General features: G+C 52.3%; 39 protein-coding genes, 1 tRNA gene and 2 pseudogenes (1 of these 42 running past the window's edge). 35 read left to right on the forward strand and 7 right to left on the reverse strand.

Annotation, left to right across the window (positions count from 1 at the left end; all coding sequences use genetic code 11):
• Positions 1 to 195: pseudogene (locus ACTQ3A_RS08525) on the reverse strand (hypothetical protein); the annotation flags it as partial.
• 272 nt (positions 196 to 467) lie between these two features.
• Between ACTQ3A_RS08525 and ACTQ3A_RS08530 the strand changes: the two are divergent.
• The 13 genes and pseudogenes from ACTQ3A_RS08530 to mgtE all read left to right on the forward strand — a co-directional run.
• Positions 468 to 797, forward strand: a pseudogene (locus tag ACTQ3A_RS08530) (MATE family efflux transporter); the annotation flags it as partial.
• The gene (locus ACTQ3A_RS08535) at positions 779 to 1,069 is read left to right on the forward strand and encodes a hypothetical protein (protein WP_441495291.1); all 291 of its coding nucleotides are present in this window, start codon (positions 779 to 781) and stop codon (positions 1,067 to 1,069) included. The pseudogene ACTQ3A_RS08530 and the gene ACTQ3A_RS08535, both read left to right, overlap by 19 nt.
• A 28-nt stretch (positions 1,070 to 1,097) precedes the next feature.
• A complete protein-coding gene (locus tag ACTQ3A_RS08540; RefSeq protein WP_441100473.1) occupies positions 1,098 to 3,185 on the forward strand; it encodes a clostripain-related cysteine peptidase in 2,088 nt (695 codons plus the stop codon).
• Positions 3,186 to 3,791: 606 nt separating this feature from the next.
• Entirely contained in the window at positions 3,792 to 4,031 is a 240-nt protein-coding gene (locus ACTQ3A_RS08545; protein WP_441100474.1) for an RNA-binding S4 domain-containing protein, read from the forward strand.
• A gap of 330 nt (positions 4,032 to 4,361) precedes the next feature.
• Positions 4,362 to 4,751: an FtsB family cell division protein gene (locus tag ACTQ3A_RS08550; RefSeq protein WP_441495292.1), complete on the forward strand. Its 390-nt coding sequence runs from the start codon at positions 4,362 to 4,364 to the stop codon at positions 4,749 to 4,751.
• A 207-nt stretch (positions 4,752 to 4,958) separates the two neighbouring features.
• The gene (gene tilS, locus ACTQ3A_RS08555) at positions 4,959 to 6,629 is read left to right on the forward strand and encodes a tRNA lysidine(34) synthetase TilS (protein WP_441494604.1); all 1,671 of its coding nucleotides are present in this window, start codon (positions 4,959 to 4,961) and stop codon (positions 6,627 to 6,629) included.
• Between the two features lie 201 nt (positions 6,630 to 6,830).
• On the forward strand, positions 6,831 to 7,373 hold the full coding sequence (gene hpt / locus ACTQ3A_RS08560; RefSeq protein ID WP_441100478.1) for a hypoxanthine phosphoribosyltransferase: 543 nt from the start codon (positions 6,831 to 6,833) through the stop codon (positions 7,371 to 7,373).
• A 120-nt stretch (positions 7,374 to 7,493) separates the two neighbouring features.
• Positions 7,494 to 9,356: an ATP-dependent zinc metalloprotease FtsH gene (ftsH, locus tag ACTQ3A_RS08565; RefSeq protein ID WP_441494605.1), complete on the forward strand. Its 1,863-nt coding sequence runs from the start codon at positions 7,494 to 7,496 to the stop codon at positions 9,354 to 9,356.
• Positions 9,357 to 9,550: 194 nt separating this feature from the next.
• Positions 9,551 to 11,713, forward strand: coding sequence for a glycoside hydrolase family 13 protein (locus ACTQ3A_RS08570; protein WP_441495293.1), 2,163 nt, complete (start codon positions 9,551 to 9,553; stop codon positions 11,711 to 11,713).
• A 151-nt stretch (positions 11,714 to 11,864) separates the two neighbouring features.
• A complete protein-coding gene (locus ACTQ3A_RS08575; RefSeq protein ID WP_441494607.1) occupies positions 11,865 to 12,221 on the forward strand; it encodes a DUF1304 domain-containing protein in 357 nt (118 codons plus the stop codon).
• A 362-nt stretch (positions 12,222 to 12,583) separates the two neighbouring features.
• Positions 12,584 to 12,669 (forward strand) — tRNA-Leu (locus tag ACTQ3A_RS08580).
• A gap of 470 nt (positions 12,670 to 13,139) precedes the next feature.
• Positions 13,140 to 15,029 (forward strand): molecular chaperone DnaK, encoded by a 1,890-nt coding sequence (gene dnaK, locus ACTQ3A_RS08585; RefSeq protein WP_441099879.1) that lies wholly within the window; start codon positions 13,140 to 13,142, stop codon positions 15,027 to 15,029.
• Positions 15,030 to 15,509: 480 nt separating this feature from the next.
• Complete coding sequence (mgtE, locus tag ACTQ3A_RS08590) at positions 15,510 to 16,874, forward strand: magnesium transporter (protein ID WP_441494636.1); 1,365 nt, start codon at positions 15,510 to 15,512, stop codon at positions 16,872 to 16,874.
• A 119-nt stretch (positions 16,875 to 16,993) separates the two neighbouring features.
• Here mgtE and ACTQ3A_RS08595 read toward each other — a convergent pair whose 3' ends face one another.
• Positions 16,994 to 17,878, reverse strand: a complete 885-nt coding sequence (locus tag ACTQ3A_RS08595) for a bifunctional hydroxymethylpyrimidine kinase/phosphomethylpyrimidine kinase (protein ID WP_441494608.1) — start codon at positions 17,876 to 17,878, stop codon at positions 16,994 to 16,996.
• Between the two features lie 331 nt (positions 17,879 to 18,209).
• Positions 18,210 to 18,608, reverse strand: coding sequence for a 4Fe-4S dicluster domain-containing protein (locus tag ACTQ3A_RS08600; RefSeq protein ID WP_441494609.1), 399 nt, complete (start codon positions 18,606 to 18,608; stop codon positions 18,210 to 18,212).
• Positions 18,609 to 19,276: 668 nt separating this feature from the next.
• On the opposite strand from ACTQ3A_RS08600, the gene ACTQ3A_RS08605 reads away from it, so the two are divergent.
• From ACTQ3A_RS08605 to ACTQ3A_RS08620, 4 genes are all read left to right on the forward strand, one after another.
• Complete coding sequence (locus ACTQ3A_RS08605) at positions 19,277 to 20,263, forward strand: NAD(P)-dependent oxidoreductase (protein WP_441494610.1); 987 nt, start codon at positions 19,277 to 19,279, stop codon at positions 20,261 to 20,263.
• 646 nt (positions 20,264 to 20,909) lie between these two features.
• Entirely contained in the window at positions 20,910 to 22,262 is a 1,353-nt protein-coding gene (locus tag ACTQ3A_RS08610; protein WP_441494611.1) for a Na+/H+ antiporter NhaC family protein, read from the forward strand.
• 274 nt (positions 22,263 to 22,536) lie between these two features.
• Positions 22,537 to 23,151 (forward strand): AAA family ATPase, encoded by a 615-nt coding sequence (locus tag ACTQ3A_RS08615; RefSeq protein ID WP_441100491.1) that lies wholly within the window; start codon positions 22,537 to 22,539, stop codon positions 23,149 to 23,151.
• A 140-nt stretch (positions 23,152 to 23,291) separates the two neighbouring features.
• Entirely contained in the window at positions 23,292 to 24,938 is a 1,647-nt protein-coding gene (locus ACTQ3A_RS08620; RefSeq protein ID WP_441494612.1) for an amidohydrolase, read from the forward strand.
• A 20-nt stretch (positions 24,939 to 24,958) separates the two neighbouring features.
• On the opposite strand, the gene ACTQ3A_RS08625 is transcribed toward ACTQ3A_RS08620, so the two are convergent.
• Positions 24,959 to 25,759 (reverse strand): helix-turn-helix domain-containing protein, encoded by an 801-nt coding sequence (locus ACTQ3A_RS08625; RefSeq protein ID WP_441100493.1) that lies wholly within the window; start codon positions 25,757 to 25,759, stop codon positions 24,959 to 24,961.
• Between the two features lie 431 nt (positions 25,760 to 26,190).
• Here ACTQ3A_RS08625 and ACTQ3A_RS08630 point away from each other — a divergent pair, with 431 nt between their 5' ends.
• The 8 genes from ACTQ3A_RS08630 (at position 26,191) to ACTQ3A_RS08665 (ending at position 43,917) form a co-directional block, all read left to right on the forward strand.
• Positions 26,191 to 27,555 (forward strand): putrescine aminotransferase, encoded by a 1,365-nt coding sequence (locus tag ACTQ3A_RS08630; RefSeq protein WP_441494613.1) that lies wholly within the window; start codon positions 26,191 to 26,193, stop codon positions 27,553 to 27,555.
• 272 nt (positions 27,556 to 27,827) lie between these two features.
• Positions 27,828 to 29,312, forward strand: coding sequence for an aldehyde dehydrogenase family protein (locus tag ACTQ3A_RS08635; RefSeq protein ID WP_441494614.1), 1,485 nt, complete (start codon positions 27,828 to 27,830; stop codon positions 29,310 to 29,312).
• A gap of 974 nt (positions 29,313 to 30,286) precedes the next feature.
• The gene (locus tag ACTQ3A_RS08640) at positions 30,287 to 32,332 is read left to right on the forward strand and encodes a glutamine synthetase III family protein (protein WP_441494637.1); all 2,046 of its coding nucleotides are present in this window, start codon (positions 30,287 to 30,289) and stop codon (positions 32,330 to 32,332) included.
• A 361-nt stretch (positions 32,333 to 32,693) separates the two neighbouring features.
• Entirely contained in the window at positions 32,694 to 37,247 is a 4,554-nt protein-coding gene (gltB, locus tag ACTQ3A_RS08645; protein ID WP_441494615.1) for a glutamate synthase large subunit, read from the forward strand.
• Positions 37,247 to 38,773 (forward strand): glutamate synthase subunit beta, encoded by a 1,527-nt coding sequence (locus tag ACTQ3A_RS08650; protein ID WP_441100502.1) that lies wholly within the window; start codon positions 37,247 to 37,249, stop codon positions 38,771 to 38,773. Before gltB ends, ACTQ3A_RS08650 begins: the two co-directional genes overlap by 1 nt.
• A gap of 194 nt (positions 38,774 to 38,967) precedes the next feature.
• Positions 38,968 to 40,554 (forward strand): asparagine synthase B, encoded by a 1,587-nt coding sequence (asnB, locus tag ACTQ3A_RS08655; protein WP_441100504.1) that lies wholly within the window; start codon positions 38,968 to 38,970, stop codon positions 40,552 to 40,554.
• A 463-nt stretch (positions 40,555 to 41,017) separates the two neighbouring features.
• Positions 41,018 to 42,139 carry an alkaline phosphatase family protein gene (locus ACTQ3A_RS08660; protein ID WP_441494616.1) on the forward strand — a complete coding sequence of 374 codons (1,122 nt, stop codon included), beginning with the start codon at positions 41,018 to 41,020 and terminating at the stop codon, positions 42,137 to 42,139.
• 251 nt (positions 42,140 to 42,390) lie between these two features.
• The gene (locus ACTQ3A_RS08665; protein WP_441494617.1) at positions 42,391 to 43,917 is read left to right on the forward strand and encodes a PucR family transcriptional regulator; all 1,527 of its coding nucleotides are present in this window, start codon (positions 42,391 to 42,393) and stop codon (positions 43,915 to 43,917) included.
• Positions 43,918 to 44,063: 146 nt separating this feature from the next.
• Here the strand turns inward: ACTQ3A_RS08665 and ACTQ3A_RS08670 are convergent, their stop codons facing one another.
• The 3 genes from ACTQ3A_RS08670 to ACTQ3A_RS08680 all read right to left on the reverse strand — a co-directional run bounded on the left by ACTQ3A_RS08670 (position 44,064) and on the right by ACTQ3A_RS08680 (position 46,477).
• On the reverse strand, positions 44,064 to 45,509 hold the full coding sequence (locus ACTQ3A_RS08670; RefSeq protein ID WP_441494618.1) for a C39 family peptidase: 1,446 nt from the start codon (positions 45,507 to 45,509) through the stop codon (positions 44,064 to 44,066).
• Positions 45,510 to 45,698: 189 nt separating this feature from the next.
• Positions 45,699 to 45,896, reverse strand: a complete 198-nt coding sequence (locus tag ACTQ3A_RS08675; RefSeq protein ID WP_441494619.1) for a hypothetical protein — start codon at positions 45,894 to 45,896, stop codon at positions 45,699 to 45,701.
• 146 nt (positions 45,897 to 46,042) lie between these two features.
• Positions 46,043 to 46,477: a hypothetical protein gene (locus ACTQ3A_RS08680; protein WP_441494620.1), complete on the reverse strand. Its 435-nt coding sequence runs from the start codon at positions 46,475 to 46,477 to the stop codon at positions 46,043 to 46,045.
• A gap of 450 nt (positions 46,478 to 46,927) precedes the next feature.
• Between ACTQ3A_RS08680 and ACTQ3A_RS08685 the strand changes: the two genes are divergently transcribed.
• The 10 genes from ACTQ3A_RS08685 to mfd all read left to right on the forward strand — a co-directional run.
• The gene (locus ACTQ3A_RS08685; RefSeq protein ID WP_441476205.1) at positions 46,928 to 48,610 is read left to right on the forward strand and encodes a phospho-sugar mutase; all 1,683 of its coding nucleotides are present in this window, start codon (positions 46,928 to 46,930) and stop codon (positions 48,608 to 48,610) included.
• Positions 48,611 to 49,400: 790 nt separating this feature from the next.
• A complete protein-coding gene (locus ACTQ3A_RS08690; RefSeq protein ID WP_441494621.1) occupies positions 49,401 to 50,195 on the forward strand; it encodes a carbon-nitrogen hydrolase family protein in 795 nt (264 codons plus the stop codon).
• A 405-nt stretch (positions 50,196 to 50,600) separates the two neighbouring features.
• Positions 50,601 to 51,071: a hypothetical protein gene (locus ACTQ3A_RS08695; RefSeq protein ID WP_441495294.1), complete on the forward strand. Its 471-nt coding sequence runs from the start codon at positions 50,601 to 50,603 to the stop codon at positions 51,069 to 51,071.
• Positions 51,068 to 52,006: a 1-phosphofructokinase family hexose kinase gene (locus ACTQ3A_RS08700; protein WP_441494623.1), complete on the forward strand. Its 939-nt coding sequence runs from the start codon at positions 51,068 to 51,070 to the stop codon at positions 52,004 to 52,006. Before ACTQ3A_RS08695 ends, ACTQ3A_RS08700 begins: the two co-directional genes overlap by 4 nt.
• Before the next feature lie 30 nt (positions 52,007 to 52,036).
• The gene (locus ACTQ3A_RS08705; protein WP_441494624.1) at positions 52,037 to 53,275 is read left to right on the forward strand and encodes an NADase-type glycan-binding domain-containing protein; all 1,239 of its coding nucleotides are present in this window, start codon (positions 52,037 to 52,039) and stop codon (positions 53,273 to 53,275) included.
• 210 nt (positions 53,276 to 53,485) lie between these two features.
• The gene (locus ACTQ3A_RS08710) at positions 53,486 to 53,725 is read left to right on the forward strand and encodes a polya polymerase (RefSeq protein WP_441100523.1); all 240 of its coding nucleotides are present in this window, start codon (positions 53,486 to 53,488) and stop codon (positions 53,723 to 53,725) included.
• Between the two features lie 500 nt (positions 53,726 to 54,225).
• Positions 54,226 to 55,377, forward strand: a complete 1,152-nt coding sequence (locus ACTQ3A_RS08715; RefSeq protein WP_441494625.1) for a CobW family GTP-binding protein — start codon at positions 54,226 to 54,228, stop codon at positions 55,375 to 55,377.
• Between the two features lie 210 nt (positions 55,378 to 55,587).
• A complete protein-coding gene (locus ACTQ3A_RS08720) occupies positions 55,588 to 56,544 on the forward strand; it encodes a TIGR03943 family putative permease subunit (protein ID WP_441494626.1) in 957 nt (318 codons plus the stop codon).
• Positions 56,545 to 56,959: 415 nt separating this feature from the next.
• Positions 56,960 to 57,538, forward strand: a complete 579-nt coding sequence (gene pth / locus ACTQ3A_RS08725; protein WP_441494627.1) for an aminoacyl-tRNA hydrolase — start codon at positions 56,960 to 56,962, stop codon at positions 57,536 to 57,538.
• Between the two features lie 28 nt (positions 57,539 to 57,566).
• Positions 57,567 to 57,671 carry the 5' end (the start) of a transcription-repair coupling factor gene (gene mfd, locus ACTQ3A_RS08730; RefSeq protein WP_441494628.1) on the forward strand. It continues 3,414 nt past the right edge of the window, so only the first 105 of its 3,519 coding nucleotides appear in the window; it begins with the start codon at positions 57,567 to 57,569; the stop codon falls past the right edge of the window.

Raw genomic sequence — 57,671 nt, forward strand, 5'->3', positions numbered from 1 at the left:
TGCGGACGCAACGGAGTCACCGGAAACATCTTCATAGCTGCCGGAATCTGCATAGCTGCTTGCGTCTTCTGTATAGCTGCCGGAGCTTGCAGATGCGCTGGATGCGCTGGACGCATTGCTGCCGGACCCGCATCCGGCGAGTACGGAAACGGAAAGTACACCAGTTACAAGAATCGTGACAAGTTTGTTTTTCATAATTTCTCCTCCTGATATTGTGGGCTAATTCCCGGATTTATTAGATTTGCCGTGGGACGATGGCTTCAGGATCTGTCTCATTTCACCAAAAGCCTTATCATCTTTTTAGGGAAGAAAGATGATGTGTTGTCTGCAATATCTTTAAACACATTATGCATGAACAGCGGCGTGTGAAAAAGTACAGCTTATCGACAAAAAAAATCAAAATTGGTACTTGACAATAGAAAAGATGATAGAAAAGGCGATAAAAAAGGCAGGAGCTTGCCGGTGCAGACGGCGTTGCCGCTTATGGGGCAATCATGTATATGGCGTTTATTTTTGCGGCGATTCTGATGGGGTATGCAAATGGAAGCGCCCCGATTGTTTCCTATCAGTATGGCGCCCAGAACCAGGCAGAGCTGAAAAATCTATTCAGAAAGAGCCTGGTTATCATCGGCAGCATGGATCTGATCATGTTTCTTCTGGCAGAGCTGTGCGCGGATCCTGTGACATGGATCTTTGTAGGATACGATCCGGGGCTTCATGCCATGACCAGGGCGGTTTTGGCAGGAACTGCGCTGGTGGTTCTTGTCCGGGCGCGGTTTTGGGAAAAGAAATATTAAATCTAAAAATTACACAGCATAAAACGATTTGTGTCAAGAACCGATTTTGCCGACAGCCGCCGCTTTTCCGTACTGTACTCCGGGGCCGTATTCTGCGAAAATACAGATGTATTCAGGAGGGCGCTGTTCCCATCCTGATTTTCGGACAGCCGGGGAAGGCAGACGGGCGTGTCACAGCCGCCATTGCAACCACCAGTCAGGACTTTTTTGCCGCAAAGCGTGCTTATGAGCAGTACCTTTTTTCCATCGCGGACGGGTGGAAGGAGACATAAAGGGATTCTGCTAAAGGAGAGTCAGAACATGAAAAGAAGATACGCAGCTCTGCTTATGGCAGCTCTGCTTGCCGCCGGGACAGGACTTACCGGCTGCGGACAGGAAGAGAACAGGAGCGCTCAGGACGTACAGGGTTATTCTGACAATGTGGCTGCACAAGAAAACGGGGCAGCCGATGCATCGGAAGAAGACGGGACTGAGGCAGAATTCCAGGCGGGACAGGCCGGAAGCGACCAGCCCGGATGGACGCTGCTCCTGTATCTGTGCGGTTCCGACCTGGAGAGCCAGGGAGCCATGGCCTCCATGAACATCGAAGAAATGTGCAGCGCCTCTGTCCCGGATGATGTCAATGTCATTGTGGAGACAGGCGGATCCTCGGAATGGAACTGGGAGGGGATTGATGCGGATGAACTTGGCCGCTACGAGCTCCGGGACGGAAGTCTGAATGAGGTTGGCAGCGCGGAATCTGCGTCTATGGGCGACCCGTCCACACTGGCCGACTTTATCAGCTGGGGGGTATCGCAGTACCCGAGCGAGCATTACGGGCTGATCCTCTGGGATCATGGCGGCGGGAATGCGGAAGGCGTCTGCTATGACGAGCTCTATGAGAATGACAACCTGACGCTGGAGGAACTGGAGGCCGCTCTTGGGAGTGCTTCCTGTACCTTTGATTTTATCGGGTTTGACGCCTGTCTGATGGCTAGCCTGGAGACGGCCAAGGTCGTGGACGGCGCTGGCTATTATCTGGTTGCCTCGGAGGAGACAGAACCGGGGGAAGGATGGGATTACGCGGCCATCCTGAATGCACTGGACGAGAATTCCGCCTTAAAAGGCGATGAGCTGGGGAAAGTGATCTGCGATTCCTTTCTGGAAAAGTGCATCCGGCTGGACTGCGAAGATGAGGCAACGCTTTCCGTTGTCAATCTGTCAAAGATCAGCATGCTGGACAGCGCTTTTGATGACTACACCGGGGGAATGGCTCTTGCGGCAGGCGATGTCCGGACACTGAACGATGTGGCCGGGGCCGCGGACAGGACAGAGTCATATGGAGGAAACACGGAATCCGAGGGCTACTGTAACATGGTGGACATGGCGAATCTGGTGGAAAATACGCAGGATTATGTCCAGAGCGACGGAACAGAGCTCCTGTCTGCTGTGGAAGATGCCGTAGTGTACGAGACCCACGGACAGAGCCGTGAAAATTCCAACGGACTTTCCGTCTTTTATCCGATCAGCGTCACAGAGGAAGAGCTTTCCGGTTACGTGCAGAACTCGGACAATACCCCTTACCTGCAGTATATCGCGGCGGTGACAGATAATTATGATTCTGTTGACTGGACAGAAGCCTGGAGCGCCTATCAGTCTGCGGGACAGGACGCGGAAGGCACCGGGGATGAGCTGCAGAGCCAGCTGTCAGACCTGGTTCCGGTAACTGGCAGCGATTTCGATATTCAATATGAACAGAGCCTGGATGAAGACGGGTTTCTGAATCTTTCTATCACCTCCGGGCTGGATGCGGTGAAATCGGTACATTTTCTTCTGTGGTATGAGACAGACGGATCTGAGGACGGAGCAGCTTCCGAATTTGTCTATCTGGGAGAAGACAATGATATCGAGGCAGACTGGGAGAGCGGGCAGTTCCGTGATAACTTCCGGGGCACCTGGATGACCGTCGGGGGAGAACCGGTAAACGCAGAACTGATAGAAGAAACGGACAATTATAATCTTTATTCCATTCCGGCAGAAGTGAACGGGGAAGAAACCAACCTGCGCGCCGTCTATGATTTTACGGAGGAAGCTTATCGGGTACTGGGCACCTACGACGGTCTGGAAGAAGGCGGAGATTCCATGACAAGCAGGGGGATTCATCCGCTGGAGGAAGGAGATGAGGTTGTCTTCCTTCTTCCCACTTATGAAGCCGACACAGACGAGGAAATCTGGTATTACACCGATGCGGTGACATGGTCCGATGATGTTGTCATGGAGGATGAGGATCTGGGCGACGGTTTCTTCCTGTACATGTATGAAATCGAGGATATGTTCGGGACAGAATATGATACCGACCCGGTTGAGATGCAGGCAGACGGAGATACTATTATTCCTTATGAGAGCTAGGAGAAGCTTTTTCCAGGGGGGCGGCAAGTCTCTTCATCAGATGCATACAGGATGTAAAGCTTGACGGAAAGCTGAACAGCAGCAAAAAAGGCCAGGGATGCAGTAAAGCCCGTGTACTGGCCGCAGAGAACATCACTGGTGCCGTCTGCATCGAAGGTGAAAAGAGAGACATAATCATTTCCGTCCGGAGGCGAAGAAAACAAAAATGTTGATGTCTTGAATATTCAAAGCGAATCACGTATAATGCTCCCAATGAACAAAATAAAAATTGTTCTTTAACAACTTCATAGATGTATTTTTATCATAGGCCGGATAAAGTGCATCAATATATAATGTTCATTTCGCAATAAGCGAACATAATCACATAGAGTAACGATAATACGTCACTTTATGACGATGGAGCAAAAAGTTTGTGAATTTTTGGTTACAGCTGCTGAAGACGCGTTGCAGAGAGTTATACAGGCAAAATGACAGGGTGGGACTGCGGCATGGCTGATCCATGCAGCAGTCCCATCCTGTCGTTCGGGCAGTGCCTGCATGACTCTTTAATACGGGTTGAGTTTCTTTGAAAACGCAGCCGGATAGCAGAAGACAGAAAGGAATGCCATGAGATTAGACAAGTATCTGAAAGTGTCGAGACTGATCAAGCGGAGAACCGTCGCGAATGAAGCATGTGATGCGGGGCGTGTCCTGCTGAACGGGAAGACGGCAAGAGCGAGCGCAGAGGTAAAGGCTGGTGACAGAATTGATATCCTCTTCGGAGAGAAGACGGTTTCTGTGCGCGTGCTGAATGTCCAGGAGACCGTCCGCAAGGAGGACGCACAGTCGACCTATGAGTATGTCTGACAACAGCGTTCGCAGAAATCTGTCTGACGACTGTGTCCGTGGGAATCTTGCTTTTTCAAAAACGGACTGCTATACTTCGTATAAGCTCCTCGAAAATGCGGATGGCCTGCGGTGAGGGAAGTGTTAAACAGACTGCCCGCGGTTTTGGTAACTATCCCTGGTTTTGCGGTATGCAAGGCAGGCGAGGGAATGTTAAGCGGACCGCCTGGGGGTTTTAGGGGAGCGGTATGATGAAAGCGGATATCATTCTGAAGTGACGCGAAAGCGGCACAAACGGGATACCATATATTTCTGTGACAGGGGACCAGAATGCGTCAGAATAAGAAAACAATGTTGTGTATCATTGCAGTGGTGATCGCGCTGATGATCGCACTGATGGCGGGAAGCGCCAGGCTCAGCAGCAGAATCGCCGAAGGCAATACACAGATAGAAGAGCTCAAGAAGGAGACTGCGGCAGAAGAGAAGCGCACGGAGGAAATCCGCAGCGAGTCGGAATATATACAGAGCGATTCTTACAAGGAACAGGTAGCGAAGGACAAGCTGGGGCTGATCAAGGATGGAGAGATCATCTTCCGGGAATCGGATACAGCCGGAACGAAGGGTGATACATCCGCTTCTTCAGATTCTTCTACGTCGTCATCTTCTGCATCTTCGGAAGAAAAGGAATCCGGGACAGAGAATGCCGGCGGAGATACAGCATACAGTGGTGCCGGAGACTGATGAAACAACCGGGAGCCATATCCGATTCTGAGGATATGGCTTTTTTCAGTGATGAAAAGAAGAAAGCCGGACATTACGGGATGCAATATCTGATTCTGAGGATATGTTTTTTTCAGTGATGAAAAGAAGAAAGGCGGATATTAGGGGATGCGATATCCGATTTTGAGGATATGGTTTTTTCAATGACGGCGGATCGGGAGTGAACAGATGGATCTGATAAAAGAGGCGGATGCTTATATCCGCAGATTCCATATGATCGATGAGGGAGATGTGGTGATTGCCGGTGTTTCCGGCGGTGCGGATTCCGTCTGTCTCCTTCTGGTTCTGAACGCTCTAAGGGAGAAGAGAAGTTTCCATCTGGCGGCTGTGCATGTGAATCACAACATCAGAGGCGCGGACGCGGATGCGGATGAGGAATATGTGAGAACGATCTGCCGTGAAAGAAAGATCCCTCTGTATGTATATTCTTTTCCAGTCACGGAAATCGCGAGGCAGGAAAAGAGGGGACTTGAGGAGACGGGGCGGCTTCTGCGGCAGCAGGCGTTCCGGGATGCTCTGTGTAAGGCGGAGAGGCTATTCTTATCGGAAGAGACAGGTGAGCGTGCAGATAATCCGAAACGAAGAAGGGTAACAGAAGTCCGCGGTCGCGGGGGTGCGGCAGAAGGAGTGAAGATCGCGCTGGCGCATCACGCAAATGATCTCGCGGAAACCGCACTCTTTCAGGCTGTTCGCGGAAGTTCTCTGGCAGGGCTCGCAGGCATCCGTCCGGTCAGCAGGATCGGTGGTGCATGGGAAGAGGTAGACGCGGAAGGACCGACCAGCAGTAGCGGCTACAGCCGCGACAATCGTGACATGTGGGAAGATGCGCGTACGAAAGGACCGACCGCCAGTAGCAGTCACAGCCCCGGCAATCGTGTTGCGTGGGAAGACGCGCGTAGGGAAGAACTGACGGTGATACATCCTCTCTTGTTTGTACGCAGATGGGAGATTGAGGAGTGGCTTCAGGAACAGAACATCTGCTGGCGGACCGACGCGACGAACCTGGATGAAGAATACAGCAGGAACTGTCTGAGACAAAGGGTGATTCCGTATCTGGAAGAGCATCTGAATCCGGAGGCAGTGCGTCACATTCGTGAGCTGGCCGAGGATGCGGCAGAGGCGGATGAATACCTTCATGCGGAAGCGCGAAAGCGGGAATCCGAACTGGTGGAGGTGGGTTCGAACAGCGATGGCGGCGTCATTGTTTTTCTGAAGGACGCGGTGATGCAGGAAGCAGAGGTTATACAGCGCTATATTCTGATGGATGCTCTGGAGATGGTGTCCGGAAGAAAAAAGGACCTCGGGCGTGAGCAACTGCAGCAGCTCCGCGAGCTGTTCGGCATGTCCGCGGGAAAGGGAGTGGATCTTCCTTACGGGGTCCGCGCGGTGCGGCGATACGATGGAATCCGCCTTGTGCGCGGGGACGCAGATCTTGCGCAGAGCGCAGCTGTACCGGTGACGGGAGAAGGGACATTTTTTTTCAGAGGATGGAGGTTTACCTGCAGGCAAATGCGGGGATACCCGGGCGCAGAAAAGAAAATACCGCTAAATCGGTATACGAAGTACTTCGACTATGATAAAATAGGAAACAATATCGTATTCCGAACACGGCTTGCCGGCGACCGGATCGTCGTCACGGATACCGGGCAGACCAAGAAGCTGAAGGATTATTTTATAAATGAAAAAATCCCGCGGGATGAACGCGGAGGAATTCCTCTTCTGGCATCCGGCCAGCGGATTTTCTGGGTGGTCGGAGGAAGAATCAGCGGGGACTGCAGGATAACAGACAAAACAAAGAATATCCTGGAGATCACCGCGGAGGAGATGACATGCCAATGAGGAAGCCGGACGGACGAAGAAAAGTCCGGAAAGCAGACGATTGTCCGGAAAAAGCAAAAGGCAAACGGCTGTCCGGGAGGGCACGAGACGACAGTCCGGGAAAAGGCATGAGACGACAGTCCGGGAAAAGGCATGAGACGGCTGTCCGGATAAAGCGGGAAATATTGTGATAATGATAATTTTATATAGGAGGATTTTCGAATGAGCGAGAAGGTATCGGTTTTGATTCCGGAGGAGAAGGTACAGCAGAGAGTTGCCGAGCTGGGCGCGCAGATCAGCAGGGACTATGAGGGCAGGACGATCACCATGATCTGCGTCCTGAAGGGCGGAGTGGTATTCATGTGTGATCTGGCGAAGAAGATCACCGTCCCGGTGACCATGGACTTCATGTCGGTTTCCAGCTACGGCGGGGGAACCTCTTCCAGCGGGATTGTGAAGATTGTGAAGGATCTGGACCAGAGCATAGAGGGCAAGGATGTGCTGATTGTGGAGGACATTATTGATTCCGGAAGAACGCTGAGCTATCTCCTGCAGATTTTCAAGAAGAGAAAGCCGAACAGCATTCGTCTGTGCACGCTTCTCGACAAGCCGGAGCGGCGCGTCGTGCCGGATGTGAATGTGGAGTACTCCGGTTTCCGGATTCCGGACAATTTTGTCGTCGGATTCGGACTTGACTACGATCAGAGATACAGAAATCTTCCGTACATTGGCGTCATTTCTTTTGATGACGAGGACGCCCGGTAATAGACGCGGGCATCGCGATAACGAGATGACGATTTTTGCGCATGAAGAATAACAGCCCGGGGTAATTGGCGCGGGCATCGCGATAACGAGATAGTACGGCAGAGTAAGGAGCAGAAGACTTTGAACAGAACGAACAACAGAAGAGGGATGGCGGTGTATCTGATCATCATGGCCGTGATCATCGCTTTTTTCCTGATTATACCGACTCTCATGCAGTCAAACCGCGCGGTCAGCGCATCGGCATATGAGAAATATCTGAAGGACGGCGAGATCAGCCGGGCAGAGATCAGCCAGAACGCCGAGGTGCCCACAGGCAAGGTTTCGTTCACCCTGCGGGATGGAACGGAATATGTGGTGAACGTCACGGATGTCAACGATGCGATTCAGGAGCTGGAAGATCATGACATCAGTTATACGGTGTCTGACGTTTCCCGGTCCGGAGAATGGAGCACGATTCTCATTCCGTTTCTTCTGGGTGTTCTTCTGGTGGTTATCCTGGCGGGATTCCTCGCAAGATCCGCGGGAGGCGCTGGTAACGCCAACAGCCGGATGATGGATTTCGGCAAGAGCCATGCGTCGATGACAAACGGCAAGGAGAGCAAGGTTCGCTTTGCAGACGTAGCCGGGCTTGAGGAAGAGAAGGAGGATCTGGTGGAAATCGTGGATTTCCTCAAGAATCCTTCGAAATATACGAAAGTTGGAGCGCGGATTCCGAAGGGTGTCATCCTCGTGGGGCCTCCCGGAACGGGAAAGACGCTGCTGGCGAAGGCGGTTGCCGGGGAAGCCGGTGTTCCGTTCTTCAGCATCTCGGGCTCGGATTTTGTGGAGATGTTTGTTGGCGTCGGAGCCTCCAGGGTAAGAGATCTTTTTTCCGAGGCAAAAAAGAACGCGCCGTGTATCGTTTTCATTGATGAGATCGACGCGGTCGGCAGACGCCGTGGAACCGGAATGGGCGGCGGACATGACGAGAGGGAGCAGACCCTCAACCAGCTTCTGGTCGAGATGGACGGATTCGGCGTCAACGAGGGAATTATCGTGATGGCAGCCACGAACCGTGTGGATATTCTCGATCCGGCCATTCTGCGTCCGGGACGTTTTGACCGGAAGGTTGTAGTAAGCCCGCCGGATATCAGAGGAAGAGAGGAAATCCTGAAGGTTCACGCGAAGAACAAACCGCTCGGCGATGATATCGATCTGAAGCAGATCGCGCAGACGACAGCGGGATTCACCGGTGCGGATCTGGAGAATCTTTTGAACGAGGCGGCAATTCATGCCGCGCGCGACTCCAGGGCGTATGTCCGCCAGGAGGATATCAAGGATGCCTTCATCAAGGTCGGTATCGGCACAGAGAAGAAAAGCCGTGTGATTTCCGAGAAGGAGAAGAAAATCACTGCCTACCATGAGACCGGACATGCCATTCTGTTCCATGTTCTGGATCTGATGGAACCGGTATACACGATTTCTATTATTCCCACGGGGCCAGGCGCGGCCGGATATACCATGCCGCAGCCGGAAAACGATGAAATGTTCATGACCAAGGGCAAGATGATCCAGCAGATCATTGTGGATCTGGGCGGACGCGCGGCCGAGGAGATGGTATTTGACGATATCACGACCGGAGCATCCCAGGATATCAAGCAGGCGACGGCGACGGCAAGGGCCATGATCACAAAATACGGCATGTCTCCCAAGCTGGGTCTGGTAAACTATGACCAGGGCGACAGCAATGAAGTATTTATTGGAAGAGACTGGGGTCACACGAAGTCCTACAGTGAAAACGTCGCTGCTGCGATCGACGAGGAAGTCAAGGAAATCATCGAGAACTGCCACAGCAGAGCCCGCGAGATCATTGAGAAGCACAGATTTGTTCTGGATGAGTGCGCGAAACAGCTGATGGAAAAGGAAAAATTAAACCGCAAAGAATTTGAGGCTATTTTTGAAGAGGAAGCAAAAGCTGCGGCAGATGGAGCTGCAGAATCATAATTGTGAATGGTGCACAAAACTGAACAACAAAATTTGTTAACTTTGTGCAGACTTTTGGAGGGACCCGTGTTACTATAATAACCGTAAAAACCCCCCAATACATTATATAGTTTTTGCTACACCCCATAAGAGAAATACCTTCTCCAAAAAGGCAGCCTGAATAAGGCTGCCTTTTTACATATGAATAATGAAGAATGAAAGAGGAAATCGGCATGGATGATCTGGACAGAGAAATTGAATATGCGCTACGAATGCGGCCTCTTTTAAAGAAGAATGCGCTCTACAGTGATGAGACAGAGATGTTTCAGAAGCCGATGGAGCCGCAGCCTGGAGATCTGGTGACGATCCGGTTCCGGACGGCGAGAAATAACGCGGATGCGGTATATCTTCACCATGGCGACGCCAGAATGCGGATGCACTTTCAGGAGTGCCGCGACGGGTTTGATTTTTTCAGCATTCAGATCAAAATCCGGAACGAGATTTTTTCGTATTATTTTGAGATCGTGGCAGGAAACAATACCTGCTTTTACAGTAAGCTCGGTGTGCTGAGAGAGGCGCCGTCGGATTATCTGTTCCGGATCATTCCGGGATTCCATACGCCGGACTGGGCGAAGGGATGCGTCATGTACCAGATCTATCCGGACAGGTTCCGGAACGGCGATACCTCGAATGACGTTCTCACCGATGAATACAGCTATATCAACGAGCATGTACAGAGAATTGAGGACTGGAATCAGCCCCCGGCAGATATGGACGTGAGAAATTTCTACGGAGGAGATCTTCAGGGAATCATCGACAAGCTGGATTATCTGGAGAAGCTCGGCGTGGAGGCAATCTATCTGAATCCGGTCTTTGTGTCTGCGTCCAATCACAAGTATGATACGCAGGATTATGATTATGTGGACCCTCATCTGGGGAAGATTGTCAGACAGTCGGGAGACCTTCTTGAGCCCGGGGACCATGACAACACACACGCGGGCCTCTACATCAGCCGTGTGACGGATCATGAGAACCTGGAAGCGGGAAACCAGCTGTTTGCCAGGCTCATTGCAGAGGCGCACGCCAGGAACATTCGCGTGATCATCGACGGTGTCTTCAATCACTGTGGATCCTTCAATAAATGGATGGACCGGGAGAGAATCTACGAGGGCAGGCCGGGATTCGAGCCGGGTGCCTATATCTCGGAGGACAGCCCCTATCACGACTATTTTGATTTCCAGCGTGGCTCTGTCTGGCCGTATAATTCCCATTATGACGGGTGGTGGGGCCATGATACGCTGCCGAAGCTGAATTATGAGGATTCCATCAGGCTGCAGGAGGATATTCTCCGGATCGCCGGTAAGTGGGTGTCGCCGCCGTTCAGCGCTGACGGATGGAGACTTGACGTGGCGGCTGATCTGGGGCATTCCTCGGAATTTAACCATCAGTTCTGGAAAAAATTCCGCCAGAAGGTCAAGGAGGCGAATCCGGATGCCATCATACTGGCGGAGCATTACGGGGATGCGGGTTCCTGGCTGAAGGGTGATGAATGGGACACCGTCATGAACTACGATGCGTTCATGGAGCCGGTATCATGGTTCCTCACAGGGATGGAGAAGCACAGCGACTCATACAGGGAGGATCTCCTGGGCAACGCGGACAGCTTTGAGGACGCTATGCGTTATCACATGGCCTCGTTCACCATGCCCTCGCTGCTGGTGGCGATGAATGAACTGGATAACCATGATCATTCCAGATTTCTGACCAGGACGAATCACAAGGTCGGCCGTGTGCAGAACCTCGGAACCAGGGCGGCGGAAGAGGACATCGATATTTCTGTGCTGCGGACCGCTGTCGTGATCCAGATGACATGGCCGGGAGCGCCCACCGTGTATTATGGCGATGAAGCGGGTGTCTGCGGATTCACAGATCCGGATAACCGCCGGACCTATCCCTGGGGCAGGGAAAACGAGGATCTGATCCGATTCTATCAGGGGATTATTGCGGTACACAGGAATCATACAGCCCTGCGGACTGGATCGCTGAAGCTTCTGTACAAGGATTACAATGTTCTGGCATACGGAAGGTTCAATGAGGAGGAGCAGATCATTGTTCTGGTGAATAACCGGCAGGAGGATTATTATATGGAAGTTGTTGTGTGGCCGGCAGGGCTGAACCGGTATGCGCACAAGGACAGTCTGACGCGAATTTTCCGATGCGACAGGGATGGCTGCTCTGGGGATACGGAAGAGGTTCCCGTGGAAGCCGGCGTCCTCAAGACGACGATTCCTGCCTCCGGCGCGCTGGTGTTCGCACACAAAAGCGAAAATCCGGATGATGTCGCGATCTATGATCTGAAGAGAAAGGCACGCCGCTGAAGTTCCGGGCCGGGGCTTCAAAGCAAGGGGAAGTGCAGTTGCCCCCGGGCCGGCGTTTCAGAGTAAGGGGAAGTGCAGTTGCCCCGGGCTGGTGCTTCAAGGCAAGGGGAACTGTATCTGCTCCCTGGAATTGATGCGAGAAAGGATAACTATGAATATTGTAACAAAAATTTTATCTGTACTGGTAGCGCTTGAATTTTTATATATCTTTTATCTGGAAACAATTGCGACAAGCTCTGAAAAGACTTCGAAGGTGTTCGGCATGACGACAGACGAACTCAAGCAGAAAAATGTCTCGGTTCTGTTTAAGAACCAGGGCGTTTACAACGGCCTGATCGCCGTGCTGATCCTGCTGGCTGTTTTTGCGTTTGCCAGCAAGGCAGCTGTGATCTGCCTGATGGTCTATATTGTTGCGGTCGCGCTGTATGGAAGCGTGACGAGCAACCCGAAGATCATTCTGATGCAGGGAGGACTGGCAATCCTGACGCTGATCTCCTGTATTTTCTGAGGCGAAGGGATGTGCGAAACGGATTTTTTGGGGGCACCACACACTGTATAAGTCCCCGCGTCACTTCGCTGCTTCGCAGCTTCCGTGCCGCTAACAGGTGACCGACTTCGTCGGTCTGTCGCGGCGTTCGCCCCACCGCTTCACACTTTGTGTGAGCGGATGTGGCTCACTGCCCGCGCATATTCGCATTCCCGCGTTGCTTCGCACCGCTCCATGCTCATACCTGTTGTCGTCGCTAATGTTCTTGCCCACTGGTGAGCAAGCTCCCCGTGGGCCAAGAACATTGCGACTGGACTTATACAATAATATAACTTGCAATCTCATAAAAATTACTATATAATTTCTTGTGTTGTTTAACACAGGCTGGTGTGGCGGAATAGGTAGACGCAAGGGACTTAAAATCCCTCGGTGCTTACACACCGTGTCGGTTCGAGTCCGACCACCAGCATCATATAAATCCCCGGAAAGCCTTTAAAAATAAGGATTCCCGGGGATCTTTTCTTTTTTCATCTAGCAAATATCTAGCATTTTCACGGATTTCAGCTTTTTGGCATCACTATTGCAAGCGGTAAACGTAAGCGGTAAAAACCGTTTGTGGACTCCTTTGCGGCTGAAATGATAAGGTGCCCCGGAGCCGAAGACTGCCGGACTTCTCACATCGGGAGAACCACAGGTTCTTGAGACAGGAGTGCTGAATCGTCACAAAATATTATTTTGGTAAAATTTAAAATTTGAAAAAATAAGAGTTGACATCCGGAAATTCCGTGGTACTATAAGGATTGTAAGCGTTAGCACTCGTACATGATGAGTGCTAACAAGCCGCAAATAAGAATCAGACATCAGAAGAAATCCGCAGGAAACCGATCAGATGATTTTCCGGTGCGGAGGATGCTTCATCCGAAAAGGAGGAAATAGATTATGGGAAAAATCATTGGTATTGACCTTGGTACAACAAACAGCTGTGTAGCCGTTATGGAAGGTGGAAAACCCACCGTTATCGCGAACGCGGAAGGAAGCCGTACGACTCCGTCCGTTGTCGCGTTCACAAAGACAGGAGAGCGTCTGGTAGGCGAACCGGCAAAGCGTCAGGCAGTTACAAACGCCGATCACACGATTTCATCGATCAAGCGTCACATGGGCTCCGATTACAGAGTCACCATTGACGGCAAGAGCTACACTCCGCAGGAGATCTCCGCGATGATTCTGCAGAAGCTGAAGAGCGACGCGGAAGGCTATCTGGGAGAAAAGGTCACAGAGGCCGTCATCACCTGCCCGGCATATTTCAATGACGCACAGCGTCAGGCGACAAAGGACGCCGGCAAGATCGCCGGACTTGATGTAAAGCGTATCATCAACGAGCCGACAGCGGCGGCGCTGGCTTACGGCCTGGACAATGAGAAAGAGCAGAAGGTTATGGTATACGATCTCGGCGGCGGCACCTTCGATGTGTCCATCATCGAGATCGGCGATGGAGTCATCGAGGTACTGGCTACCGCCGGCAATAACCATCTGGGCGGCGACGACTTTGATAAGAGAGTTGCCGATTATATCGTAAGTGAATTCAAGAAGCAGGAGGGCATCGACCTCTCCGGCGACAAGATGGCGATGCAGAGAATCCGTGAGGCGGCAGAGAAGGCAAAGATCGAGCTTTCGAGCGCGACCACCACGAACATCAACCTTCCGTTCATCACCGCTACGGCGGACGGCGCAAAGCATCTGGATCTCAACCTGACAAAGGCAAAATTCGACGAGCTGACCGCAGATCTTGTGGAGGCGACCGCAGAGCCGGTAAGAACCGCTCTGAACGACGCGGGACTTACCGCATCTGACCTTGCGAAGGTTCTTCTGGTCGGCGGTTCCACACGTATCCCGGCGGTACAGGACAAGGTAAGACAGCTGACCGGACATGAGCCGAGCAAGAACCTGAACCCGGATGAGTGCGTGGCAATCGGCGCATCGATTCAGGGAGGCAAGCTGGCCGGAGATGCTGGAGCCGGAGACGTGCTTCTGCTCGATGTCACACCGCTGACACTTTCCATCGAGACCATGGGAGGAATCGCGACACCGCTGATTCCGAGAAACACGACAATTCCGACGAAGAAGAGCCAGATCTTCTCCACGGCTGCGGACAATCAGACTGCAGTGGATATCAACGTCGTACAGGGTGAGCGTAAGTTCGCCAGAGACAATAAGTCCCTCGGACAGTTCCGTCTGGACGGAATCCCGCCGGCAATGCGTGGCGTTCCGCAGATCGAGGTAACCTTCGATATCGACGCGAACGGCATTGTAAACGTATCCGCAAAGGATCTCGGAACCGGCAAGGAGCAGCACATCACGATCACTTCCGGATCGAGCATGAGCGATGCTGAGATCGATAAGGCAGTCAAAGAGGCAGCGCAGTACGAGGCTGAGGACAAGAAGAGAAAGGAAGCCGTAGACACGAAGAATGAAGCGGATTCGACGGTATTCCAGGTAGAGAAAGCTTTGAAGGAAGTCGGCGACAAGGTGCCGGCGGATCAGAAGAGCGGCGTTGAGGCAGACCTGAACGCACTGAAGGATCTGCTCGCGAAGGCTCCGGCAGACGGGAGCCTGACCGACGCGCAGGTAACGGACATCAAGGCGGCGAAGGAGAAACTGATGAATTCTTCACAGGCTCTGTTCACGAAGATGTACGAGAACATGCAGCAGAACCAGGGCGGCCCGAATCCGGGCGCAGGCGCAGGCCCGCAGGGCGGCGCTCAGGGCGGAAGCAGCGCAGGCAATAACGGCGGCGATGATGTCGTAGACGCTGACTACAAGGAAGTCTGAGGTAAGGACCGGTATTCCCGGGAATCCCAAAGACCGGAATGCTTCTGAGATACATTGATACATTAAGAAAAAATTATCACGATATAGCAGAGAGATCTGTGAAAGCGGCAGGAAGGCAGAAATGTCTCCTGCCGCTTTTCGAATTTACGCGAACAGTGAGCCGCAGCCGAATGCGAAGTATTCGTGTGCGGCGAGCGTCGCGATAGCGAGATAAAACTCGCGCAGCGTGTTTTATCTCGTTTACGCGAACAGTGAGCCGGAGGATTGTTAACAGGAGGTGAAGGAATGTTAATGGTGCAAAAAAGAACGGATTCATCGAACCGTGCGGTGGCATCCCGCCGCGGATTATGATATTATCGGTATGTTCGAAAAAACGACGATAAGTGCGCTAAGCTTCCGCATACGTGTATTCCTGCGCCTGCGGTGATCCTGTCTGCATTTTCGAAGAACTTTCGTCGGGAGGTGATTTCATTGAATGAGATGATAAATACAGAGGAGCTGGAAGACCGGAAGGAAATGGTCGAGGCGTGTATAAAGGATGGCGACAGCAAGAAGCTGAATGAGATTTTCAGCGATATGGAAGCCATTGACTTCGCACAGATCGTGGAAGCACTCGAGGACGAGGAAATTCCAAAGGTCATGCAGCTTCTGAATGATGAGAACAGAACTGCGCTGATGGAGGAGTCCAGCGATGAGATGCGGATCCGTCTTGCGAAAACTCTGGATAATCATGCGCTTCTCGATATGTTCGCGGATATGCAGAAGGATGATATCGTAGATATGCTGGGAGATTTCCCTACCGGCAGAAGAAAAGAGGTTCTTAACCTGATGAAGGCGGATGACCGGAAGATCATCACAAACCTTCTCCAGTATCCGGAGGAATCGGCCGGAGGCCTGATGTCCACGGCTTACCTGGCTCTGAATGAGAATCTGACGGTATCCGAGGGCATTCACAAGATTCATGAGATCGGGCCAAAGACCGAGGTTATCGAGATTATTTACGTGACGGACCGGACACATCGCCTGACGGGAACCGTCGATCTGCGGGATCTCCTGTCGAGTCCCGGGTCAAAGCTGATCCGTGATATCATGCATGACAATGTGATCTATGTCACTCCTGAGGTCGATCAGGAGGAAGTCGCAAAACTGGTATCCCGATACGATCTGCAGGCAATTCCGGTTGTCAGCGCGAAGAAACAGCTTCTCGGAATCATCACCGTAGATGATGTCATCGACGTCATCATTCAGGAGCATGACGAGGATATGCTTCAGATGGCCGGTGTAAGCTCGGAGGAAAGCCTCAAGACCTCCCTCGGGCAGTCGATTCGTTTCCGGCTTCCGTGGCTCCTGATCAACCTTGCGACGGCATTTCTCGCTTCGTTCACGGTAAAGGCATTCGAGAGCACCATCAATAAGGTTGTCGCTCTTTCTGCGATCATGACGATTGTATCCGGAATGGGAGGCAACGCCGGTACGCAGACAATGTCCGTCCTGGTCCGTGAGCTCTCGCATAACAAGATAACGTTCGCGGAGGCGATGAAAGGGTTCTTTAAGGAAATACTGCTTGGCATTATCAACGGTGCCGCCAATGGTCTTGTGACAGGCGTGATTGTCTGGTTGATCTATGGAAATTTCTATCTTGGAGTGATTGTGTTCATCGCCATGATCGGGAATATGATCGTCGCGGGTGTCTTCGGCTTCCTGGTTCCTGTTGTGCTGGATAAAATCCATGCGGATCCGGCCGTTGCGTCCTCAATTTTCGTGACGACGGCGACCGATGTTCTTGGATTCTTTATCTTCCTCGGACTGGCCAAGCTCACCCTTCCGTTGCTCCTCGGCGCCTGAGTCCGTCTGAATTTGCAGCCATAGCGTATGTCCGGCTGAATTTCCAGTCAGATCATGGCTGCCCATCCTCTGAGCCAAAGACGCGAAGACCGGAGTCTGAGAGAGCCATGCATATTTCGTCAGCGGATGTCAGAGCATATGTCCGGCATCAGCATCGGAAGATACCTTTCATAATTAATTCCGTCGAGGAAGGAAGTGCCGGCTGCGATGGAGTCGTGAACGCCGGCGGACAGAAAGTTTCCGGCAGTCCTGACGGTTCTGTCCCAGCTCCATCCGTTGAGACGTCCGCCGAGGACAATGGCGGCGAAAAGATCGCCGGTTCCGGAAAAGTGCCCTTTTTCGTGCGGGAAGAGATACAGAGCTTCTCCCTCGCTGTTCACAAGCAGGTTGCCAATCTTCGGTTGTGTTCTGTCAGCGGAGTGACTGCAGAGCTCCCCGGATAAACCGGTGACAAGAATTGTTTTTCCCGGCTTGTTCAGAAGGGAACGGGCCCGGTCCCGGATCTGTTCCAGAAGCGACGCTGCGGGAGAGGAAAGAAGTTCTGCGGGGTCGGCACCGGTCAGAAGACAGAGCTCTGTGGTGTTTGGGGTCAGGATATCGGCCTGTTTGGCGAGAACCTTCATGTCGCGGAGCAGATCGGGTGAAAAATTTGCGTAGGTGAAGCCGTCATCTCCCATGACGGGATCGACCAGAAGTGTGGTTTCCCCGGTCTTGAACTGTTCGAGGAAATCCCTGACGAAAGAGGTCTGAGAGGAATCCGCCAGATAGCCGGTCAGAATGCCGTCGAAGCGGGCATGGAGCGAGGACCAGTGCGAGAGATAATGCGGCAGGTCCGCGGTGCAGTCTCTGGAGTAGTATCCCGTGTATTCGGTCTGCGCCGTCAGTACAGCGGTTGGTACCGGATTCACGGAAATTCCCATGGCGGAGAGAACCGAAATATCCGCCACCAGAGAACAGCGTCCCATGCCGGAGAGGTCGTTAATTGCGGCTGTTTTCTTAATCATTGAGCAATTCCTTTCAAATTTCATCTCAATCAATTCAATCATCAATCCTTATATTTTATAAGATTGGATCAGTAAAGATATAATCAGTACTCATTAATTTTTCACACCCAGTAAACTACCATATGTTACATCGTGGCACAAACGGTATAAGCTACGGATTGCTCCGTGCTGCGCACTCCCGCAATCTACAGGTATTCGAATACAGCCTCTTACGTGCGCTTCGCGGCAGGCAGCCTGTCTGCGTTTTCGGAGAGCGGATAAAACAGACGCCCGGTGAGGGACCCGCTTGCGCGGTGTGCCTTCACCGGGCGTCTGTCGCTCCGGACCATTTTCACTTTTCTTCAATAAACAGGCAGTCCATCGGGCAGGCCTGCGCACACTTGCCGCAGGCAATGCACTTGAATGCCTTTTCGGTTGCGGGATCCTTTCTCATCACATGCATCGGGCAGACCTCAACGCAGGTTCCGCAGCCTGTGCAGAGTTTCTTGTTCACCATGTAAACGCCGAATTTGTTCTGTGTGATAGCGTTCTTCGGGCAGTTCCGGGCACACTTGCCGCACTGAATACAGGTTACCGGTTTGGTCTCGAAGGGGAATACTTCGTTTACCGTCTCGATCCGCAGAGCGGCAAGATCCAGATCGTCGCTCTTGAAATAGGTATTCGCGCATACCTGAACGCAGGTGAGGCAGTTCATGCACTCGGCTTCTTTGTTAACCTTCAGACGTTTCATAACTTGACATCCTCCTTGTCAATATAAATAGTACTGCATTTCCCTTTTGCGGCGGATACCGCAAAAAACACCCAGAGTCATCACTTCTGAGTCTGTTTCAGATTACCGAAAGATTGTGCAATATTTAACATACTTTCATAGTATTAATCTATCGTATTCAGGATATTTCGTCAATACGGGAATGGCAGAATCAGGCAATTTTCTGTACCGAATCAACAAAAAAATCAGAAGAGCTTCCTGAAAATATGACGAATCTGCACAGCGGACAGGTAAGGACAGATAGATTTTGTCTTGTTGTTCGGCGCTTCTGGTCTTGAACCTTCTGATGACAGAAGTGCATAATAGAAAAATCGACAGAAGAACAGACATGGAAGAACGGGTATCAGAGGAACAACCGGCGGAGGTACAAGTTCCGGCAGCTCAGCGTCGGGATAATGAAGGGATATACGATAAAGATACATTGTGCTACACACTGTATAAGCTACGGATTGCTCCGTGCTTCGCACTCTCGCAATCCTACAGGTATGAGGATTTCGCGCGTTCGCGCTTCATCCTCATACCTGTTGCCTTCGAAATCGCATACAGTCTCTTACGCGCGCTTCGCGTGCGACGATCCTGTCTGCGTTTTCGAAGAGCTTATACAGTAGATATATGAAAGGGAATTATTGATGAAGGTTTTACATATCGGGGAAAAGGGAAATATTGAGAAGTACGCAACCGGAAACCCGTATCTCTCCAGGCTGGAGATCATAGACATGCCGAGGGGGCTGACGGATATCGAGTACCTTTCCCGGGCGAAGGATGCGGAGTACATTGTGTCGGATGCCATCTCCAGGGTATCGGGTGACCTGATCGCCGGGATGCCGAATCTCCGGATGATTCACTCTGAGGGAGTGGCTTATGACCAGATCGACACAGAGGCGGCTGCCGATCGCGGGATCTATGTCTGCAGCAGTCAGGGAATGAATGCTTCCGCGGTAGCGGAGCAGACGGTTCTTCTGATGGTTGGAATGCTGCGGGATGTGGTGAACGGAGACCAGGCGGTCCGGGACGGACGGCAGATTCAGGTAAAAGGCGGGTATATCCGGTCAGGATCGCTGAGGGAGCTGTCCGACTGCACGGTCGGGCTGGTAGGATTCGGAAATATTGCCAGGCGTACCGCGCACCTTCTGAAGGCTTACGGAACGCGTGATATTTTCTATTATAAAAGACATCCTCTCTCGGCAGAGAGGGAGAAGGAGTACGGCGTGCAATATCTGCCGCTGGACAGATTGCTGGAGCAGAGCGATATTGTCAGTCTGCACCTTCCCGTTACTCCCGAAACGGAATACATGGCGGACTTCGATTTCTTCCGCAAGATGAAGGAAGGATCATATTTCGTGAATACATCCAGGGGAGAGCTTGTGGAGGATGATGCGCTGATTCACGCCCTGGCATCCGGAAAGCTGGCGATGGCCGGGCTGGATACCCTCGACTGCGAGCCGGTGCAGAAGGATCATGTGCTGCTCGAACAACCGCGGGAGATCTCGCGCAGGATCATTTTCAGTCCGCACATCGGCGGAATCACCGGCGCTTCCTTTGCCCGCAGCATGACGATGGTGCTGGAGGATATCAAAACTGTCGAAGAAGGCGGAAGACCGGCGCGAGCCGTGTGATCGCTGCCCACGGATAACGTTAAGTCATGGAATTTCTGCTCTTCAGAAAAACCGCGGGCCGATAACCTAACTGATTTCTGTTGAAAAAAACTAAGGCAGAGCGGCAGTATAAGGAATTTGAAGAGGCCGATAACCTAACTGATTTCTGTTAAAAAAATACCGGACCGCGGGTATTGTCATACTGCAAAAAGGTTGTTATGATTCTCCATAAAGAAAAGTCAGAGACATCTGTGATACAAGGAAGTATCGTCGGCAGACAGCCGGATACTTCTTTTTTTGTATCCTATATTCTGAATACAGACAGTGCAAAGGGGCATGTGGATTTATTCTGCATGCCCTTTTCTGTTTTCGCAGGTTTTCCGATAACGCAGAGAGGACTGTCGATTGAACGATTGGACTCATTGCGTGACATCTGCAAGGCTGTTTGATAGCGCGGAGAGAGCTGTCGATTGGACTCGTTGCGTGACATCTGCAAGGCTGTTTGATAATGCGGAGAGGACTGTCGCACACGAAGCGCGAGGAAGATTGTACACGGTTTTTGGATTGTGTATATTGTGTTATATATCGTGTTGTGTATCGGGTATTCAGAGACGTCTCTCCAGAGTAACTGTTGATTGGTTTTTGGATAAGTAGTGAGGTGAAGCACATGTCAACCGGTTTACTTTCAGTATTTATTATCCTGGCTATTATCGTTATTGCGGTCTTGACAAAAAGGTGCGCAGAGGTTCTGATTGCAGGATCACTGCTTGCGTGTCTGGTTTATTATAAAGGGAGTTTCCTGACAAAGTGGTGTCAGCTCATCCAGGACACACTCGCTGAAAATGTCTGGATCATCATCGTCTGCGGCCTGTTCGGCAGCCTGATTGCGCTGCTGACGGCATCGAAGGGAAGCTATGGATTTTCACGGCTTGTTTCCAGATTTTGCAACACGGAACGCAAGACGTTATTTACTTCCTTCATTCTCGGCATTCTCATCTTTGTAGATGATTATCTGAATGTGCTGACCATCGGTGTGTGCATGAAAGGTGTCTATGATAAGAGAAAGATCCCGAGAGAGGCACTGGCTTACATGCTGGATGCGACGGGCGCTCCGGTATGCGTGATGCTTCCGTTCTCCACATGGGCAGTCTTCTACGCGGGCATCTTCGCTGATCAGGACAGCGTGCAGAAGCTCGGCTATGCGACCGGTCTTCAGGCTTATACGCACGCCATTCCGTATTTGTTCTATCCGATTTTCACCCTTCTGATTGTGTTCCTGTTCTGTCTTGGTGTCATGCCAAAGATGGGTACGATGAAGAAGGCGTACCAGCGTGTCGCCGAAACCGGTATGGTATACAGCGAAAAGAGCCGTAAATACAACCATGACGAAGAGGGATACACAGAGGAAGGTAATATCTGGGATTTCATCATTCCAATGGGTGTGCTTGTCGCTCTTGCGATCGCGACGGGAAATCTGCTTCTGGCGGTCGTAGTGGGCATCCTGGTCTGCTTTGTGATGTATATTCCGAGAAAGGTCATTCGCATGGAGGATTTCTATACGACGATCTGCAAGGGATTTGCCGACATGCTTCCGATCCTGATCCTTCTGATCATGGCGTTTTCTCTGGAAAAGGTGCTGGCCGACATGAAGATGACGGATTTCATCATTCAGATTGCAGAGCCGGTTCTTACGAGATCTGTGTTCCCGGCGGTTACCTTCGTTCTGGTAGCAGTTCTGGCATTCACAACCGGATCTCTCTGGGGCATGAGCGCTATCGTAACTCCGATTGTTTTTCCGCTTGGAGCAGCGGTTGGCGCGAACACGATTCTGATCATGGCCGCGGTTATTTCCGGAGGTGCTTTCGGAAGCCATGCGTGCTTCTATACAGACGCGACGCTTCTGTCCTCGCAGAGCGCCGGCATCGACAACATGGAGCACGCACTATCGCAGCTGCCTTATGTGCTGATAGCTGCCGGTGCCTCGGTTGTTGCGTATCTGGTCTGCGGATTTGTCATGTAGCGTAGCAGGTTATCGGATTTGTCATGTAGCGCAGAAGGTTATCGGATATGATATGAGATGCGTAAATATCCGGACAGGCAGTGATCGGGCAATTGTTGTGGGAGGAAATCTGTGGCCGGACATGTACAGCCTGTGGTGCTCCGTATAGCGCGTGGTGTTTCATTCAGCCTGTGGTGCTCCGTATAGCGCGTGGTGCTTCACTCAGCCTGTGGTGCTCCATACAGTACGTGGCGCTTCATACCGTCCGGTTGTTTATTTAGAAAGAGGAATGATTATGAGCAAGAGTAAATTTGTGGTAACCGTGAACCGACAGTTTGGCAGCATGGGAAGACCGATCGCAAAGCGTATGGCAGAGGATCTGGGAGTCGAGTATTACGACAGAGATCTGATTGAGAAGGCCGCGCAGGAGCTGGATCTTCCGGCCTCGGTGATTGAGGAATCGGAGGAATCGGCGAGGAAGGGCGTCGAGAATCCGTTCTCCCGGATGCAGTTTCCGCTGGGCGGAGGCACAAGTGATGTGCAGGACAAGATTTTTCATACACAGCAGAACATCATTAAGTTTCTGGCGCAGAGGGAATCCTGCATTATCGTCGGCCGGTGCTCGGATTTTATTCTGGCTGAGATGCCGAACACGATGCATATCTATATCTACGCTTCCTATTCGGACAGACTGCATCACTGCATCTATGATCTGAAACTGGAGGAGCAGGAGGCACGCCGCATGATCAAGGCAGTAGATGACGCGAGAGATGAATATCAGATGCATTACGCGGGCTATTTGCCGGACGATAAGAGGTATAAGGACATCATGATCAACAGCAGTCTGTTCGGCGTGCAGGGCACTGCGGAATATCTTACGGACGCGGTCAGACGGAAATTCAGTTTGTGAGACGATGATCGTCAACTGCCCACTGCCTGAAGGCAGTGGGTTTTCGCCTGCAGCAAACGAAAGGCAGTGCAGTGGATTTCGCCTGCAGTAAATGACAGGCAGTGAGTTTCTGCCTGCAGCAAACGAAAGGACTTTATTTTATGAAATATTTGATCAGAAGTACGGCGGTATACAACGGACATGACGCTCTGCCTTCCCCGGAGTCGATTCTTGTGGAGGATGGAGTGATCCGGAAAATTCTTCCGTATGATGTGAACGTAGAGGTGCTTCCGGATGGGATAAAAGTTCTGGATTTCGGCGACCGGCTGGTGATGCCGGGATTTATCGATGCGCACACGCATTTTTTTACCGGAGCCATGGAGAACAGCGAGCATGTGTGCAGTGAGATCGCGGATTCGGTCTCCGAGGACGACTGTGCGCGGATCGTCGGAGAATACGCGGCAAAGCACCCGGAGGAAAAGGTGATTCGGGGAAGCGGATGGTTTCTTCCGAAGTGGAGGACGACGACGCTTCCGACGAAAAAAAGTCTCGACGCGGTGGTTCCGGACCGTCCTGTTCTGCTGAAATGCGCGGACGCGCACAGCTACTGGCTGAACAGTGCGGCACTTCAACTGTGCGGGATTACGCAGGACATGAAGCCTGAGAGCGGTTCTGTCGGTCTTCTTCCGGATGGAGAGCTGAGTGGAATGCTGATCGAGCCGGCCGCGTATGAGCCTGCGGATAAGGTGTTCCGCACCTTTCCGGATGATGAGTATCGGAAGATTATTGAGGATTTCGAGAGGGTTCTGGCCGGATACGGCATCACCGCGCTCAGCGAGATGTTCGCACCCGATTACAATGAGGAGAACAATCATCTCTGTGAGATGATTCATTCGATGGCAGAAGAGGACAGGATGAGCGCTCATCTGTACCTGTTCCCGCGTCTGTTCGGTTATACGGATTTTTCCGCGGCAGAGAAATGGAAGAAGCAGTTTGCCGGGAAGTGGTTTGACATCCCGGGTGTGAAGGGATTCCTTGACGGGGTTACAGAGACCTACACCGGTCTTCTTCTGAAGCCCTATACGGACCGGCCGGATACCTGCGGAATCGGGGTGCCTCTGCGGGAGTATGACGACGTCAGACAGTCTGTCATTGCCGCAAACAGGGAAGGATTTTCCGTCAGGCTGCACTGCATTGCGGATGGCTCCGTCCGGATGGCGCTGAATCTCTTCGAGGATTCGATCCGCGCCAACGGGGACAGGGATTATCACAATACAATTGAGCATATCGAGAATATCGATCCCTCGGATATCCCGCGCTTCCGGAAGCTTCACGTGATTCCGTCCATGCAGCCGGCACATCTGGTTCTGGATGAGAACGGCAAGATCCTTCATATCGGAAAAGAGAGAATCCGCTATGAATGGCCGCTTCGCTCCATGGCCGAGGCGACGGGAACGCTGGCGATCGGAACCGATTTTCCTGTGGTCGGCATTGATCCGTTCCAGACGATATATACCGCAGTCACGCGAAAGGATTATCAGCATCATCCGACCGGATTCAATCCGGAGGAAAAACTGACGATGCTGCAGGTTCTGTCCGGGTATACCTTCAACGCCGCGCGCGCATACCACATGGAGGACAGGATCGGAAGCCTCGAGGAGGGAAAATATGCGGACATCATTGTGCTGAAGGAGAATCTGTTCACCATGCCGGAGGAGGAGATCATGGACAATCGTGTCGTCTTCACGATGTGCTGCGGCAAAATCACGAATGATGCGCTGAAGATTTGTAAACAGGTGAATGATTAAGAAAGGAAAATCAGGGACGGTCAGAGACCGGTCCCTGCGCCGTCCGTTCCGGACATGATCCGGAAAAGCTCCAGCCGTGAAGAGATATGAAGCTTCCGGTAGATGTTCTGCATGTGTTTCTGCAGGGTGTTGTCCGTGATATGGAGCTGTTCGCGGATCTGTGCATTTGGAAGCGCCTTCATGACAAGCCGGACGATCTCAGCCTCCCTCCGGGTCAGAGCGGCTTTTTCGATCAGGGCGTCTGCCCGTTCTGTGGTGAGGACTGCGGATGCGGAATTTGCGGGAAATGTGTCCGGAGCTTTCAGAAGCAGACGGCCGTAGATGAAGTTCAGATGCTTGTCGAGAGACTTCAGCAGCGTCATGTCGTCTTCTGAGAAGGGCGGATCCTCCCGGGTGCGGAACAGTGTGATCACGCCCAGAAACTTCCGTTCATACACGATCGACATCTGAAGGGTGTCATAGATATGATATGGGCGGTAACACTTTTCATAAATCGCGGAATGAAGGCGGCTTTCGTTCTTTAGAAGATCGCTTTCCCGAAGCACCGTGGAGACCTTGGAGTGGAGCATCCACTGGATTTCGTCGTCCTCGTAGTTATCGATGTATTTCTGCTCCGCGGCGGTAAAATCTGCCGGATCGCAGTACACACCATTGAAGGTGAAGCGGGGCGCATCAGGGTCCGCAGTCAGAAGACTGGCGTAGGGACTCGGAATCAGCATCCGGAGATAGGAAAGGAGATCGTGGTTGATTCCCTCTGCATCGTTGGAAGTATACAAAGAGTACAGGAGATCACTGAAGATCAGCAGATGATTGGTATCCATTATTCTGTCACCTCATTTTAAGTCGGTTTATTTACCAGGGGAAGCTGCGATATCACGGGATCGTACAGGATTATGGTATCCTGGAAGAAAGTACCTGCAAATACCGGAAATCAAGTATAAAAATCGCAGAATCCGGGAATGGCAACGGGTTTCGGACTTTGCTAGAATATAATCAGCAGTTAAATATAACAGCACCGATACAAAGGCGTATCTGTCACTCGTCATGACGGATGCGCTTTTTTTATCAGTATCTGCAGGAAACCGAAGCAGCTGCTGCCTGAATGTACAGCTGCCCGGATCCGCAGGGAAAGGATCTGCGGAAACAGAACCTGCTGTTTCAGAATCTGCGGTTACAGGACCTGCAGTTATAGGACTGTCAGTTTACAGAGTTTTCAACAGTTATCAACAGTTATAAACAGGAGGAAAAAACTATGGCAGACACAGCAAAGACAATCAAGGATCTGGATCGTATTATAGGTCTTATCGAGACGGACAGCAAGGACATTCCGAAAGACGAGAAGAAGAGAATGGTCGCTGAGACGCTGGATTACTTCAACAACTATGTCAGCCCGGGCTGGCTGAAATACAGAAAGTCCGTATCCTCCGATTCGGAAGGCGGAGCGGTTCTCGAGTGGGAGGACGGCGGCGCGTACGTATACGGGCTGAACGGTGAGAAATTCATCGACTGTCTGGGCGGCTTCGGAATCTACACCTGCGGACACAGAAATCCGGAAATCCTGGACGTTGTGAAGAAACAGCTCGATCATCAGGCACTTCACTCACAGGAGTTGCTGGATCCGCTGAGAGGATATCTGGCAAAGGCACTCGCGGACATCACACCAGGTGATCTGCAGCAGTGCTTCTTCACAAACGGCGGAGCCGAGGCCGTTGAGATGGCTCTGAAACTGGCACGTATCGCTACCGGCGGCAGATGGTACATCTCCATGGTAGGCGCATTCCACGGCAAATCCATGGGTGCGATCTCTGTAGGAGGCAAGGATACCTACCGTGTACCGTACACACCGATGGTACAGCAGGTACAGCATGTTGAGTACGGAAACGCAGAGGATGTAAGAAAGGCAATCAAGAACCTTCAGGCAGTCGGTGAGAGTGTTGCGGCAGTTATCGCGGAGCCGATTCAGGGTGAGGCGGGAGTCATCGTTCCTCCGAAGGGATATCTGCAGCAGCTTCGTGACATCTGTGACGAGACCGGCGTTGCGCTGATCTTCGATGAGATCCAGACCGGCATGGGCCGTACCGGCACGATGTGGAGGTGTGAGGCAGAGGGAGTTACTCCGGATATCATGACCTTCGGTAAAGCCTTCGGCGGCGGCATCATGCCGATCACCGGAATCATTTTCAAGCCGAAGATGTGGGGACAGCAGCTGATCGACAACCCGTGGCTGCTTGGCTCTCCGACCTTCGGAGGAAACCCGGTATGCTGCGCGGCGGCACTTGCAACGATCCGCTATATGCTGAAGAACGATATCCCGGGCGTATGCAGAGAAAAAGGAAAGGTTCTGAAGGCAGGACTTCAGTCCATGGCTGAGAAGTATCCGGATATCATTCAGGAGGTCCGCGGAGAAGGATTGATGCTCGCCGTAGAGTTCGTGAACTGCGAGGTCGGCTACGCGACCGCTAAGGGCCTGTTCGCCCGGAGGGTCATGACAGCGGGAACACTGGTGAACGCGAAGACTATTCGTTTCGAGCCGACAGCAGTTATCTCCGAGCAGGATATCAAGGATGTTATCACGAGACTGGATGAGTCGCTCGCGGACGTAAGAGCGGCAAAGTAAGTTCAGGATCATAATTATCGTCTGAGCTTACGAAATAAGGTAAGTTCAGACGATAATAATATTACACGAACAGTGAGCCGCAGCCGAATGCGAAGTATTCGTGTGCGGCGAGCGTCGCGATAGCGAGATAAAACTCGCGCAGCGTGTTTTATCTCGTTGTCTGCATGAGCAGCAGGGTAAGCGCTATGTAAGAATAGCACCACATGCGGCATAAGCTCCGGATGGATCCGTGCTGTGTACTCTCGCAAAACCTATATACAAGGAGGAAACGGATGGAAGTCGTAAAGAATTATATCAATGGTGTCTGGAAGGAATCCGTATCCGGGAAAACAGAGGAAGTGATCGGACCCGCAGATGGCAGTGTGATCGGTGTTGTGACAGACAGCGTGCCGCAGGATGCGGAGGAAGCCATCGCCGCCGCGAAGAAATCCTTTTATACAGACCGCACCTGGAGGGATATGCCGGGTGTGGCAAGAGCGGGAATCCTGTATCGGATTGCGGAGCTGATCGATGAGAATGCCCATGATCTGGCCGTGACAGATACCCTGGACAATGGGAAACCGCTCCGCGAGGCGGAGGGTGACGTCTCAGACGCCGCCGAATGCTTCCGTTATTATGCCGGCCTGATTGATAAGCCGGAGGGCGGTGCCTATGCGACCAATAACGGATTCGGCGAAATGCTGAATATGACCGTAAAGGAGCCGGTGGGTGTCTGCGCGCAGATTACGCCATGGAACTACCCGCTGCTGATGTCCTGCTGGAAGCTGGCGCCCTGTCTGGCAGCCGGAAACTCCCTGGTATTCAAGCCGAGTTCCAAGGCACCCCTGTCCACTGCAAAGCTGTTTCATCTCTTTGAAGAGGCAGGGCTTCCCGCCGGAACGGCAAATCTTGTGCTGGGCAGCGGATCAAATGTTGGAAATGTGTTCGCGGAGAGTGAGGATGTCGATATGATCACCTTTACCGGAAGCACAAAGGTCGGTCAGGGAATCGCGCGGGCGGCAGCCGGCAACCTGAAAAAGGTAGGTCTGGAGCTTGGCGGAAAATCTCCGGTGGTCATCTTCGATGACTGTGATCTTGAAGCCGCAGTGGAATGGGTCATGATCGGAATCTTTTTCAACGGCGGCCAGGTGTGCTCGGCCACTTCCAGACTGATCATTCAGGATGGAATCCATGATGCCTTCATCAAACGTCTGGCTGAGAAGGCATCCAAAGTTACCATCGGCCCCGGAATGGAGAATCCGGATCTTGGACCTGTGGTTTCCGAGGACCAGATGAACAAGATCCTGTCCTACATCAGGACCGGAATTGAGGAGGGTGCCGAGCTCGTATGCGGAGGAAAACGTTATACAGAGAACGGATGCGACAAGGGCTATTACATCGAACCGACTGTCTTTGATCACTGCAGGCCGGATATGCGCATCGTAAAGGAAGAAATTTTCGGACCGGTTCTGAGCGTGCTTACATTCCACACAGAGGAGGAAGCTGTGGCGCTTGCGAACGATACGGAATACGGACTTGCCGGAGCAGTGATCACCCGGGACGGCGCGAGAGCACTTCGCGTCACCAGAGAACTCCGTGCGGGAATCACGTGGATTAACTGCGATCAGCCTACCTTCTGCCAGGCACCATGGGGCGGCTACAAGAAGAGCGGCATAGGACGTGAGCTGAGTGTACAGGGACTGGATGAATATCAGGAGACGAAGCAGATTAATATTAATCTGCATCCGGAGAATCCGGTCGGGTGGTATGTACACTGAGCAGGTTCCCCGCGTGCCAGGAACATTGCGACTGGACTTGTGTATAAGCTGCGGATTGCTCCGTGCTTCGCACTCTCGCAATCCTAACAGGCATTCGCACTTTCGTGCCGCTAGCGCGTCACTTCGTGCTCATACCTGTTGCCTTCGAAATCGCATCCAGTCTCTTACACACGCTTTGCGACAGGCGGCCTGGATGCGTTTTCGAAGAGCTTATTTATTCAGTGTAAGTGTATAAGTCCCCGCGGTGCTGCGCTGCTGCGCAGCTCTCGCACCGCTAACAGGTATGAGCATTCTCGTGCCGCTTGCGCGTCACTTCATGCTCATACCTGTTGTCGTCGCTAATGTTCCTGCCCGCCGGTGAGCAAGCTCCCCGCGTGCCAGGAACATTGCGACTGGACTTGTGTATAAGCTGCGGATTGCTCCGTGCTTCGCACTCTCGCAATCCTAACAGGCATTCGCACTTTCGTGCCGCTTGCGCGTCACTTCGTGCTCATACCTGTTGCCTTCGAAATCGCATCCAGTCTCTTACACGCGCTTTGCGTGTGACGATCCTGGATGCGTTTTCGAAGAGCTTATACACAAAAATGAGTATTTTATTTTGGGGCGTGTTCTTATAGAATAGGGAACTGATGACAGGCAAAGATGCTTAATCATAAGAGCATCTCTGCCTGTCTTTTTTTACGCGAACAGTGAGCCGCAGCCGAATGCGAAGTATTCGTGTGCGGCGAGCGTCGCGATAGCGAGATAAAACTCGCGCAGCGTGTTTTATCTCGTTACGCGAAAGCAGCAGTCTCCGGGAATGCCGGGCCGTGTGCGGGCCGGCCGGGAGGCGGGGAAGAACTGCAGAGGAGCTGTATTCACTGTTGTGAGATGCATTCCCGGAATAGGAGGTAGAAAAAGTGGAAGAAAAAAGACTTGATTTTGTGAAATCCGTTCCTGAAATCTTCGGCAGCCTGGTATTCAACGATCAGGTTATGAAGGAACGTCTGCCGAAGGACGTATATAAGGCGGTTCATAAGACAATTAAAAACGGCAGCCATCTGGAGCTTGACGTGGCGAATACGGTTGCGGCGGTGATGAAGGAGTGGGCGATCGAGCATGGCGCGACGCATTTCACACACTGGTTCCAGCCGATGACCGGACTTACGGCCGAGAAGCACGACAGCTTCATCTCTCCGACCGGAGACGGCAAGGTAATCATGGAGTTTTCCGGAAAAGAGCTGGTAAAGGGCGAGCCGGATGCTTCCAGCTTCCCGTCAGGCGGCCTTCGGGCGACCTTTGAGGCGCGCGGCTATACCGCGTGGGATCCTTCTTCACCGGCATTCATTAAGGACGGATCTCTCTATATTCCGACGGCCTTCTGTTCCTTTGGCGGAGAAGCTCTGGACAAGAAAACTCCGCTTCTGCGTTCCATGGAAGCTCTGTCCAAGGAGGCGGTCAAGGTTCTTCATCTTCTCGGAAATGAGAAGGTTACACATGTTGACACCACAGTTGGTTCCGAGCAGGAGTATTTCCTGATCGACAAGGATATGTACCTTCAGAGAAAGGATCTCCTGATGTGCGGACGCACCCTGATCGGAGCTCCGGCACCGAAGGGACAGGAGATGGAGGATCACTATTTCGGCGTTCTGAAACCGAAGGTATCCGAATACATGCATGATCTGGAACAGGAGCTCTGGAAGCTTGGCGTTCCGGCGAAGACAAAGCACAACGAGGTTGCGCCCTCTCAGCATGAGCTGGCACCTGTATTCGAGACTGCCAACGTTGCGGTGGATCACAACCAGCTGACGATGGAGGTCATGAAGAAGGTAGCGGACAAGCATCATTACGCATGTCTGCTTCACGAGAAGCCTTTCGAGGGAATTAACGGATCCGGCAAGCACAACAACTGGTCCATTGTCACCGATACAGGCGAGAACCTTCTGGATCCAGGAAGAACACCGGCGGAGAATACCCAGTTCCTGGTATTTCTGATGGCTGTTATCGAGGCGGTCGATGATTATCAGGATCTGATGCGTGTATCCGTGGCAACCGCAGGAAACGATCACAGACTGGGAGCGAACGAGGCGCCGCCGGCAGTGATCTCTATCTTTGTGGGAGACGAGCTCGCCGCCGTGCTGAAATCCATCGATGACGGAACTGCCTTTGTGGGAACCGGAAAGACGAAGATGGGAATGGGCGTTCATGTACTGCCGCACATCACCAAGGATACGACCGACAGAAATCGTACATCACCGTTCGCTTTTACCGGAAACAAATTCGAATTCCGTATGCCGGGTTCCTCTCTGTCAGTAGCTGACCCCAACATTATTCTGAACACAGCTGTTGCAGAGTCTCTTTCCCGCATCTATGACGCGCTCAAGGATGTGGCGGCAGAGGATCTTGACGCGGAGATTCACAAGCTTCTGAAGAAGATTCTGGATGAGCACAAGAGAATCCTGTTCAACGGCAACGGCTATACGGATGAATGGATTGCCGAGGCGGAGAAGAGAGGCCTCGCGAATCTGAAGTCTCTTCCGGACGCGATGCCGAAGCTGCTCGACAGTAAAAACGTGGAGCTCTTCACAAAGCATAAAATCTTCACAAAGGAAGAGATTGAGTCCAGATATGAGATCTTCCTGGAGAACTATTCCAAGACCGTGCACATCGAGGCCCTTACCATGGAGGAGATGGTACGGAAAGATTTCACCAGCGGACTTCTCGGGTATATGAAGGATCTGACGGAGGAAAGCACGCAGAAGAAGGCACTGCTCGGAGATGAGGGCGGCGCATATGAGACCGGAATCCTGAAAAAGCTGGACAGCCTTTCCGGAGAAATCGGAAGCGCTCTGGCGAAGCTGACAGAGGATACAGCAAAAGCAGAGAAGCGCGAAGGCCTTGAGGGCGCTCGCTACTATCACGACGTGATACTCACGGATATGGAGAACCTTCGCAGCTATGTAGACTCGGCGGAGATCTACGTTCCGGAGAAATATCTGCCGTATCCGACCTACGGAGAACTTCTTTTCTCACTTCGATAAGAAAATCTGGAATGGGACGGAAATCCAAAGAGTCCGGACGCCAGAAGAATGGAATGCATCGTGAATATCAGGAACTGTCGCGGGTAAAAACGCGGCAGTTCCTAAAACTGTATTTAAAATCAGATTTGCAGGGTAATTGATTTTAACCATAATGAAAAGCGGAGCCCGCCCGGAATAAAGTACAAGACAAGTACAGGAAACGACCCGGATGATTATTTAAAAGCAGACATTTGCAAAATATGAGAACAAATGGCGCAAAAACTGCTTGCATATCCCTGATAATCACTATATAAAAAAATCAGAAGCTCATAAATCCTGCGGGATCATTACCTGCAGACTGCACAGATGAGGAAGAATAAGTATGGATGAGTATACACAGCATATCAGAAAGTATCGACAGCTTCAGAAGGATCATGATGCCTGCGGTATCGGTGCGGTTGTAAACATTGATGGACACCAGGACAACCGGGTTCTGGACGATGCGCTTGCCATCGTTGAGAAGCTGGAACATCGTGCCGGAAAGGACGCGACCGGGACAGTCGGAGACGGTGTCGGCATACTGACACAGATCAGTCATGATTTTTTCCGCAAAGCCGCGGCGCAGGAGGGCATTGCAGTGAAAGACGCCGGTGATTACGGCGTCGGCATGTTCTTTTTTCCACAGGATACCATGAAGCGCACCTTTGCGATGCGGATGATGAAGGTCATTGTGGAGAAGGAGGGTCTGAAGCTGCTCGGCTGGAGAACGGTTCCGACAAATCCCGGCATCCTCGGAAAGGCTGCGCTGGACTGCATGCCGTATATTATGCAGTGCTTCATCGAGCGGCCGGAGGAGCTCTCCAGAGGAATTGAATTTGACCGGAAGCTGTACGTTGTGAGACGTGAGTTCGAACAGAGCTCCGATGATACCTATATCTGCTCCCTGTCATCGAGAACCATCGTATACAAGGGAATGTTCCTGGTCAAACAGCTGAGAAGGTTCTACGGCGATCTCCAGGACAAGGATTACCGGACGGCGATTGCAATTGTGCACTCCCGGTTCTCCACAAACACGACTCCGTCCTGGAACCGCGCGCATCCGTACCGCATGATTGCGCACAACGGAGAGATCAATACGATCCGCGGCAACATGGACCGTATGCTCGCCCGTGAGGAGACCATGACCAGCCCGATCATGGAGAAGGACATCGACAAGATTTATCCGGTGATCAGCGCGTCGGGTTCCGATTCGGCGATGCTGGACAACACGCTGGAATTCCTCTACATGAACGGTATGGATCTTCCGCTTGCCATGATGGTGACCATTCCGGAGCCGTGGAACCACAATCGTTTCATGGACGAGGACAAGAAGGATTTCTACCATTACTACGCGACCATGATGGAGCCGTGGGACGGCCCGGCAGCAATCCTGTTTTCCGACGGAGATGTGCTCGGTGCGACCCTTGACCGGAACGGACTGCGTCCTTCCCGGTATTACATCACCGATGACAACCGGCTGATCCTCTCCTCTGAGGTGGGCGTTCTGGATATTCCGCCGGAACATGTGGTGAAGAAATCCCGCCTGACGCCCGGAAGAATTCTTCTGGTCGACACGAAGAAGAAGAAAATCATCTCCGATGACGACTGCAAGAAATACTATGCTCACCGGCAGCCGTACGGTGAGTGGCTGGACCGCAACCTGCTGAGACTCAAGGACGTTCCGATTCCGAACAAGAAGATCCCGGTACACAGCCAGGAGATGAGAGACCGCCTCTACAAGGTATTCGGCTATACCTATGAGGACGTCAAGGATTCGATCCTTCCGATGGCGGAAAACGGCGTCGAGCCGACCGCTTCGATGGGACACGATGTTCCGCTTGCGGTACTGTCCAGACAGCACCAGCTTCTGTTCAACTACTTCAAGCAGCAGTTTGCGCAGGTTACCAACCCGCCGATTGACTCTCTCCGCGAGGAAATCGTCACGGATACCACCGTATATATCGGATCGGACGGCGATCTTCTGAATGAGAAGAGCGGCAACTGCACGATGCTGGAGGTCAGCCATCCGATTCTGACCGGCGTCGACCTGATGAAGATCAAGTCGCTGGATCGTCCAGGCTTCCACGCACAGGTGGTTTCGCTTCTGTATTACAAAAACACCTCCCTTGCGAGAGCGCTGGAGCAGCTGAACATTACAGTGGACCGTGCCTATGCAAACGGGAAAAATATCATCATTCTCAGCGACCGCGGCGTGGATGAGAACCATGTTCCGATTCCGTCTCTTCTTGCGGTATCATCCGTGGAGCAGCATCTGGTCCGCACGAAGAAGAGAACGGCAGTTTCTCTGATCCTAGAGAGCGCGGAGCCGAGAGATGTTCATCAGATCGCGGCGCTGCTGGGATTCGGTGCCCGTGCCATCAATCCGTATCTGGCTCATGAGTGCATCGCGGAGCTGATCGATATCGGCATGCTGGACAAGGACTATCACACTGCGATTGCCGACTACAACAAGGCCCTTCTCGGCGGAGTTGTAAAGACGGCTGCGAAGATGGGTATCTCTACGATTCAGTCCTACCAGTCCGCGCGTATTTTTGAGGCGATCGGTCTGGACAAGGAGACCATCGACAAATACTTCACCGGAACAGTGAGCCGCGTGGGCGGCATCGGCGTCAAGGAGATCGAAGAAGGTATCACCTTCCGCCACAATCATGCCTTTGATCCGCTTGGTCTGTCCGTGGATACCTCTCTGGATTCCGTAGGCTTCCATTACCTCAGAAGCGGCAAGGACAAGGAGGACCACCTGTATAATCCGGAGACCATCGTCACCCTGCAGCAGGCGGTAAAAACCGGCGACTATGACAAGTTCCGTGAATACACCGATATGGTGGATGATTCCAAGAGACCGCATACCCTGCGCGGACTTCTGGAATTCGCGCCGAAGCAGGATCCGGTTCCGCTGGAGGAGGTAGAGCCGGTGGAAAGCATTGTGAAGCGCTTCAAGACCGGTGCCATGTCCTTCGGATCGATTTCGAAGGAAGCGCACGAGACCATGGCCATCGCGATGAACCGGCTGGGCGGCAAGTCGAACACCGGTGAGGGCGGTGAGGATCCGGCCAGATATGGAACCGAGAAAAATTCGGCGATCAAGCAGGTGGCTTCCGGACGCTTCGGCGTCACCAACGCGTACCTGAACAGCGCGGCTGAAATTCAGATCAAGATGGCACAGGGCGCAAAGCCGGGCGAGGGCGGTCATCTTCCGGGCAAGAAGGTCTATCCGTGGGTTGCCGCGACCAGATTTTCAACCCCGGGCGTAGCTCTGATCTCTCCGCCGCCGCACCATGATATTTATTCCATCGAGGATCTGGCACAGCTGATCTATGATCTGAAGAACGCCAACCGGGACGCGCGGATCTCCGTCAAGCTGGTATCCGAGTGCGGCGTCGGAACGATTGCTTCCGGTGTAGCCAAGGCGGGTGCTCAGGTCATCCTGATTTCCGGATACGACGGAGGAACCGGCGCTGCGCCGATCTCCTCGATCCATAACGCCGGCCTGCCGTGGGAGCTCGGCGTCTCCGAGGCGCATCAGTCCCTGCTTCAGAACGGCCTGAGAGACCGCGTCATCATCGAGACTGACGGAAAGCTGATGAGCGGCCGCGATGTCGCGATCGCCGCCCTGCTCGGCGCAGAGGAATACGGCTTCGCGACAGCTCCGCTGATCTGCATGGGCTGCATGATGATGAGAGTCTGCTCCAAGGACACCTGTCCGGTCGGCGTGGCGACGCAGAACGAGGAGCTCAGAAAGCGCTTCGCTGGCAAGCCGGAATATGTCATGAACTTCATGATTTTTATTGCAAGACAGCTTCGTGAGATTATGGCAAGGCTCGGATTCCGCACCGTGGATGAGATGATCGGCCGCACCGACTGCCTGGAGAAGCGTACCAATCTGATCACAGACCGTGCGGCGGAGGTCAATATGGATCTGATCCTTGATCCGTCCTACGCACACGCGGAAAAATCGCACTTTGACCAGAAGGACGTATACAACTTCCATCTGGAGAAGACGCTGGACGAGGCGGTTCTTCTCCCGAGGTTTAGAGACGCTCTTTCAGGAAAAGACGGAAGCAGACCGGACAGACAGGAGATTACGCTCAAGGTTTCCAGTACGGACCGTGCGTTCGGAACCATCCTCGGATCCGAGATCACCAGAAAATTCGGCAGCGATCTGGACGACGACACCTTTGTCGTACACGCGGTAGGCGGCGGCGGACAGTCCTTCGGCGCTTTTGCTCCTAAGGGCCTCTCCCTCTATCTGGAAGGCGATGCGAACGACGGCTTTGGAAAGGGCCTTTCCGGCGGAAAGCTTGTCGTCGTGCCTTCTCCGAAGGCTCCGTTCCGGGCGGACGAGAACATCATCATCGGAAATGTCGCCTGCTACGGCGCGACCTCCGGAAAGGTCTATGTGGCCGGTATTGCGGGCGAGAGATTCTGTGTCCGCAACTCCGGAGTGACGGCAGTCGCGGAGGGCTGCGGTGATCATGGCCTGGAATACATGACCGGCGGAAGAGCCGTTATCCTCGGGACGACGGGCAAGAACTTTGCGGCAGGCATGTCAGGCGGAATCGCTTATGTACTGGATTCCGACCACACCCTTTACCGCAGGATGAACAAGGATATGGTTACCCTTCAGGAGCTTACGGACAAATACGACATCCAGGAGCTGAAGAACATTCTGGAGGATTATGAGAAGGAGACCGGATCGAAGCGGGCGGCCGAGATTCTGTCTGACTTTGAAAAATGGATTCCCGACTTCAAGAAGGTCGTGCCGAACGACTATCAGAGAATGCTGACGGCGATCGGAAAGTACGAGGAGCAGGGAGTAAAGCATGAGAATGCCGTACTTGAGGCGTTCGAAGAAGTAACAAGGAGGGTGTCCTGATGGGTAAAGCGACAGGTTTTCTTGAATACAGCAGAAAAGACAATGCCGATGTTCCGGTAAAAGAACGGGTGCAGAATTTCAGGGAGTTTCATGTGCCCCTCGGAAAAGAGGACCGGATGGAGCAGGGCGCGCGCTGCATGAACTGCGGCGTTCCCTTCTGCCAGTCGGCGATGAAGCTGAACGGGATGGTGACCGGATGCCCGCTTCACAACCTGATTCCCGAGTGGAACGACCAGGTGTACCGCGGCCATTTCCGGCACGCCTTCAGCAGACTGATCAAGACCAGCAATTTCCCGGAGTTCACCGGAAGAGTCTGCCCCGCGCTCTGCGAGAAGGCATGTATCAACGGCGAGTACGGGGACCCGGTGACGATTCATGACAATGAGCGGTTCATCATTGAGACCGCCTTCGAGAAAGGGTACATTCAGCCCCGGATTCCGCAGGTCAGAAGCGGAAAAAAGGTAGCTGTCGTAGGAGCGGGTCCTTCCGGACTCGCCGCGGCGGACGAGCTGAATCACAGAGGTCATTCGGTGACCGTTTTTGAGCGTGAAGACCGGATCGGGGGACTCCTGATGTACGGCATTCCGAACATGAAGCTCGACAAAAGCGTCATCTGCCGCCGCCAGAAGCTGATGGAGGCAGAGGGTGTGGTCTTCCGCACCGGCGTGAATATCGGAGAGGAGTCTGTGAAGGAGCTCGAGAAGGAATACGACGCCATCATTCTGGCGTGCGGCGCAAAGCAGCCAAGAGCCCTTGCGGGAGCGGATCCGGACAAGATTCACGGGATTTACTACGCGGTTGATTTCCTTAAGGCGACGACAAAGAGCCTTCTCGATCACGGCATGACGGACGGTGTCTGGAAGACCGAGGCAAGCCGCGATGCCGAGACCCTTCTGAAGCAGAAGGATTTCATCAGCGCGAAGGGCAAAAACGTCGTCGTTGTCGGCGGCGGCGATACCGGCAATGACTGTATCGGAACATCGATCCGGCACGGATGCAAATCCATCACGGCGCTTGAAATGATGCCGGAGCCGCCGGTGGAGAGAAGCGCTTCCAATCCGTGGCCGCAGTGGCCCCGTGTGAAGAAGACCGACTACGGCCATGAGGAGGCGATCGGGCTGTTCGGTCATGATCCGAGAGTCTACGAGACCACAGTCAAGGAATATCACACCGACAAAAAAGGAAACCTCAAGGAAATCGTGACCGTCAGGGTCAAATTTGAAAATCGCAAGATGGTCATGATTGAGGGAACGGAGAAGACTCTTCCCTGCGATCTGCTTCTGATCGCTGCCGGTTTCACCGGGTGCGAGAACTATGTAGCGAAGGCCTTCGGACTGAAGCTTACGGCGAGGAACACCGTTGAAACGGAGCCGGACCATTACAAGACCAATGTGGAGAAGGTCTTCACGGCAGGCGACATGCACCGCGGACAGTCCCTGGTGGTCTGGGCTGTCACCGAAGGTAGAAAATGCGCCTGCAGCGTCGACGAGTATCTGATGGGCTACACCAACATGAGAGAAGCGTGAAGATGCGCACGGTTTGTGCTTAAAAATAAGTATTTTCAAAGGGCTCTTATTCTTATAGAATAGGAAACTGATGACAGGCAAAGATGCTTTCAACAGAGTATCTTTGCCTGTTTTTTTACGCGAACAGCACGCAGCAGTCCACATCTTATACGTATGTGGCGCTGTTTACATTATGAAAGAAAGAGGATGAGATTATGTGCAGTATACTAGCTTATTGCAGTGAAGGCGGATCGGAAGAAGCACTTGCCAGAGCCCTGAGAAAAACCACCTCCCGCGGACCCGATGCTTCCAGACTGATCAACACAGAAAAGGGATTTCTCGGATTCAATCGTCTGGCCATCATGGGTCTTACACCGGAAGGAATGCAGCCTTTTGAACTGAACGGCAATTACTGCGTATGCAACGGAGAAATATACGGATTTCGTCCTCTGAAGGAAGAGCTGATCCGGAAGGGGTATACTTTCCGGTCAGACAGCGACTGTGAGATTCTTCTCCCGCTCTATAAGGAATACGGCGTCTCCATGTTCCGCAAACTGGATGCCGAGTTTGCGCTGGTGATCTACGACGCGGACGCGGACGAGTACATCGCCGCGAGGGATCCGATCGGCATCCGTCCGCTTTACTACGGGTATGACAGCAGACATGTGATCCTGTTCGCCTCTGAGCCGAAGAACCTGATCGGTCTGTGCGACAAGATTTATCCGTTCCCTCCGGGCACCTACTATAAAGACGGCGAGTTCCACACCTATCATGATCCGTCATATGTCGGCGGGGATTACAGCCACGATGACGCGGAGACCATCAGCGCGAACATCCATGACAAGCTGGTCGAGGGAGTCCGGAAACGGCTGGATTCCGATACACCGGTCGGCTTCCTTCTCTCCGGAGGCCTGGATTCGTCGCTCGTCTGCGGCATCGCCGCAAAGATGCTGGACAAGCCTCTCGAGACTTTTGCCATCGGAATGGATATTGACGCAATCGATCTGAAGTATGCCAGAGAGGTCGCGGAATATATCCACAGCAACCATCACGAGGTCATCATCACGAGAGACGACGTCATCAATGCCCTGGATCCTGTCATCGCGGCGCTCGGGACCTACGATATCACCACGGTCCGCGCTTCCGTCGGCATGTATCTGCTGTGCAAGTGGATTCATGAGAATACGGATATCCGTGTCATCCTGACCGGTGAGATATCCGATGAGCTCTTCGGATACAAATACACGGATTTTGCGCCGAACGCGGAGGCGTTCCAGAAAGAAGCCGAGAAGCGGATCCGGGAGATCAATGTCTACGACGTGCTCCGCGCAGACCGCTGCATCTCCGTGAACTCGCTGGAGGCGCGAGTTCCGTTCGGTGACCTGGATTTCGTGGATTACGTGATGCACATTGATCCGGAGAAAAAGATGAACACCTATGGAATCGGAAAGTATCTTCTTCGTCACGCCTTTGAGAAGGACGCGTGCATCCCGCACAGCATTCTGATGCGTGAGAAGGCCGCATTCTCCGACGCAGTGGGACATTCTCTTCGAAACGATATCATTGAATACGCGGACAGCTGCTACACAGATGAGGAATTCCATGAAAAAATCCAGAAGTACACCTATGTGCAGCCATTTACGAAAGAATCGCTTCTCTACCGCGAGATTTTTGAGAAGTACTACCCGGATCAGGATCAGCTGATTCCGGCGTACTGGATGCCGAACAAGGAGTGGGAGGGCTGTGACGTCAACGACCCGTCCGCCCGCGTGCTTTCCAACTACGGCGCTTCCGGTGTCTGAGAACAGCAATATTTGAAAATGTAAAAACAGCAATAACGGAAGATGTAAAAACAGCAATATCTGAAGCTGGAAGGCAATGATGACGGAAGCTGTGAAAAACTGAGAAAAAAGCAAGCTAATCCCCCGGCCATGCCGGGGGATTTATTATATTTCTCTAAAGATGAAAAGTATAGAGGGTTTCGTGTTAAAATAACAGGAAAAGTTACTGTCTGCGTTTTCGAAGAGCTTATACAGTAACTATCATACGATAAGTCGTGCCACATACTGTATAAGTCCCCGCGTCACTTCGCTGCTTCGCAGCTTCCGTGCCGCTAACAGGTATGAGCATTCCCGCGTTGCTTCGCACCGCTCCATGCTCATACCTGTTGTCGTCGCTAATGTTCTTGCCCACTGGTGAGCAAGCTTCCCGTGGGCCAAGAACATTGCGACTGGACTTATACAGTAACAGGTTGAGAGGAGCAGCATGAGCAGCGAGATCAGATATCCGGATTATGACAGGAGCCTTCTGGCATTGACAGCTTCCGTTCTGAAATATTACGGAGTCTGTGATTATGGACATACCACACTGCCGGAGATGGATTCGCTTCTGGGGCAGGGCGCGGACCGCGTGATTGTGATTGTTCTGTCCGGAATGGGAACCGCAAATCTGAACCGGCATCTGTCGGAGACGGATTTTCTTCGGGCAAATAAAGTGTGTGATCTGTCGGCAGTTTTTCCTTCGTCGACAGCCGCGGCATGCGCCACGCTGCAGAGCGGGAAATCGCCGCTGGAGCATTCGTGGCTTGGAAAAGACCTTTATTTTCCCGAGGTGGATCGAAACATCTCGCTTTTTTGCAATCGGGTGCAGGGGACGCGGAAGAAGGCAGCAAACTATAATGTTCCGCTGAAGTATATTTCGTATCGACCATTATCAGACAGGATTCGCGAGGCGGATTCCCTGGTGGAGACGCATTTTCTCTCACACCGCGAGGGTGAAAGAGTCTGGAGCTTCCGTCAGGCGATGCAGCGGATCCGGAAAATCGCTTCGGGTTCCGGGAAGAAATATATCTGTCTGTTCTGGGATGAACCGGATCTGGAGATGCATACCTTCGGCGCCGCATCCGGAAAGGCACACAACCGGATGCGGTTTCTGAACCGCGAGATCGAAAAGCTCTCCGGAGATCTGTCAGATTCGCTGGTGGTTGTCACCTCGGATCACGGAATGATCGATACGCACTGGATTTATCTGGAGGATTACCCGCATCTTGCCGGACTTCTGGAGAGAGCTCCTTCCGTAGAGCCGCGTGCGGCGGCCCTGTATATCAGGCAGGGGAGGAAGCTGGAATTCGAGGAGGTTTTCCGCGATCTGTTCGGAAGTGATTTTCTTCTCCTGAGCCGGGAAGAGGTTCTGGACAGAGGACTGCTCGGATCCGGGCACCCCGGAGAGAAGACGTACGGTGCCATCGGGGACTATCTGGCGGTTGCCGCCGGAGACGTGAGCCTCGGATGGAAGCACAGGAAGCGGGAGAAGAAGAAGATCGGAAGTTATGCGGGACTGACCGCAGAGGAGATGACGGTTCCCTTCATTGCTTGCACAAAAAAATAAAACTTACAGATAAAATAGCGTGTCCGAAGGGGCACGCTATTGGTCGTCATTGCACAAAATGCCAGAAGGGAGTAATATTTTATCTATTAAAATACAGAAAATCTAAGTAACTGTATAAGCTATGGATTGCTCCGTGCTTCGCACCCCCGCAATTCTACAGGTGACCGACTTTGGCGGTCTGTGTTTTCGAAGAACTTATACAGCAGCCAAGATACCGCGCAAGCGGGCGAGGCGTAGATGGAGCAGAAAAAATGAAATTAAGTATGTGGATGATTGCCAACCGTCTGGCACCGCTTATGGATATCCGGACAGAGATTCATAAGGATGCCAGGCCGATTCTGAGCAGCGCGCGGCTGGCTTATGCAACGAACTGTGTGCATGTGTATGCGGAAAAGGATTATGTCGTCTATGAGGGCGAGGATGGGGACCGTATCCAGATCTATAATCTGAGTGTTCTGGAGGCGTTTGAGATCCTTCAGGGCGTATTTGACTATTATCAGGACTGGGAGGCCAGGGTAGAGGAGGATGTCCGCAAAGGGAACTACAGGGACATCATCGAGCAGACGGAGTTTATCTTCCGGAATCCGATTCTGATACAGGACGGGAATACCAAGGTTCTGGCCATGAGTCATGTGGACAGGCTGGAATCGATGGATTCCGAGTGGCAGTACATCGCGCGCTACGGCTATTCATCTCTCAACAGTATCTATCAGATTGAGTATGAGAATCTGGAGCCGGAGAACCGGGAAAGCTGTTCGGTTTTTCACTGGAAGCAGAAGGTGGAGAATTCGTTTCACGGCATTTCCAAGGCACTGTATATCGGCAATACAGAGTGCGGAAGGATTTCCGTCGTCGAGCGCGGACACGCGGTGAATGCGGGAGATGTGCAGCTTCTGGACAGGCTTGGGCAGATCCTTCAGCCGTATATCGGCATCGCGATGCAGAATCAGGTGAGGCCCGAGAATCCGCTGTATGATTATCTTTTTGAACATTCAGGGGATAAGGAGAAGGTTCTGCGTCAGCTCGCCCATTTTGGCTGGAGTGAAGATGAGAACTTTGAGATTGCACTGCTGGATCCGGAGGGAATGGACAATGGGATGAATCCCACAAAGGCCAGAAACGTCATCGAGCATGCGATCATGCATAATTTTTCGGGATGCTTTGTGCTCCAGAAATCGCCGTATGTGATTATTCTGACCAACCGGAATCTCTATCGGGATCGCGTCTTTCAGACCTTTCTGGTGTCGTTTACCGAGCAGAATTCCGTGTACAGCAGCTTCAGTCTGCAGGTGCGCGGCATAGAGAACATCCCGTCCCTGTACAGGCAGGCCGTGTACGCTCTGGAGGCAGGAAAAAGGGATGAGAGACTGATGGAGGAGGATGAGCTTCTCCGGCACATCTTCCGGTTTGGAAGCTATGCCAGCCGGTTTATCATCGAGACACCGGCCATGCAGGACAAGATCTGTGCCTGCCATCCGGCGGTGGTTCGCCTGTGGGAGCAGAAGGTGCGAAAGGGAAAAACCGAGCCATACGACACGCTGAAGACATTTCTGGAAAGTGAACGCTCCATTCAGCGAACCGCTACCGAGATGTACGCCCATCGGAATACCATCACCTACCGGCTGGGAAAGATTCAGAGCATCCTGAAGGAGGATCTGGATGATCCGGAACTCCGGATGTATCTACTGCTCAGCATGATGATTCTGGAGATGCAGCAGAGCCGGGAAGAAGCAGGGGAGAACAAGGAAAAATTAACGGAGGGGCAGAATAAGAATTGAGGTACTTCCGCAAATAAACAAGGTTTGTGAAAGTGCGGGGCACGGAGCAATCCGCAGCTTATACAGTGTGTGTCACAATATATCGAATGTGACACGGCTTATCATATGGCCGTTTACTGTATATAACGGAAAGGAAGGATGAGGAATCAGGAACCGGACTCCCCGCCGGCTGCGTTTCCGGTGGCTGCGGAGGCATCCTGAGATGGCGCTGAATAATCTGCGCCGCCTGTGCTTTCTGTGGCGCCTGTCCCTGCTGAAGCTCCGCCACCGGTCTCAGCAGAGGCACCGCCGCCGGTCTCTGCCGCGGCACCGCTGCCTGCTCCTGCCGTGGCACCGCCGTCAGTTCCGGCACTGCCTGCAGTTCCTGCCGTGACACCGCTGCCTGTTTCGCCGGAAACCCCGTCTCCGGTTCCTGTATTCGTTCCGGAATTACCGCCGGACGGAGAGGCTGCCTGTCCTGAATCACCGCTGCCGGAGGATTGCTGATTTCCGGAGTCGGAAGCATTCTGTGAATTCGCGGAAGAGCCACTCGAGGATCCTCCGGATGAGGAAGAACCATCGTATGTGGATGTACCCCCGGATACAGCTGGAGAAGTCTCATACCAGGTTCCTCCGGGCTGATTGCCATAGGACTGATACTGGTTGTAGTAGTAGTCTGAGGTATTTTGGCGGCTGCTGATAATATCGTCGATATTGTCGGGCGCGTCGGAGCCGGAAGAACCCTTGCTGTCGGAGTCCGATTTTGAAGTGTCCAGATCGGTTTTCTTTACGCCGTTTTTGTTCATCAGAACGACGGAGTACATACCGGTTTCGTTGAAATAGGATTCATACGCGTTGGCATCCCGGACCACAATTCCGGAGAGGGGATCGCTGATCACGACGGTTCCGGCATCCTGGTCATAGCCGGCCAGAACCATGCAGTGCTCGTTCTGATACCAGGTATAGGTGTATCCGTCGTATTCATAGGACTGCGATGTGATCAGGGGATCCGACATATACATCGTGCCCCAGATGATGACGGGATAGCCTGCCGCCACGACCTTGCACAGATCGGACAGAGAGGTGCCCGAGGTGTTGATGGCCGCGATGTCAAGATTTTTTTCCTTGATGTACTTCTCGGCGGCGTTCACAATCCCTCCCGCAAATACGCCGGCTCCGCTTTCTGTGTGGGGATCACCTGCGTACTGGTAAGCAAGATTGTCGCCGTATTCCAGATAATTATCGGCAATTTCTGTTTTCTGAAGGTCACATCCAAGGGAATTCAGAGCGATTGTAAGAGCAACGGATTCGCAGCCGGTGGGAAGCTCGGGATTCTGCAGAATCTCGGGAACATCGAGGACCACATTGCTGTCGGTGAGATCTGAGGACAGGATAGAAGCAAGAATTGTATCCGCGGAGTCGACGGACCAGTCTGCGTCGGAGACCAGATCCGCATCCGCTGCAGTATCATCAGAATTCGCGTCAACTGCCGCGGGAGATAACTGTGTCTGGGCACTGACCTCGGTGGAAGATGAGGAGCCGCATCCGGCAAGCATCGCCGTGGCAAGAGCGGGTACTAGTAGTAAAGATAAGATTCGGTAATTGTTTTTCATAATTTTCGCCTTTTCCCTTCCTCAGCTGTGCTGAATGGAAGGATTTATGCATGACCTTCGTAAGATGCGCTGTATCGAAGGACTTTCTTCCGCGAAAGACCCTTCTTCTCATCAGTGTCAGTATTCATTAACGAAAAGAATTCTAGCACAAACGAGGCGTGAGAAAAAGCGAAAATGTTGTGAACAATGTCAGAGATTCCAGATGATGGTGAACAGTACCACCAGAAATGAGAGGCAGGACAGACGCACCATAATTGATATTCTCTTCTGCGGGGACAGCTTTTTGGAGGAGAAGATATGGAACCTCCGTATTGTGTCAGTGGTAGTATCTGTACTGTTTATAATTGTATTTGAAGTATTCGAAATGGTATTCGTAGTCGCATTCATAGTAACACCTCCTGCTATCTTTACGATAGTGTAAGGTGTTGTGCGAATCTATCACCGGACAGCTAAATGTGCGTTAAAGGGAGGTTAATTTCAGACCTGTACAAGGTAATTTGAAAGAAATATGAGGCGGGATTCTTACTGCTCTGTCAGCCGGGAAGCTGGGACGCGTACTTCTCGTAGAGTTCGGAAAGCCGGTCATATTCTTCGGTACTGAGATTCTCTTTTGCGTACTGCATCAGCCCGTTGTAGTCGCGGTTCTGGATGTAGGAGCCTGCGGCAGCAATGGTGGACGGCGTCAAGTGGTTCTGCAGAATCTGTGCGGCCTCTTCCTTGTCAGAATCGGAGATGGAGCCAATCGCCTGCTGAACGGCAGAGGCGTCCGGGGTGTTTCCGGCAGCCTCAAGGATCTGCTGTGTGATGGTATCGCTGAGTTTATCCGTGATCGCGTCCGCGGCCAGCTTCTGAACGTGGCTGCGGTTCACATAGAGAACAGCAGCGGCGACAATGAGCAGCAGAACAAGTGTGAGCAGAACGTTTCCGAATATATGAGAACGGCGTCTGCGCCGGTGGTATCTTGACATAGTATTCCTCCTTTAATAAATTAAATTGTAACACAAAAACGCCGAAGCGACTCTGACTCACTTCGACGTCTTTTCTTTAAATGAGGGGGGAGATGTGACAGCCGGTATGTCTATCAGCTGTCTGACTTATACATTACGGGATAATTGTGTCGAAAGTGTGGACTTGAGGTAAAAGAATTCTAAAAAACCGGGGCGGATCGCTCCCCTGCGGGTAACTGTCCATTACCCCTGCCAGTAACTGCCCATTCCTTGACAAGCTATACGAAATTCAGTAAAATTATTTTGCATGAAAAGCACGAAAATACGTGCCTGCTTCAAAACCGATTTGTTGGTTTTGCCAGTAAAGACGGAGGCGCTCCGACAGGATAGTCAGAACGGGAGTCCCCTGTTTTCGGGCGGCAGCCGACCCATGCAAATATCCGGAATGATAAGGAAGAACGGAGGAATCAAATGTATCAGGACGATTACAAACGCTGGTTAAATGCGGATCTCATTGATTTTGATCTGAAGAAGGAACTTCGTGATATTGAGGGCGATGACGAGGCGATCAAGGACCGCTTTGCGGTGAAATTGCAGTTCGGAACGGCAGGACTTCGCGGAACGCTCGGCGCCGGCACAAACCGGATGAACATTTGGGTTGTAAGACAGGCCACCCAGGGTGTGGCGGACTGGGTGAAGACCCAGGGCGGAACGCAGACCGTGGCAATCAGCTATGACAGCCGTCTGAAGGGATGGAATTTTGCAAGAGATGCGGCGGGCGTGCTCGCGGCAAACGGAATCAAGGTGCGCATCTACGATGAGCTGATGCCGGTTCCGGCACTGAGTTTTGCGACCAGATACTACAAGTGCAACGCCGGCATCATGGTGACAGCTTCTCATAACCCGGCAAAGTATAACGGATATAAGGCTTACGGACCGGACGGATGCCAGATGACCGATGACGCGGCTGCTGTTGTATATGATTCGATTCAGAAGACCGATGTGCTGACAGGCGCAAAGTACATGTCCTTCGCGGAGGGCGTTGAGAAGGGGCTGATTCAGTTCGTCGGCGACGACTGCAAGGAAGCATTATATGCCGCGATCGAGGCGAGACAGGTCAGACCGGGCCTTGCAAAGACCGCAGGACTGAAGCTTGTGTATTCCCCGCTTAACGGAACCGGACTCGTACCGGTTACCCGCGTGCTGCAGGATATCGGAATCACGGATATCACGATTGTTCCGGAGCAGGAGTACCCGAACGGATATTTCACAACCGCTCCATATCCGAACCCGGAGATTTTCGAGGCGCTGAAATACGGACTTGAGCTTGCGAAGAAGACCGGTGCGGATCTGATGCTGGCGACAGATCCTGACGCGGACCGTGTCGGCATTGCCATGAAGTGTCCGGACGGCTCATATGAGCTGGTATCCGGAAATGAGATGGGTGTGCTTCTGCTGGATTACATCTGCGCCGGACGCATCGAGAAGGGAACCATGCCGAAGAACCCGGTGGCGGTGAAGTCCATCGTATCGACTCCGCTGGCGGATCTTGTGGCAAAGCATTACGGCGTGGAGTTGAGACATACGCTGACCGGCTTCAAGTGGATCGGCGATCAGATCGCGCAGCTGGAAGCTGCCGGAGAAGTGGATCGCTTTATCTTCGGATTTGAGGAGAGCTACGGTTATCTCGCCGGCCCGTATGTACGCGACAAGGATGCCATCATCGGATCCATGCTGATCTGCGAGATGGCGGCGTACTACAGAAGCATCGGTTCCTCGATCAAGCAGCGTCTGGAGGAGATCTACAAGGAGTACGGCCGTTACCTGAACAAGGTGGACAGCTTCGAGTTCCCGGGACTTTCCGGAATGGACAAGATGGCGGGAATCATGGCGGAGCTTCGCCAGAATCCTCCGGCAGACTTCGCGGGCAGGAAGGTGGTAAGCGTCACCGATTATGAGGAGCCTGAGAAGACCGGTCTTCCGAAGGCCAATGTACTGATCTACGGTCTCGAGGACGGCGCATCCGTTGTTGTGCGTCCTTCCGGCACGGAGCCGAAGATCAAGGCGTATTATACGACAAAGGGAAAGGATCTTGCGGAGGCCGAGGCCGAGAAGGAAGAACTCGCGGCAGCGCTGAAGCCGATCTTTGAGTAAGCAAGACAAAGTGCGTACGAAATACGTTGAGGACAGATAAATTCTCAGAAAATCAGTACAAGAAAAAATGCGGTCATATGACCGCATTTTTTCTTGTACTGACGGCGTAAAGACGGCAGTATGATATCTGACAGGATGATTAAAACTCATCAAAACTCATCAAAACAAAAGAAGAGCTTGTCGGGCGGCGGAAATCAAGAAAATGCGAGAATCGTCGCCTGAGAGAGAGTAGCCGAGCGACGGAAATGAAGAAAAGGCTGAAAGCTTCGCATGAGCCAGAACGGCCGGGCGACGGAAATGAAGAAAAGGCGGAATTCTTCGCTTGAGACAGCATGGACAGGCGAAAGAAATCTAGAATTTGCAGGTTACATGCAGTCATAGGTCTGGTTCCGGATATACATCTCGAATCGCGGAAGAACAAATGAATGATATCGGGATGATATCTGGTTTATCTTGTTGTATTTGCGATTATTTGTTATATCTTTTATTAAGGAAGAAAGAAAAAGTCATGTAAGCCGTTGAAGAGGGCGGCCGCACAGGCTACAATGAATAAGGAAATAATAAATCCACAAGCATCCGGTTGAGTTTGTGTCGAAATCATTAGGCAAGTAAAAGAACCGTTAGGCAGAAGAATCGCAGGGCAAAAGAATCGCAAAGCAGAAGAACAGCAAACAGAAGTACAGCAGAGCAAAGGAACCACAAACGGCTATATGATTCATTATGGCGCCATACTGCCACATACTGCCGTATACTGCGTCAGAAGCGTTATAAGCGAAACAGGAGGACATCGATGAGGATTGCGCAGATTCAATCGCATGTGTACAAAAACAAACAGGAAAATCTGGACATGCTGGCGGAGAAGCTGAACGGACTCGACGGGGAAGCGGTTGATCTGGTGGCGGTCGGAGAGATGTTCACGACGCCCTATGAGACCTCCTGCTTTCCGGGATACGCGGAGCCGGAAGGCGGCGAAAGCTGGAAACAGCTTTCCAATATGGCGAGAGAGCATCGGATCTATCTGTCTGCCGGGTCCATCCCGGAGGTGGACGCAGAGGGCCGCGTATACAACACGGCCTATGTGTTTGACCGGGAGGGAAGACAGATCGCAAAGCACAGAAAGGCGCATCTGTTTGATATCAATGTAGAGGGCGGGCAGCATTTTCGGGAATCGGATACACTGACAGCTGGAAAGGGGGCGACCGTCTTCGACACGGAGTTCTGCAGGATGGGGATCTGTATCTGCTTTGACTGCAGGTTTCCGGAGATGGTGCGCGAGATGGTCCTGTCCGGCGCGAAGGTGGTGCTGGTTCCGGCATCCTTCAATATGACCACGGGTCCTGCGCACTGGGAGCTGATGTTCCGTTCGCGGGCGGTCGACAACCAGTGCTATATGGTCGGGACATCGGACGCCAGAGATCCATCCTTTTCCTACGTGTCCTGGGGACATTCCATGGTGGTTTCACCGTGGGGAGATGTCGTGGCAGAGATGGATGAAAAGGAGGGCGTGCAGATCACGAATCTGGACCTGCCGCTGGTGGACAAGGTGCGCCGGGAGCTTCCGCTGCTGCAGTCACTCAGAAGCTGACAATTTCAAAGAAGCTTGAAGTTTTATGCCGTGACCGTTTATTCGGTTAATGCTTTCTGCAGTCACTCAGGGGCTGACGACTTCGACGAAAATAAAATTTTCAGACCAGATTCAGACGATATATAGTAAACCCCCATACGATAAGTCGTGCCACATACTGTATAAAGCCAGCTGCTCCGTTGCTTCGCAACTCTCGCAGTTGCCACATGTATTCGCATTCTCGCGGTGTTTCACACCGCTCCATGCTCATACATGTTAGCGTCGTTCAAGCATGCAGTTTCCTGTGCATGCTCTGCATGCCCAAAAACTGCTCGCTTGACGACGGCTTTATACAGTAAGATAATAACAGAACACTATGCCCAGCGGATGGTGCATCAGAATATGAATAACGCAGCTGTCATATGTATGATCAGGAAGGAATCAGATATGGAAATTTCCAGCGCAGTATATATTTTCCTTGAGGACAAGAAACGAATCGATAAGTTCGGACCGGAGGACGGACATCCGGCGATGACCGGCCTGAACATCCTGCACTTTCTGCAGGAGCGGCTTCGGAACGATGAGATGGAGAAGTTCGCAGAGATCGTCCAGGGGTGTCAGTTCATTCCCTATGATGAGACACAGACGGACGCGAGAACGGACCGGTCGGGCGATATCCTGGGGCTTCTCTGGAGAAAGGGCTCGATGAAGCTGTATAACAGCGAGGACTACGCAGATGTCGTGGACTATGTGTACATCATCGATCTGGACAGCCGATACCTTCGGATTATCAATAACTATGAATACACCATTCCATTCGATGAGATGGAAACGCTGTCGGACGATGATTATCTGGAGAAGATCGCGGCGTATGAGGGAGACGAGGAGCAATCATGATCGCAACAGTAACGATGAATCCCTGTATCGACAAAACCCTCACCATCCGTGGATTTTCCTACGGCGGGCTGAACCGCGTACAGACGAAGCGGTCAGATTTTTCCGGAAAAGGAATTAACGTCTCCATCGTGCTGAACCAGCTTGGAATTCCGGTGCGGACCTTCGGTATCAATTACACGAAGAACGGGCAGGACTTTTCGAAGGGGCTGGAGGCGCTCGGTATTCATTATGAGGCATATATGGCGGAGGGAGCGGTCCGGGAAAATATCAAGGTGATGAACGAGGAAGACCGTGTCACGACCGAGCTGAATCAGAAGGGAGATCCGCTGGACGCGAAAACCATACGGGCGTTCACGGATCAGCTGATGGAGCAGCTGTCGGATCCGGAGATCGACATGGCAGTGATCACCGGAAGCGTACCGCAGGGTGTGCCAGCCTCATTTTACAGAGACCTGACCGCTGCGTGCAGGAGGATCGGGAAAAAGGTGATTCTGGACGCGGAAGGAGAGCTTTTTCTGGAGGGGATTCAGGCCTGTCCCGATGTAATCAAGCCGAATCTCTATGAGTTTGAGACGGCATTCGGCCTGGAGAATCCGGGCCGGGAGGAGATCCTGCGAAAGGCTGGAGAAATCATCGATGGAGGGGTCGGGATCATCTGTCTGTCCATGGGAGCGGAGGGTGCCATGATCGTCGGCCGTGAGGGGGCGTGGATCTGTCCGCCGGACAGGATAGACGTCAGAAGCACACAGGGAGCCGGAGATTCCATGGTGGCCGGAATGTGCGTGGCGATGGAGAAAGGCCTCCCGCTTTCGGAGATTCTCCGATACGGAGTGATTGCGGCGAACGGGTCGCTGATCCGGGAAGGCACGCAGCTTTGCACAAGAGAGAATTTTGAAAGGTTCCGGAAGGAAGTCCGGGTCTTCAGAGCAGATTGACTAAGAAAAAACTGGAGGGACTGGAAGTTTATGAGATGTCCATATTGTGGTGAACAAAATCCGGATACTGCGAGGCGATGTTCCCGCTGCGGCAGACGGCTGGATAAGGTTCGGGTAAAAAAGAGAGAGCGCCAGCTTCTGCTTATGGGAATTATCCTGATTCTGGTGATTCTTGCCGCGGGAATCGGCGCGATGTTCGGCATATCGAAATTCCTGAAAGACGGACAGAACAATTCTCCGCAGAAGGTCACGATTAAGGCAACGCCGACTCCGGAGGAGGAATCGGTCACAAGTTCCTCGTCTTCGGTTTCTGTCTCTTCCACCTCAGAGCCGTCTGTGACGCCGGGGGCAGAGGAGGACAAGCTGACAGCCTCCATTGTGGACGCAAGCCGTCAGTCGCAGATTGATCTGCTCGGGTATTCACAGGTAACCGTGGCGAGCGCCGATGCGACATCGACGATTTCGCAGGCGGGAATCGACAACACACCGCATGTTCTGTACGATGGATCGAAGGACAGCAGCTGGCAGGAAGGAGTGGACGGGTCCGGGATCGGTGAGAGTGTCACCTATCATCTGGATCAGGTCTGCAAGGTGAGATTCCTTGTGCTGCGCCTCGGAAACTGGTACGGCTCGGATGACAATTACACCATGAACAACCGTCCGAAGACGATGACCTTCGAGTTCGGCGATCAGAGCGTTCAGGTCACCTTCCCGGACGAGAAGAAGGAATTCTGTGTGGAACTCTCGAAGGATGTCGAGACATCCGAGATCAAGATGACCATCGACGAGGTGTATAAGGGAACGGATTATGATGATACCTGCATCAACGAGGTTGACGTCTACGGAGTTCCGACCGGAGAGACAGCGGCGGGAGCGGGAACGGATACAAACGGTGCGGCAGGTACAGGGACACAGTCTGCCGGAGCCTCAGGATCCGGTACCGATGCTTCCGCATCCGGAACCGCGGGAACAGCAGGCGGCGCAGCTGGCGGAGCAGACGGAAATGGAAGTACAGGAGCAGGAAACACAGCCGGTGGAACCGGAACCTACGGCGCAGGAACGAACGGTACGGATGTCTACGGAGGTGCAGGAAGCTACGGCGGAACAGACAGCAGCACATATGGCAGCGGCAATGCCGGCGGCAGCTACGGCAGCGGCAATGCTGACGGCACCTATAACAGCGGTTACGGAGCAGGAGCCGGCTACGGGGACGGCACGTACGGTGGGACTGCGAACTACGGACAGACGAATAATTATAATGGATATTAAAAACTGCCTTCAATTCGTACAGAATTCATGGTATGATGAAATTTGTCCGGAGGACATCGGGCTGAATGAGTTTTAATTCATACAGAATTCATGGCGCGTTGATATTTGTCTGAAGGACATCGGGCAGGATGAGTTTTTGTCCAGAGAATAAGAGGACAGGATCATCAGAAGAAGGTAAGCAGTAGAGAACAGTATTGGAGGTGTACAACAATGAAACTGCAGAACATTAAGGATGTAGACGGGTTTTTCAAGGTGATTGATAATTGCAAGGGCCGCGTAGAGCTGGTTACCGCAGAGGGCGACAGACTGAACCTCAAATCCAAGCTCAGCCAGTACGTATCACTGGCAAATATCTTCTCAAACGAGGCAGCAATTCCGGAGCTGGAGATCGTAGCTTCCGAGCCGGAAGATATCAAGGCACTGATGGATTTCATGATTCAGGGCAACTGATGTGTGACTGAATCTGTGTCAGCTGACAGAAGTTGTTTGGCTGAAGCGGAAATATGTCAATTGAATAGAGAGAGGATAACCGCCGGGCAGATGCAGAAATGCATTTTTGCAGGCGGTTATTTTTGCGGATAATAATGCAGAGAAGTGGGCAATATTGGAATACTAATAAACAGACGATTTATAACACCTTTTGATATGATATTTTGGCGCATATTACACTTGTAATGATTCTCATTTCCTATAAAATATTACTAATCTGTTGCTTATTATCTCAAATGCTGTGCTGTAGTTTTGAGGTGATAGGAATAGAATGAAGATTTTAACCAAATTTTCACTCGGTCATTCTTTTTCTTTGGCATCCATCGAATTTCCCGATCGCAGGGAAGTGGAATTGACATTTTCTGGGATTGCAGTATAATGATAAAGCTACGCAATAGAATAGTGCACAACCTAATCAGCCACTGACAGCGGCGGTTCACAGAACAGGAGAGTGATTTTATATGACAAAGATAGATATTATTTCAGGTTTTTTGGGTGCAGGCAAGACTACGCTGATCAAGAAGCTTCTTGCGGATGCCCTGAAGGGACAGCAGGTGGTTCTGATTGAGAACGAGTTCGGTGAAATCGGAATCGACGGCGGTTTCCTGAAGGACGCGGGTATTGAAATCAAGGAGATGAATTCCGGATGCATCTGCTGCTCCCTGGTCGGCGATTTCGGCGTTGCGCTGAAGGAGGTCGTTGACAAGTATCATCCGGACCGCGTGATCATTGAGCCCTCCGGTGTCGGTAAGCTTTCGGATGTCATCCGTGCAGTCGAGAAGAATGCCGGAGCCGCGGACCTTGAACTGAACAGTGCGACGACGGTTGTCGATGTCACAAAGGCAAAGATGTATCTGAAGAACTTCGGCGAGTTTTTCAAGAATCAGGTCGAGGCTGCCGGCACGATCATCCTGAGCCGCATGGATACACCGAAGGCGACAGACGCGAAGGTTGAGGAAGCGCTGGCTCTGATCCGCGAGCTGAATCCGAAGGCAACGGTCATCACCACACCGGTAGAGCAGCTCAGCGGCAAAAAGGTTCTGGATACCATGGAGGGCGTGAAGATTGATCTCTCGCTCGTTGAGGATGATGACGAGGACGAAGAGGAGCACGAGCATCATCATCACGATCACGATGAAGATGAGCATGACCACTGCGGGCACCATCATGGCGATCACGACGGGGATGAGCATGACCACTGCGGGCACCATCATGGCGATCACGACGAGGATGAGCATGACCACTGTGATCACCACCATGATCATGATGAGGAGGGTCATGAGCACCATCATGATCACTGCGGATGCGGCCATCACCACCATCATCATCACGATGCTGATGAGGTCTTCACCAGCTGGGGGCAGGAGACGATCCGGAAGTACACCAGCGATGAGATCAGCAGTATTCTTAAGGCTCTTTCCGCGGACAATACCTATGGAACAATTCTGCGTGCAAAGGGCATGGTAGAGGGAACCGACGGAAAGTGGATTTATTTTGACATGGTTCCGGAAGAGGCAGACGTCCGCGAAGGCGCACCGGAGTATACCGGCCGTCTGTGCGTGATCGGATCCGATCTGAAGGAAGACAAGCTGAAGGAGCTCTTCAAGCTCTGATCCGTGTCCAAAGTATGCGAAGCGGCGCATGGACGTGGATGAATGCCGAAACAAACTCAGTTTTTCCTTATCGGGCAGGCAATATTGGGTTGTACCCGGATCGGGCAGGCAATATAGGATTGCACCCGGATCTGGCAGCCGATAGGGAGATACGAAAACAGATGGAGATTTGTGATACATACATTACATATAGTATAGAAAGTTAAAACTATGGATGAGAATGAAATCGAAGTCCCGATTTATCTGATCACGGGATTTCTGGAAAGTGGAAAGACATCTTTCCTGAATTTTACGATTGCCCAGGATTATTTCCAGATCGACGGGCCGACCCTTCTGATCAATACAGAGGAAGGGGAAGAGGAATACGATGAAAAGGAACTGCTGAAGTACAATACAGTGATCGAGACGATCGATGAACAAGAGCAGTTCAGCTATGAGAACCTTCGGGCGTTTCAGAGAAAATACAGCCCGGAGCGTGTGATTATCGAATTCAACCCGCTGTGGAGCGTGGACAAGCTCTGGCAGATGCGGCTTCCCAGGGGATGGGGCATTGTACAGCAGATCGTGATAGTGGATGCGTCTACCTTCCAGGTCTATCAGACCAACATGAAGTCTCTGTTCGCGGAGATGAGTCGGCAGGCGGATATGGTGCTGTTTAATCGCTGCAAGAGAGACATGCCGCTCTCCAATTTCCGCCGGAGCTTTAAGGTAGTGAATCCGGGCTGTGATGTGCAGTTCCTGGATGTGGACGGACAGCCGGTGGATATCTTTGAGGATTCGGTTCCCTATGATCTGGATCAGGATATTATCGATATTGATGATGTGGACTACGGAATATTCTTCGTGGATCTTCAGGATAATCCGGATCGCTACAAGGGGAAAAAAGTACGCTTCAAGGGCATGGTGCTGAAGAGCCGGGAGGCCGGAGCGGACTTCTTCATGCCGGCGCGCACGGCGATGACGTGCTGCGCGGCGGATATGCAGTACATCGGCTATCTGTGTCACAGTAAGAACGCCGCGAAGCTGACCGAGGGAAGCTGGGTGCAGCTGACGGCGAGGGTCGATTATAAGTTCGTACCGATGGCGCAGGAAGAGGAGCCGGTATTCCAGGCGATCACGATCAAGGCCGCGGAGCCGCCGGCAGTCGAGACGGTGTATTTCAACTAAAGGCCGCGGAGCCGCCGGCAGTCGAGACGGTGTATTTCAACTAAAGGCCGCGAAGCGGCCGGCAGTCTGGACGGTGTATTTCAACTAGCAGAAAGCCGCGGAGCAGCCGGCAACCTGGACGTTGTATTTAACTAACAGAGAGCGGCCGGCAGCCTGGATGGTGTATTTTGATCAAGGCTGCGGAGTCATTGGCAGCATAGGAAGAGCATTGACATGAGCTCTCAGCTGTCTGTGTGATCCGATGAAACAGAACAGCTTACAGACATGAACCGGGGACCCGCTTCTGGCGGGCTGCCGGCTGTGTCTGTATTGTGAAGAAACAGGGAGAAAATCATGTATCTGACAGCAGGGCTGGGAAATTCGGCGAGAAAATCATGTATCTGACAGCAGGGCTGGGAAATTCGGGGAGAAAATTATGTATCTGATAGCAGGACTGGGAAATCCAGGAAGAAAATATGACGGTACGAAGCACAATATGGGTTTTGACGTCATCACCGAGCTGGCGGACCGTTATAATGTGCCGTCCTCAGGGCTTTCGATGAAGGCTATGTACGGCAAGGCCGTGATTGGCGGAGAAAAGGCAATCCTGATCAAGCCTCTTACCTATATGAATCTGTCCGGTGAGGCCATACAGGAGTATGTGCATTACTACAAAATTGATCCGGAGACACAGCTGATCGTCATATATGATGACATCGATCTGGAGCCCGGTCAGCTTCGAATCCGGAAGAAGGGGAGCGCCGGGGGGCATAATGGCATGAAGAACATCATTCAGTGTCTCGGAACCGACCGGTTCGCGCGAATCCGTGTGGGGATCGGCGCAAAGCCGGAGCACTGGGATCTGGCGGATTACGTTCTGGCTCCGTTTCCCGGAGCGGTGAGAGAGACGGTTGATGCGTCGATCCGGGATGCCGCGGATGCGGTCGAGATGATTCTGCAGGGCGATATTGACAAGGCCATGGGGACATACAATCAGAACCGCAGGAACAAATGAATGGAGAAAAGAGAAAGAGAAGAACAGTATGATTGAGGCATTGAAACAGCCGCTGGAGATGATGGCCGGTTTCGAGGATCTGAAGAAGAAGATTGGATCCGACGGCAAAGCAATTGAGATTTCCGGCTGTCTG

The sequence above is a fragment of the Bilifractor sp. LCP21S3_F8 genome (assembly GCF_052117805.1).
Classification (GTDB): domain Bacteria; phylum Bacillota; class Clostridia; order Lachnospirales; family Lachnospiraceae; genus Bilifractor.

Bases quoted from the DNA above. Each gene is read 5' to 3' on its own strand.
- ACTQ3A_RS08540 (WP_441100473.1), top strand. From the start codon at position 1,098: ATGAAAAGAAGATACGCAGCTCTGCTTATGGCAGCTCTGCTTGCCGCC.
- ACTQ3A_RS08545 (WP_441100474.1), top strand. From the start codon at position 3,792: ATGAGATTAGACAAGTATCTGAAAGTGTCGAGACTGATCAAGCGGAGA.
- ACTQ3A_RS08550 (WP_441495292.1), top strand. From the start codon at position 4,362: ATGTTGTGTATCATTGCAGTGGTGATCGCGCTGATGATCGCACTGATG.
- tilS (WP_441494604.1), top strand. From the start codon at position 4,959: ATGGATCTGATAAAAGAGGCGGATGCTTATATCCGCAGATTCCATATG.
- hpt (WP_441100478.1), top strand. From the start codon at position 6,831: ATGAGCGAGAAGGTATCGGTTTTGATTCCGGAGGAGAAGGTACAGCAG.
- ACTQ3A_RS08570 (WP_441495293.1), top strand. From the start codon at position 9,551: ATGAAAGAGGAAATCGGCATGGATGATCTGGACAGAGAAATTGAATAT.
- ACTQ3A_RS08575 (WP_441494607.1), top strand. From the start codon at position 11,865: ATGAATATTGTAACAAAAATTTTATCTGTACTGGTAGCGCTTGAATTT.
- dnaK (WP_441099879.1), top strand. From the start codon at position 13,140: ATGGGAAAAATCATTGGTATTGACCTTGGTACAACAAACAGCTGTGTA.
- mgtE (WP_441494636.1), top strand. From the start codon at position 15,510: ATGATAAATACAGAGGAGCTGGAAGACCGGAAGGAAATGGTCGAGGCG.
- ACTQ3A_RS08595 (WP_441494608.1), bottom strand. From the start codon at position 17,878: ATGATTAAGAAAACAGCCGCAATTAACGACCTCTCCGGCATGGGACGC.
- ACTQ3A_RS08600 (WP_441494609.1), bottom strand. From the start codon at position 18,608: ATGAAACGTCTGAAGGTTAACAAAGAAGCCGAGTGCATGAACTGCCTC.
- ACTQ3A_RS08605 (WP_441494610.1), top strand. From the start codon at position 19,277: ATGAAGGTTTTACATATCGGGGAAAAGGGAAATATTGAGAAGTACGCA.
- ACTQ3A_RS08610 (WP_441494611.1), top strand. From the start codon at position 20,910: ATGTCAACCGGTTTACTTTCAGTATTTATTATCCTGGCTATTATCGTT.
- ACTQ3A_RS08615 (WP_441100491.1), top strand. From the start codon at position 22,537: ATGAGCAAGAGTAAATTTGTGGTAACCGTGAACCGACAGTTTGGCAGC.
- ACTQ3A_RS08620 (WP_441494612.1), top strand. From the start codon at position 23,292: ATGAAATATTTGATCAGAAGTACGGCGGTATACAACGGACATGACGCT.
- ACTQ3A_RS08625 (WP_441100493.1), bottom strand. From the start codon at position 25,759: ATGGATACCAATCATCTGCTGATCTTCAGTGATCTCCTGTACTCTTTG.
- ACTQ3A_RS08630 (WP_441494613.1), top strand. From the start codon at position 26,191: ATGGCAGACACAGCAAAGACAATCAAGGATCTGGATCGTATTATAGGT.
- ACTQ3A_RS08635 (WP_441494614.1), top strand. From the start codon at position 27,828: ATGGAAGTCGTAAAGAATTATATCAATGGTGTCTGGAAGGAATCCGTA.
- ACTQ3A_RS08640 (WP_441494637.1), top strand. From the start codon at position 30,287: ATGAAGGAACGTCTGCCGAAGGACGTATATAAGGCGGTTCATAAGACA.
- gltB (WP_441494615.1), top strand. From the start codon at position 32,694: ATGGATGAGTATACACAGCATATCAGAAAGTATCGACAGCTTCAGAAG.
- ACTQ3A_RS08650 (WP_441100502.1), top strand. From the start codon at position 37,247: ATGGGTAAAGCGACAGGTTTTCTTGAATACAGCAGAAAAGACAATGCC.
- asnB (WP_441100504.1), top strand. From the start codon at position 38,968: ATGTGCAGTATACTAGCTTATTGCAGTGAAGGCGGATCGGAAGAAGCA.
- ACTQ3A_RS08660 (WP_441494616.1), top strand. From the start codon at position 41,018: ATGAGCAGCGAGATCAGATATCCGGATTATGACAGGAGCCTTCTGGCA.
- ACTQ3A_RS08665 (WP_441494617.1), top strand. From the start codon at position 42,391: ATGAAATTAAGTATGTGGATGATTGCCAACCGTCTGGCACCGCTTATG.
- ACTQ3A_RS08670 (WP_441494618.1), bottom strand. From the start codon at position 45,509: ATGAAAAACAATTACCGAATCTTATCTTTACTACTAGTACCCGCTCTT.
- ACTQ3A_RS08675 (WP_441494619.1), bottom strand. From the start codon at position 45,896: ATGAATGCGACTACGAATACCATTTCGAATACTTCAAATACAATTATA.
- ACTQ3A_RS08680 (WP_441494620.1), bottom strand. From the start codon at position 46,477: ATGTCAAGATACCACCGGCGCAGACGCCGTTCTCATATATTCGGAAAC.
- ACTQ3A_RS08685 (WP_441476205.1), top strand. From the start codon at position 46,928: ATGTATCAGGACGATTACAAACGCTGGTTAAATGCGGATCTCATTGAT.
- ACTQ3A_RS08690 (WP_441494621.1), top strand. From the start codon at position 49,401: ATGAGGATTGCGCAGATTCAATCGCATGTGTACAAAAACAAACAGGAA.
- ACTQ3A_RS08695 (WP_441495294.1), top strand. From the start codon at position 50,601: ATGATCAGGAAGGAATCAGATATGGAAATTTCCAGCGCAGTATATATT.
- ACTQ3A_RS08700 (WP_441494623.1), top strand. From the start codon at position 51,068: ATGATCGCAACAGTAACGATGAATCCCTGTATCGACAAAACCCTCACC.
- ACTQ3A_RS08705 (WP_441494624.1), top strand. From the start codon at position 52,037: ATGAGATGTCCATATTGTGGTGAACAAAATCCGGATACTGCGAGGCGA.
- ACTQ3A_RS08710 (WP_441100523.1), top strand. From the start codon at position 53,486: ATGAAACTGCAGAACATTAAGGATGTAGACGGGTTTTTCAAGGTGATT.
- ACTQ3A_RS08715 (WP_441494625.1), top strand. From the start codon at position 54,226: ATGACAAAGATAGATATTATTTCAGGTTTTTTGGGTGCAGGCAAGACT.
- ACTQ3A_RS08720 (WP_441494626.1), top strand. From the start codon at position 55,588: ATGGATGAGAATGAAATCGAAGTCCCGATTTATCTGATCACGGGATTT.
- pth (WP_441494627.1), top strand. From the start codon at position 56,960: ATGTATCTGATAGCAGGACTGGGAAATCCAGGAAGAAAATATGACGGT.